The following is a 57,436-nucleotide window of genomic DNA, read 5'->3' as shown; positions in this document are numbered from 1 at the left end:
GGGCTGATGAAGCACATCGACCCGCAGCGCCCGCTCTACGGCCTGCAGTCGCGGGGCCTCGACGAGCCCGCACCGGTGATGGACGACCTCGCCGCGATGGCCGCCGAGTACCTCGACCACGTCCGCGAGGTGCAGCCGCACGGTCCGTACCACTTCCTCGGCTGGTCCTTCGGCGGCGTCGTCGCCCACGAGATGAGCACCCAGCTGCAGGACCAGGGCGAACAGGTCCGGTTCCTGTGCATGCTCGACTCGTACCCGAAGGACGTGTGGGACGAGCTGCCCACCGAGGAGGAGGCGCTCAAGGCGCTGCTGTACATGGCCGGCTACGACATGAGCCTGCTCGGCGAGCAGCCGCTGCACCGCGACCAGGTGATGGAGATCCTCTCCGCCGAGGGCAGCGCGCTGGCGAACCTCGAAGAGCACACCGTGAAGGCGGTCATCGACAACTTCGCCAACTGCGCGGTGCTGGAGAACGAGGCCGACCACGGCACGTTCCACGGCGACGTGCTGTTCTTCACCGCCACCGTCAACCAGGCCAGGGCCTCGCTGACGCCCCGCATGTGGGAGTCCTACGTGGATGGTGTCGTGGAGGACCACGACATCGCCTGCGAGCACAAGGACATGACCAGGCCTGCCCCGCTCGCCGAGATCGCCGAGATCGTCCAAGATCGGCTGCGGCGCACCGAAGCCCCCGCCCCAGACCCGCGAAGGAGTTCCGGACCATGAGCAATCCGTTCGACGACCCCGAGGGCTCGTTCTACGCCCTGGTCAACGACGAGGACCAGTACTCGCTGTGGCCGGAGCGGATCAAGGTGCCCGACGGCTGGATGATCGCCCACGGCCCGGCGGGCAGAGAAGTCTGCCTGGAACACATCGAGGTGCACTGGACGGACATCCGTCCCGTCCGCAACGGCGCGTGAGGACGCGAGCGGCTCGCGTGGTGGGCCGGGTGGCGGAACCTCAGCGGCTCCGCCGCTGACAGGACACCGATCAAAACGGTTCTGCAAGAACTCCTAAGTCGGGAACCAACAGTGCGTGTGAACGACCCCAAAGTCGCGGTCTGCATCGTCTACGTCGCCGCGATGTTCATGAACGGCATGGACGCCACCATCGTCAACGTGGCGCTGCCCGCCATCGGCGCCGAGTTCGGGGTGCCGCCGAGCGCGACCAGCGCCATCAACATCGGCTACCTGGTCAGCCTCGCGGTGTGCATCCCCGTCTCGGGCTGGCTGGGCGACCGGTTCGGGACCAAGAAGGTCTTCCTGGCCGCGTTCGGCGCGTTCGTGCTGGCCTCCGCGCTGTGCGGGGCCGCTCAAGACCTGGCGCAGCTCACCCTGGCCCGCGTCGTGCAAGGCGCGGGCGGCGGCGTGCTGAGCCCGGTGGCGCTGACCATGCTGTTCCGCGCCTACCCGCCGCAGGAACGGATCAAGCTCTCCAGGGTGCTGGTGATCCCGACCGCCGTGGCGCCCGCGCTCGGGCCGGTGCTGGGCGGGTTCTTCGTCGAGCAGCTCAGCTGGCGGTGGGGCTTCTTCGTGAACGTGCCGTTCGGCGTGCTGGCGCTGGTCTACGGCGCGTTGCGGCTGCGCGAGCACGTCGAGTCCGTGCACAAGCGGTTCGACCTGATCGGGTTCGCACTGGCGGCGCCAGGGCTGGGTCTGCTGATGTACGCGCTGGACGCGGTGTCGATGCGCGGGCCGGGTTCCCCGCACTTCTACCTGGCGGGGGCGGTCGGGCTGGGCTGCCTCATCGCGCTCGTCGTGTCCCAGCTGCGGTCCCGGCAACCGATGCTGGACGTGCGGTTGTTCGGTGACGCCTCGTTCCGGCGGGCCAGCCTCGTCCTGGCGACGTGCGTCGCAGGATTCCTCGGCACGCTCTACGGGTTCACGCTGATGTACCAGTCCGGCATGGGCGCCTCGCCGTGGGAGACGGGCCTGGTGACCCTGCCGAAGGCGGTCGGCCTGATGGTGGCCTCGCAGGCGGTGACCTGGGCGCATCCCAAGATGGGGCCGCGGCTGCTGATCGCCTCGGCGATGCTCGGCGCCGCCGTGTCGTTCGCGGCGATGAACCTCGTGACCGGTCCGCTGTCGGCGGGGGCCGTGCAGTTCGCCTCCGGGTTCTTCGTCGGTGCCGCGTCGATCGAGCTGCAGGTCGTGGCGTTCGCGACGATCAGCGCGACCGCCACCGGCAGCGCGTCCACCTTGTTCAACGTGCAGCGCCAGGTCGGTTCGGCGCTCGGCGTGGCCGTCACGGCCGGCGTGCTCGCCCTCGGCGGGGCGGGGGCTTCCGGCTCGCTCGGCGTCTACCACGTGGCGATGCTCGTCTCCGCCGGATTCGCGCTGCTGGGCGTGTTCGTGGCGCTGCGCATCAAGAATCCCGCCGCGCTGCGCGCCGGTGCTGGTCAGGGCGTGGACGAGGGCAGCGGAGCCGGGGCGGTCCCGGCGGCCCGGAGCTGACGGCACGGCCGGTCGGTCACGCGTCCGGGCGAGATCTGGCCCACCGTGGGGAAGACATCCCGCCGTTCTATGGTTAGGCTAGCCTTAATTCCAGTGATCGTTCTGGAGACAGTGAGGAAGGAACGCCAGGGCTGATGACGACAGCGGACCGACCCGGACGCAGCGAACACCGCCGTCCACCGACCCGCACGCTGGAGGTTCTCCGCACGGCGGAGCTGTCGCCTTCGATGCGGCGCATCACCCTCGGCGGGGACGAACTCGTCGGGTTCCGCGAGCAGCACAGCGGACCGAACGTGAAGGTGTTCGTCCCGCAACCCGGTCAGCACCGCCCGGTGCTCCCCGTCCTCAACGACGAAGGCCGCTACGTGTGGCCCGAACCGCACGAACGGCCGACCATGCGCACCTACACGGTGCGCCGCTACGACGAACAGCGCGGCGAGCTCGACATCGACTTCGTCATGCACGGAGACCACGGCGTCGCCGCATCCTGGGCGCGCGAAGCCGAACCCGGCGACTACCTCGGCGTGCTCGGCCCCGGCGGCCGGACCTGCCGGGAAGCCGACTGGTACCTGCTGGTCGGCGACGAGACCGCGATGCCCGCCATCGCCTCGATCATCGAAGGGCTGCCGCTCACCGCGCGCGGCCAAGTCTTCCTGGAAGTCGCCGGGAGCAGCGACCAGCAGCACATCGAATGCCCACCGAACGTGCGGATGACCTGGCTGCACCGCGACGGCGTGCCCGCAGGGCACTCCACGCTGCTGTCCGACGCCGTCCGCGACCTCGACATCCCCGACAGCCACGACGTGTCGGCCTGGGTCTCCGGTGAATCCGGGATCGTCCGCGGCATCCGCCGCCACCTGCGGCAGGACCGCGGGTTCGACGCCCGATCGGTGCTGGCCATCGGCTACTGGAAAGCCGGCATGGCCGAAACCGACTACCACGACCGATACAACCACGACCGCGACTGAGCGGTCTGCGGATTCCACCGTGCCCGAGCGCGACACCGACCGGGTACCGGCGAAGGGACAACCGTGTCTGCGGCTCCGACCCCTGTGCAAGGCCACGTCCAGGACATCCTCGGCATCGGCTTCGGCCCCTCCAACTTAGCGCTGGCCGTGGCCGTCGAGGAACACAACCGCCGCTGCGGCGAAGACGAACGGCTCGACGCGAGCTTCGTGGAACGCAAGCCGAGGTTCGGCTGGCACCGCGGCATGCTCATCGAGGGCACCACCATGCAGGTCTCGTTCCTCAAAGACCTCGTGACGATGCGCGAGCCCGCCAGCGACTTCTCGTTCCTGTCGTACCTGCACGACAAGGGTCGGCTGGTCGACTTCATCAACCACAAGACGATGTTCCCCACCCGCGTCGAATACCACGACTACCTGGAGTGGGCCGCCGGTCGGCTGGAACACCTCGCGGACTACGACGCCGAAGTCATCGACGTGCGGCCCGTGCAGGACGGTGACGTGTTCGAGGTGCTCGTGAGGCACGGCTCCGGCCAGGTCACCACGCGGCTCACCCGCAACATCGTCGTCGCCGTCGGACTCGAAGCGAGCCTGCCGCCCGGCGCGGAACTCGGCGACCGCGTGTGGCACAACCTCGAACTGATGCACCGCGTCGGCGAACTTGACGGCACCGAGCCGCGCCGGTTCACCATCGTCGGAGCCGGGCAGAGCGCCGCCGAAGTCACCGACCACCTGCACCGCTCGTTCCCCGAAGCGGAAGTGTGCTCGGTGTTCAGCCGCTACGGACACACCCCCGCCGACGACAGCCCGTTCGCGAACCGCATCTTCGACCCCGACGCGGTCGACCACTTCTACACCTCGCCGACCGAGGTGAAGCAGATGCTCATGGACTACCACCGCAACACGAACTACTCCGTGGTGGACCTCGAACTCATCGAGCAGCTCTACGCCCGCGCCTACCAGGAGAAGGTGCAGGGCAAAGAACGACTGCGGATGCTCAACGCCTCCCGCGTCACCGACGTCGAGACCTCCGCCGACGGCGTCGCGGTCACCGTCGAATTCCTGCCGACCGGGGAGCGCGAGGTGCTCGACTCCGACGTGCTCGTCTACGCCACCGGCTGCCGCCCCGGCGACCCCGGCCGGTTCCTCGGCCGCACCTGGGGCGAATGCCTGCAGGACGCGGACGGGCAGGTGCAGGTGGACCGCGACTACCGGGTGCGCACCACCGACGGCGTCCACGGCGGCGTGTACTTCCAGGGCGGCACCGAGCACACCCACGGCATCACGTCGTCGCTGCTGTCCAACGGCGCGGTCCGCGCGGGCGACATCCGCGACTCGATCCTCCGGTACCGCAACGCTCCCCGGGTGACCGCACCGTCCGACTACGCCCTCACCGCCGAACACGCCTGAGCCCCCGGCCCCGTCTTCCGGCGGCCCACCTCCCACGGCATCCCGAGTGAACGGACCGTTCGTCCAACGGGATTGGGCGAACGGTCCGCTCACTCCACCACGCCTGCGCAGGATCGGGACTGAGTGAACGGACCGTTCGTCCAGCGGGATTGGGCGAACGGTCCGCTCACTCCATTCCGAACCAGAGCGACGGCGCCTCTTCCGGGTGCACGTGCCGCTGGGTGGGTTCGGGTGAACGGACCGTTCGACCAACGGGATTGGGCGAACGGTCCGTTCACTTCATCCGGGGTCGTTCGTGGGTGAGATGGCTTCTGCGGGGTGTTCCGACCGGGTGGGTTCGGGTGAACGGACCGTTCGTCCAACCGGATTGGTCAAAGGGTCCGTTCACCTGGGCGCCCGGCGGGCTGTGATCACCGGCACAGGGGCGGGGTGGGAACAAAGGGCGGTGATCGGGTGGTTGGGAACGGCGATGGACACTGTCGCCAACCCGGACCGCACCGCCCTCGGGGCCCGCGGTCACGCGGACCAGACCGACCCGATTCGCGGCACGGCGCGGGGGCGGTCGGCCGTGCCGCTGTCGATCCTCGACCTCGCGCCCGTCGGGGTGGAGACCACGCCCGGTGAGGCGCTGGCCACGACCACGGAGCTCGCCAGGGCCGCCGAACGCTGGGGCTTCCACCGGATGTGGGTCGCCGAGCACCACGGCATGCCGGGGATCGCGAGCTCGTCACCGCCGGTGGTGATCGCGCACCTCGCCGCCGCGACGAGCACGCTGCGGCTCGGTTCCGGTGGCGTGATGCTGCCCAACCACGCGCCGCTGGTCGTCGCGGAGCAGTTCGGCACGTTGCAGGCGCTGCACCCGGGTCGCATCGACCTCGGTATCGGCCGCGCACCGGGCACCGATCAGGGCACGGCCCGCGCGCTGCGCCGCACCAGCGGCCCGCTGTCGGTCGACGACTTCCCGCAGCAGCTCGGTGAGCTGCTGCGCTTCCTCGGTGACGGTTTCACCGCCGACCACCCGTACGCCGAGGTGAACTCGATCCCGCACGGCCAGGCGCCGCCGGTGTGGCTGCTCGGGTCCAGCGGGTTCAGCGCGCAGGTCGCGGGTGCGCTCGGGTTGCCGTTCGCGTTCGCCCACCACTTCTCGGCGCGCAACACGCTGCCCGCGTTGGAGCTGTACCGGCAGTCGTTCCAACCCTCGGAGGTGCTCGACGAGCCCTACTCGATGATCGGCGCGCAGGCGATCGCCGCCGACACCGAGGAGGAGGCGCTGGACTTGGCGCGCCCGATGGCGCTGAGCATGCTGCGGCTGCGCAGCGGCAACCCGGGGCGCATGCCCAGCCCCGAGGAGGCCCGCGAGTACCGGTACTCGGAGATGGAGCAGAGCGTCGTGGACAGCTGGCTGGCCGACGCGATCTACGGCACGCCCGAGTCGGTGCACGCGGAGCTGGAGGCGCTGCGGGAGAGCGCCGAGGTCGACGAGCTGATGCTCACCGCCAACATGTACGACCGGACGTCGAAGCTGCGTTCCTACGAGCTGATCGCCCGCGCCTACGGCCTGCCTGGCGTGGACTGAACCCCTGATCCGCATCGGCCTCGGCGCGTGCGCGTGGCCGGCACCACTGTCTCGCCAGGTCACGCGCAGCCGCGCGGGGGCGGTGGCGTACGGTCGATTCCGGTGTTCGTGGCAGCGGCGGGATTGAGGGATTTGTGGTGAAGCCTGGCGTTCTGGCCTTCTACCGGGTCATGGCGTACGTGACAGCGGTGCTGCTCATCTTGCTGTGCCTGGCGATGGTGTTCAAATACCTGTGGCCCGAGGGCTCGTCCGCGCAGCTGCTGGGCGACCAGTGGACGACCACGATCGGCATCGGCCACGGCTACCTCTACATCGTTTACCTGTTCGTCGCGCTGGTCACCACCGTGCAGCTGCGCATCCCGTACGGGCGGATGCTGCTGGTCCTGCTGGCGGGCACCATCCCGTTCGGCGCCTTCTTCGCGGAGCGCAAGGTCGTGCTGTGGCACCGGTTGCGCACCAGCGGTGAACCGCTGCCGTTCGAGGGCGCGGCGACGCCGGAGGCGACGAGCTGATGACGGCGGTTCCCGAACAGGCTGAGACCGCGGCCCCTGCCACCACCACCGCGAAGCGGCGCGGCGTGCTCGCCGCGTACTTCGCGCTCACCAAGCCGCGGGTCATCGAGCTGCTGCTGGTCACGACGATCCCGGCGATGTTCCTGGCCGAGCGTGGTATCCCGTCGCCGTGGCTGGTGCTGGTGACGCTGGTCGGCGGCGCGATGTCCGCGGGCAGCGCGAACGCGTTGAACTGCGTGGCCGATTCGGACATCGACGCGGTGATGCACCGCACCCGCAGCCGTCCGCTGGTGAGCTACGAGGTGCCGCGCAAGCATGCGTTGATCTTCGGCATCGTGCTGGGCGTGGTCTCGTTCGCGGTGCTCGCGTTGGGCGCGAACCTGCTGGCGGCGGTGCTGTCGCTGGCGGCGATCCTGTTCTACGTCTTCGTCTACACGCTGCTGCTCAAGCGGCGGACCTCGCAGAACATCGTGTGGGGCGGTGCCGCGGGCTGCATGCCGGTGGTGATCGGCTGGGCCGCGGTGGCCGGCAAGGTCGAGTGGCCCGCGATCGTGATGTTCGCGGTGGTGTTCCTGTGGACGCCGCCGCACTTCTGGTCGTTGGCGATGAAGTACCGCGACGACTACGCGCGCGCCGGGGTGCCGATGCTGCCGGTGGTGGCGACGCCGCGGCAGGTGTCGGCGCGCATCCTGGTCTACAGCTGGGCGACGGTGGCCTGCACGCTGCTGCTGGTGCCCGCGACGAGCTGGGTGTACGTGGCGATCGCGGCGCTGTCCGGCGCGGCGTTCCTGATCGTGGCCCAGCGGCTGCACGCGTCGGTGCGCCAGGGGCGGGCGACGAATCCGATGACGTTGTTCCACCTGTCCAATTCGTACTTGGCGGTCCTGTTCGTGGCCATCGCGGTGGACGCGGCCGTCGGCCTGCCGACCCTCGCCTGACGGGTCCCCACCCGGCCGGTGCGGAGCGTCCGCTCATCGCCTCCGCACCGCCGACGCGGAGATGAGCGCGCCGATCAGCACCCCGGCCCACACCACGGCCAGGGCGGTGAGCAGCCCCGCCGGGTAGTTCCGATCCAGCAGGCCGGGGTTCTGGTTCGGCGCGCAGGCGCGCCACAGGAACGGCACGGCCAGCAGCGCCAGCACGGCGCTCAGCACCAGGCCTACCGCTGCGGGCGCCCGGCCAGGGGCGCGGCAGCAGCCGGGACGCCGCCCAGCCGACTAGCCCGGCCGGCGGGAGCAGCACCAGGTCCACGAGGACCGGTCCCGCGGCCAGCCAGCCGAGCACCGGCCACCGGATCGCTGCGTCGGCGAGCAGCTCCGCTGCCAGGCACCAACCGCCCCAGCCGAGCATCGCCAGCCCGGCGGCGGCGGGCAGCGCCCGCGTCACAGGACCTCCACCCGGCGCCCCCACTTGGTCTGCAGCACCCCGGGCCGGTTCGGCGCGCTTCAACGCAGGACGGGGAAGACCTCGGCACCACCGCGCCCGGTGGCCGCTTCCACGAGGTGCACCGGGTCGGCGACGGCGGTGAGCAGCGCGGCGGTCTCCCGCATCGGCTCTCCCGCGAGCGGGCCGGGTTTCGGCAGCTCCAGCGCGGTGGCCAGGTCGAGGTAGTGCACCACCGCCTCCATCAGCTGGATGCGGAGCACCTCGCCCCCGGCCACGGTGCCCAGCCCGAAGTAGGGGACGAGCCGGTCGAGGTCTTGGCCGCGCAGCCGCGCGATCGTCCGCGGCGCCACGTCGGTGAACTGCTCGACGAGCTCGGCAGGGGAACGGGAATCGGCGACGCCCGCGTCGCGGATCCGCTCGGCGGCGGTGTGCGCTATGCCGCCGGGGCGCTGCATGAACGCCAGCAGTCGTGCCGCGTCCGCGAACGTCGGCGCGGCCTCGGGTTCGACGGCGTCCTCGGCGTCGAGCGCGGCTCCGATCATGGCCGGGACGTCCGCGTAGTGCGCGAAGACGTGCCGCACGGTCCAGCCCTCCAGCCGAGTCGGCCGGGCCCATCGCGCGGCGTCGAGATTTCGGCCGAGTTCCGCCCAAGCCCGCCAAGCTCGGTCGAGCGCGTCTACGATCATGGTGTACTCCCAGGGCAACGGCTGTCGCGTGCCATGAGATCACGACCGCGGGCGGTTTCGGAGGAAGTTCGCGGGCGACGAACGGTGCCGCGCGGTCATCGGCATGTCGGATGGGGGCGTGCATGAGCGAACGGTGGAGTGCGGAGGCGGTGGCCGCGTTCCGGTCGGTGTCGAGGCGGCGGCGGTGGCGGGCGAGCGCCGTGCTGTTCTCGGTGGGCGACGAGTCGGACCACGTGCTGCTCATCCGCAGCGGCCGGGTCAAGGTCTGGTCGATGTCGGTGCGCGGCACCGAGGCGATGCTCGCCATCCGCGGGCCGGGCTCGATGATCGGCGACTTCGCCGCGGTCGACGGGGAACCGCGCGGCGCCACGGTGACCGCGCTGGAGCAGGTCGAAGCGGACGTCGTGTCCGGCGGGGATTTCCGCCGCTTCCTGCACGAGCACCCGGATGCGATGTTCGAACTGCTCACCAGGGTCGTCGCCCGGCTGCGGGAATCGGACCGGCACCGGGTGGAGTTCGCCTCGTCCGGTGTCGCGGAGCGGCTCGCCCGGCTGCTGCTGGAACTGGCGCGGGAGCACGGGATTCCGGACGGTGCCGGACGGCGCGCGATCGCGATCCCGCTGAGCCAGGCGGAACTCGCGAGCGCGACGAGCGCGTCCCGGGAGGCGGTGGCCCGGGCGTTGCGCGAACTGCGGGAGTGCGGCGCGGTCAGCACGCAGCGCAGGCAGATCGTCGTGCTGCGAGGTGACGTGCTCGCCGAATACGCGGCGCGGTAGTCCTCCGGCGCCCGTTCAGCTCCCCGCCCCGGCGAAGAGCACGAGCAGGCCCGTCCAGAGCAGGAACGCGAGCAGCGCGACGCAGAAGCAGCGCAACGCGTTGCGCAGCCGCCGGTACTTGGTGCCCGCGATGTGCGCGAGCGCCTCCGCCTGTTGCCACGCCTGCGCGCACAGCTCGGCGGTGGTCGCGGTGTGGAGCTGCGCCGCGCGGTGCTGCTGGAAGGTGGGGAACGCGAACAGGTTCGGCCTGCCCGAAGGCACGCGGGTGCGCGGTGTGAGCGCGGACGTGAGGTAGAGCAGCGCCCCCAGCGCCGCGCACAGCGACAACGCCAGCAGCGCCAGCGAGGTGAACTTCGACGCGGCGTCCGGTAGCGCGGGAGGCGTGGAGATCGCTTTGCTCGCACCGCCGATGCAGATGCCGAGCGCGGAGATCAGCAGACCCGCCTTGGTGTCGGCTCCGGAGATGGAACCGCGGAAGTCGCCCGCGGTGCGCAGCGCGACCTCCAACTCCTGCTCGGCGGTGAGGTGGTCGCTCGGTTCGCGCCCGTCCGGCTGGTCCTGCGGCGGCGCGGTGCGGGCGGGGGCGGCGCGGTCGATCGTGGCGAGCTGCTCGCGGGGCATGGCTTCCTCCGTGTCCGTGAGTTCGGGGTGAGATCAGCTCATCACCTTCCGTGTCTGAACACTGCGTCAGAATCCACAGAACGAAAGCGCTCCACCCCACACCCAGCCGGACGAACCCCGCACGCCGCGAAGATCCAGCGGAGTGAGCGGACCGTTTGTCCAAGGGGATTGGGCGAAGGGGCCGTTCGCTCGGTTCGGGAGTGCCGGGTGCGTTCGGTGGATGGAGTGAGCGGACCGTTTGTCCAAGGGGATTGGGCGAAGGGGCCGTTCACTCAGATGCGGCGCCGCCCGCGGCGTGCGCTGCCGGGCGGGTCAGTCGCGCAGGGCGGCGGGCGCGCCGGATCGGTCGCCTCGGCGCCGCGATTGCCCGCGGGGTTCACCGATGTCTTCCGCGACCACTACGTCACGGTCGACGGCTTCCGGTCGCACTACCTGGCGGGTGGCGACGGCCCACCGCTGCTGGTGCTCGGCGGCTGGTCGCAGAGCTGGTACCAGTGGCGATTCGTGCTGCCGGAGCTCGCCGAGCGGTTCTCCGCGGTGGCCGTCGATCCGCGCGGCGTGAACCTGACCGACAAGCCCGCGACCGGCTACGACTCCGGGACGCTGGCCGCCGACCTCGTGGCGTTCATGCGCGCGCTGGGGCACGAGCGGTTCGCGCTCGTCGCCCACGACATCGGGGTGTGGACCGGCTACGCGCTGGCCGCGGACCACCCCGAGGTGCTGGAGCGGGCAGTGCTCTCCGAGGCGATCGTGCCGGGGCCGTCCGCCTCGCCGCCGCTGCTGGCCGACCGCCGGACCAGCGATCTGCTGTGGCACTTCAACTTCAACCGCGCCGTCGGCGTGAACGAGCGGCTGGTCCAGGGGCGGGAGGAGATCTACTCCCGCCACCAGTTCGCGACGAAGGCGGCGACGTCGACGGCGATTCCCGAGCACGCCGTCCAGGTGTACGTCGACGTATTGCGCGATCCGGAGGCGCTGCGGGCCAGCTTCGACTACTACCGCGCCATCGACGCGATCATCGAGCAGAACCAGCTGCGCAAGAAGGCGAAACTGACCCTGCCGCTGCTGACGATCGCGGGCTCGGAGTCCGTCGGCGACCTCATGGCGGCCGAGTTCGGGGCGGTCGCCGAGGACGTCACCAGCGTGGTGCTGCCCGGCGCCGGGCACTACGTCCCCGAGGAGGACGCGGCGGGCATGCTGGCCGCCGTGCGCCCGTTCCTCGCCGAGTACCGCGCGGCTGCCTGACGTCCGGTGCGGGGCCCGCGCCCGTCCGCGAGCCCCGCACCGCGCTCATGCCAGCGACGGGGCGACGCCGCCGTCGACGCGCAGCGCGGCGCCGGTGGTCGCCGAGCCCGCCTCGGAACCCGCGTAGAGCACGAGGTTCGCCACTTCTTCCGGTCGGATCAGCCTGCCCAGCAGGGAGCTCGGGCGTTCCTCGGCGATGAAGCGGCGCTCGGCCTCCTCGAACGGCACGTCGGCGCCGACCCGGCTGCTGATGAACTCGGCGACGCCGGGGGTGAGCGTCGGGCCGGGCAGCACGCTGTTCACGGTGACTCCGGTGCCCTTGACCTCCTGGGCCATGCCGCGCGCCACGGAGAGCTGGGCGGTCTTGGTCATCCCGTAGTGCACCATCTCGGTCGGGATGAAGATCGAGGACTCGCTGCTGATGAAGATCACCCGGCCCCAGCCCCGCTCGACCATGCGAGGTGCGTAGTGCCGGGCGAGGCGCACTCCGGACAGCACGTTGACCTCGAAGAACCGGCTCCACTCGGCATCGCTGATCTCGAACACCGGGGTGGCGGAGAAGATCCCGGCGTTGTTCACCAGGACGTCCACGTCGGGCAGTTCGGCGATGAGCGACTCGGCTCCCGCCGCGGTGCCGATGTCCGCGGCGATCCCGCGCACGGTGCCGCCGGTGTCGGCGCGCAGGGTCTCGACGGTGGCGTCCACCCGTTCGCGGGACCTGCCGTTGACCACGACGTCGGCTCCGGCACGGGCGAAGCTCGCGGCGATCGCCTGGCCGATTCCGCTGGTGGAGCCGGTGACCAGCGCGGTGCGGCCGGACATGTCGGTGTTCATCGATGCTCGCTTTCTCGTGGCGTCTTCCGTCGGGTTCCCATCGCGGGTCGTCCCGACGCGCAGTGTGCGTGAGCCGGAACCCCGCTTGAGCGGGTAGTTGCGCACGCTTGGTAAATAGTTGCATGCGCTTGATATCTGCGCAAGCTGCTAGGCTGGTCCGGGAGATCGAGCTCACCGGCGACGGTGGGTCACCGGTAGGAGGTGTGCGAGTGGGTATCGCCGACGACGCGGTCGAAGTACGCGCGCAAGGCTGGCGCACGCTCGCCGCGCTGCACGGAATGCTGGAGACGGCGCTGGAGAAAGCGCTCAGCACCGGCCACGGGCTGTCCGTCGTCGAGTACACCGTGCTCGACGCGCTCAGCCGCCAGGACGGCTGGCACATGCGGATGCAGCAGCTCAGCCGCGCCGCCGCGCTCAGCGGCAGCGCCACGACCAGGCTCGTGACCAGGCTCGAAGACCGCGGCCTGCTCGCCCGCATCCTGTGCAAGGACGACCGCCGCGGCATCTACACCGAGCTCACCGACGAAGGCCGCGCCCTGCTGGAGCAGGCCCGCCCCGCCCACGACGCGGCGCTGGAGAAGTCCCTCGCCGAAGCCGAACAGGTGCCGGAGCTCAGCGACCTGGTCGACGCCTTCCACCGCGTCACCGCCCGAACCTGACCCGCACCGACCTGTCGAAGTGAACGGACCGTTCGTCCAACGGGATCGGGCGAACGGTCCGTTCACTTCAGCGGCGTGTGGCCGCGGGCTTCTGCCAGGTGAGGGAGTAGCGCCAGAGCAGCAGGCGGCGGTAGCGGGAGCCGGGGAGTAGCACTTGTGCCGTGCGGCGCACGTCGTCCCAGGTCATCGTGGGCTCTTGGGTGGGCATGCCGGGCGGCTCGGTGGCTCCGCCGTGGCGGCGGGCGAGCACGCGTTGCGCCGGGATCGCGGCGAAGTCCACCGCCCAGTCCAACGGCGTGTGGTGCCGGGCCAGGCCGATGACCACCAGCGAGCCGTCGGGAGCGAGCATCCGCGCCATCCCGGTGAGCGCCGAGGCGAAGTCGATGTGGTGCAGCGAGGCCACGCAGCAGATGAATCCGTACTCGCCGTCGCGCGCCTTCGCTTCGAAATCCACGAAATCACTGTCCACAAAGGATGCATTGGTGAGATCGGTGGTGGCCTTGCGGGCTTCCCGGATCATCGAGCGGGAGCGGTCGATCCCGGTGACGCGCCTGGTCTTGGCCGCGAGCTTGCGCACCAGCGTCCCATCGCCGCAGCCGATGTCCAGCGCGCTGCCGCAGTCGTCGGGCACCGCGTCGAGCACGAGCGGGTGGTAGTGCACGTTGTGATTCCAAGGCTCCCCAGGCACTTGCTCACCCTAACCGCCTGCACGGTGGCCTCCGGCGGGTCATCAGGGGAGCTCCGGGGTTGTGGACACCGGCCGAGACGATGACCTTGGTGGGCGAATGTCGTTGTGCGACAAGTGAATTCTCGGACGCTGGTGATTCGAGGACCGCCCCGCGCTACGCGGACCTCCCCGCCTCGGTGAACGGGACGAACCCGTCCCCCGCGCAGACGTAGTGCAAAAGTGACCCCATCTCCACGTGCCGCGCCGGACCGGTGGGGCGGAGCGCTCGTTCAACCGGCGCCGTCGTGGGGAACTCTGGGCGCTGCGCGGTCCGGCGCAGGCGCCAGCACGCACCGGGTGCCGTGCCCGAAGATGGTGGTCATGCACTTGTTGTTGTGGTTGCACAACGAACGGGTGCGCTGTTGCTCCTGCAGCCGGTTGATCAGGTCCGGTTCGCGCAGCAAGGCGCGTGCCATGGCGACGAACTGGAAACCTTCGCCCATCGCCCGTTCCATGACGTCGCGACCGGTGACGCCCCCGAGGAGGATCAGCGGGAGGTCCACCGCGGCGCGGATCTGGCGGGCGTCTTCGAGCAGGTAGCCGTCCTCGTACGGGTAGCCGCGGAGGAAGCGCGGGCCGGCGATCTTGACACCGCTCCTGATCGGCTCCGGAAGGTGCGCGGCGAAATCGTGCACCGGGGCGTCACCTCGGAACAGGTACATGGGGTTGAGCAGGGAGCTGCCGACGGTCATCTCCAGCGCGTCCACCGTGCCCTCCTGCTCGAGCCACTGCGCCACCACGGCCGCCTCGTCCAGCCAGAAACCGCCGGGCACGCCGTCGTCCATGTTCAGCTTCGCGAGGATCGCGATGCGGTCGCCGACCGCGTCCCGCACGGCGCGGGTGATCTCGAGCGCGAGGCGCGCGCGGTTCTGCAGCGGGCCGCCGTACTCGTCCTTGCGGCGGTTGAGCTTGGGGCTCAGGAAGGAGCTCGCCAGGTAGTTGTGCCCGAGGTGCACTTCGACGGCGTCGAATCCCGCCTCGATCGCCATCCGGGCCGCCGATCCGTGCGCGCGGACGATCCGCGCGAGGTCGCGGTGGGTCGCCGGTGTGGTGCGCATGGTCAGCGGGTTGAGGGTCCGGCCGGGCGACAGCGCGGGGCCGCCGGTGCTCCAGGGGTTGCCCACCGGGCCCGAATGTCCGATCTGCGCGGACGCCGCGGCCCCTTCGGCGTGCACGGCGTCGGTGAGGCGTCGCAGTCCCGGCAGCGCTTCGGGGCGCCAGTGGATCTGGTGGCCGTCGGTCCGCCCCTCCGGTGAGACCGCGCAGTAGGCCACGGTCGTCATCCCGACTCCGCCCGCGGCGTGGGCGACGTGGAAATCGATGAGCGCATCGGTGACCAGACCGCCGCGCGCCCGCTTCTCGTACGTCGCGGCTTTGATGGTGCGGTTGCGCAGCCTCACGGGCCCGAGCGCGGCAGGTGCGAACACGTCCGGCGCGCGGTGTGCTGCGGAGTGCTGAGGCATCGTCTCCTCCTCGAACCGATGGGGTTTGCCGGTGGTTCGCCGATCCGGGCGGTCCCGCCGTCCCGGCCGAGCACCCGCGCGTCGGGCGGGACGAGCAAGCCGGAGCTCGCGCCGCCGTGGACGGGTCACGGAGCGGCGCGGGGCTTTCGCGCGTCGGAGGGCTTCAGCTTGCGGAGGTAGCCGGCGAGTTCTCGCAGCCGCCCGGGGCGTGGCCAGGAATCCGGCCGGAAGTAGGCGTCCGATCCGCCGTCGACGAACACGACGCTGCCGACGAGGAAGTCCGCGGCGTCGGAGAGCATGAAGACCACCCAGTCGCCCAGCTGCGAGGTGTCGCCGTAGCCGCCGATGGGGACGGGGAACGACTCGACCGCCTTGGACTCGGCCGGGCTCGACAGCAGCCGCTCGATCATCGGTGTCCTGATCGCGCCGGGGGCGAGGGCGTTGAGCCGGATGCCTGCGCCCGCCCACTCGGGCAGCACCGAGTGGCGGCGCACCCAGCGGCTCACCGCGAGCTTCGACGCGGCGTAGATCATCAGCGGGGCCGCCCTGCCGAAGTGCTTGACGCTGCGCATCGCCTTCTCCGGGTCGCCGTCGAGGAAGGCGGTGATCGTGCGGCGCGGGACCAGCGGTGTGGTCGTCGTGGCGTTGCTCGAGAACGCGACCACCTTGGCCTTGTCCGCCGCGGCGAGAGCGGGGCGCCAGGCTTCGAGCAGCTCGACGACGCCGAGGTAGTTGACCTGGGCGATCCTTGGCCCGCTGCCGGGCGCCGGTGCCAGCCCTGCGGCGAGGACGGCTCCGTGGAGGCGACCGCCCGCCGCCTGCAGCACGCCGTTCGCCGCCGCGCGTCGGCCTTCCGGTGTCGCGAGGTCGGCGGTGACGTCCGCTTCCTCGATGTCGACCCCGATGACGGTGTGGCCCGCGGAGCGAAGCTTGTCGGCGGCGGCTTTCCCCATGCCGGACGCGGATCCGGTCACGGCATGAACGCCCATGGTCCACCTTCCTCGCCTGGCTGAGGTGCGACGACGCCTCGACCTTATTGGCTTATCGAGACAAAAACAATGGTTCGGCTATCCTCCGGGCGATGTCCACCACCGATGCGGGCGGTCCCGCTCCCCGCCGCGGTCGCCCGACGGTGCTCGATCGCGGTGCCGTCGCCACGGCCACGTTCCGGCTCTGGACCGCGCACGGCTACGACGCGGTCGGTTGGGGCGACATAGCGGACGCGACCGGGGTCAGCGTGCGCACGCTCGTCCGGCACTTCTCCCGCAAGTCCGAGATCGCGTGGGTCGGCGTGCCGGCGGCGACGAAACGGCTCCGCGAGGCGTTGCGCGCCACGCCGGACGATCTCCCCGTCAGCGACGCGGTCCGGCGGAGCGTCCTGGCGTCGGTGTCGCACGACCCGATGCTGGCTTCCGCCGGTGTCGACTGGGTGCGCGTCGTCTACGCGCAGGAAGAGATCGCCGGTTCCGCCGGGGCCGCGTACCGGCCGTGGATCGAGGAGTTGGCCGGTTACATCGCCGGGCGCGTCCCCGAGATCACCCGGGCGACCGCGACGGCTATCGCGAGCGGCTACCAGGCGGCGACGTTCGCGGCGCTCGTCGCCTGGAGCGAGGGCGGGGCGCGGGGCGATGCCGTGGCCGCGACCGACGAAGCGCTGCGATGGCTGGAGATTCCGCCCGGCGCCGACCCGCGAACCGGGTGAACGACCACCCGTCCGGGGCCGAGCGGCGCGGAAGGTGAACGGCCCGTCCGGCCACTGGCCGGACGGGCCGCACGAGGGGGTGCCGGGGGCGGGAGCGGTGGGAAGCGACTACCGCCCCCGGCTTCGGATCAGCCGGAGGCCGGGCGCACGGCCTCCGTCGCGCTGATCACGTTCTTGAGGGCGGTCTCCACCTCCGCGTAGCCGCGGGTCTTGAGACCGCAGTCGGGGTTGACCCACAGGCGTCGCGCGGGCACCGCGGCCAGCGCCGCCTTCAGCAGTTCCGCGACCTCGCCGGCCTCCGGGACGCGCGGCGAGTGGATGTCGTACACGCCCGGCCCGACGCCGCGGGCGAACCCGACCTCGTTGAGGTCGTCGAGGACCTCCATGCGGGACCGGGCCGCCTCGATGCTGGTCACGTCCGCGTCCAGCTCCACGATCGCGTTGATCACGTCGCCGAACTCCGAGTAGCACAGGTGGGTGTGGATCTGGGTGCTCTCGGCGATGCCGGAGGTGGCGAGGCGGAACGATTCCACCGCCCAGTCCAGGTAGGCCTGGTGCGCGGCGGAACGCAGCGGCAGCAGTTCGCGCAGCGCGGGCTCGTCGACCTGGATCACCCGGATGCCCGCGTTCTCCAGGTCCTTGACCTCGTCCCGGATGGCGAGCGCGACCTGCCGGGCGGTGTCGCCCAGCGGCTGGTCGTCGCGCACGAACGACCAGGCGAGGATGGTGACCGGCCCGGTCAGCATGCCCTTCACCGGCTTCTCGGTGAGCTGCTGCGCGTACTTCGCCCAGCGCACCGTGATCGGCTCGGGCCGGGACACGTCGCCGAACAGGATCGGCGGGCGCACGCAGCGCGACCCGTAGGACTGCACCCAGCCGTTGTGGGTGCTCACGAACCCGTCCATGTGCTCGGAGAAATACTGCACCATGTCGTTGCGCTCCGGCTCGCCGTGCACCAGCACGTCGAGTCCCAGATCTTCCTGCAACCGGATGACGCGTTCGATCTCGTCCCGCATCCGCTGCTCGTAGATGGCTTGGTCGATGCTGCCGGAGCGCAGTGCCGCACGAGCTCTGCGCACGTCGGTGGTCTGCGGGAACGAGCCGATCGTCGTCGTCGGCAGCGGCGGCAGGCGCAGCGACTTCTGCTGCGCGGCGAGCCGCTTCGCGTAGTCCCCGCGCCGGGCGTGCTCGGGGTTGAGCGAGGTGAGCCGGGCCTGCACCCGGTTGTTGCGCACCCGTTCGGCGTTCGCCCGGTCCGCGATGCGCCGGCGACCGCCGTCCAGCTGCTCGGACACCGAGTCGCGGCCCTGGTGCAGCGCGCGGTCGAGGACGACGACCTCGTCGACCTTCTGCACCGCGAACGCCAGCCACGACTTGACCTGCGGGTCGATGTCGGTCTCGGCTTCGACGTCGTAGGGCACGTGCAGCAGCGAGCACGAGGTGCTCACGGCCACGTCGCCCGCGAGGCCCAGCAGCGTCGCCGCCTTCGTCAACGCCTCGTCCAGGTCGGTGCGCCAGATGTTGCGGCCGTCGACCAGGCCCGCGACCAGCGTCTTGTCCCGCAGCCCGGAGGTCGACGGCAGTTCGTCGATGGTGCGTTCCCCGGCGACGAGGTCCACGCCGAGCGCCTCGACCGGCGACGACGCCAGCACGCCCAGCGCGTCGCCGAGGTCGCCGAAGTAGGAGGCGACCAGGATCTTCGGCCGCTCCGCGAGCTCACCGAGCTCGCGGTACGCGGCGCGCAGCGCGTCCAGGTCGGCCTGCGAGCGGTCCGCGGCGAACGCAGGTTCGTCCAGCTGGACCCACTCCACACCGGCGCGGTGCAGCTCGCCCAGCAGTTCCGCGTAGGCCGAGACGAGCTCGTCGACCTTGTCCAGCGGCCGGAACGACGCGGGCGCACCGTCCTGCGGCTTCGACAGCAGCAGGAACGTCAGCGGGCCGACCACGACCGGACGGGTCGTGACACCCAGCTCAGCGGCCTCGTCGTACTGGTCCACCACTGTCCGGTCGGACAGCCGGAAGGTGGTCTCCGGGCCGATCTCCGGAACGATGTAGTGGTAGTTCGTGTCGAACCACTTCGTCATCTCCAGCGGCGGCGCGGATTCCACGCCGCGCGCCATCGCGAAGTAGGTGTCGAGCGGGTTCAGCTCCAGTTCCGCGAAGCGGGGCGGTACCGCGCCGAAGGTGACGGCGGCGTCGAGAACCTGGTCGTAGTAGGAGGAAGTGTTCCCCGGCACGGAGTCCAGACCGGCGGCGCGCAGCGCGCGCCACGTGTCGGTGCGCAGCGTGCGGGCGACTTCGCGCAGCTCCGCCTCGCCGATGCGGGACTTCCAGTAGTTCTCCAGTGCGCGCTTCAGTTCCCGGTTCGGTCCGATCCTGGGATATCCGAGCACGGTGGATCCGATGGTGCTGGTCAACGCTCTCTCCTCGCGAGCTGGACGGCAGTTCTGCGAGGTCGGGCGGGCGTGATCGGCACACGCCGCCGCGAACGGCGGCTCGTCGACCAGGTCCTCCCGCGAGACCTCGCAACAGCACGCGTCGCGTGGACGCGTGCACCGGCGGCAGGTCTTCGGACTCGTGGGCGTTCCCGGGAGGACCGGGGTTCCTACTGGCCGTCGCTTCCCGAGCTCGCGCCCAGTGCTGTGACCGGCCTTCTCAGACCGGTGACGGCGTTCGTTCCCACTCACCGCTGCGGGGCAGTCCCGGTTTCGCACCGGGTTCCCTCTTGCCTCGCGCAGCGCCGCTTTCGCAGAGCTGTGCGAACCACCAGCACTTCGGAGGCTACTTGCTTCCGGCGGGAAGACAAGGCCTTGACGTCCCGGTCACCCAGCGTGCACGTGGCCGCGCGGGAGGATTTCCCGGCTCGGAGGGCAACCTCCGGCGCTCGGGAGCGTCTTCAGGGGCAGGTAGGGGGAAACGGTTCCCGTCCTGCCGCGCAGGCGGACTCGAGAGGAAGAAACACCGTGGGGATCAACGGAATTCGAGCAAGCATGAGCATCGGCGCGTTGGCCGCCGCGTTGGCCCTGGCCCCGTTCGGCGTCGCCGCCGCGGATTCGACCGAGACGTCCACATTGGACTTGGATGGCAACGGAACCCTGGACACCGCGACGCTGGCCGCTGTCGGTGACGGCTCGCAGCAAGTCCTCAAGTTCACAGTGGATGGACGCGTCACCGAGGCGACGCTGACCGGCGACGCCTACGCCGGTACGCGGCCCATGCGGGTGCTCGACGTCAACCACGACGGCAAGCAGGAACTGCTGGTGGGCGAGTCCGTCGGGGCGAACACCGAGTGGTTCGGCGTCTGGGACCTCGGCGCCGACGGCGCCCCGCGCGAGATGACCACCCAGGACGGTCGGCCGCTCAAGATCAATGAAGGTGGCGGCGTCGCCGCGCGGCTCGGCTACGAGTGCGCCCCGGCCGGGTCGGACGGCCGCGTGCTGATCACCCTCGCGGCGTCGAACGAGAGCCAGACGTCCGAGCCCGCCTACGACGGCAAGCGCGTCGCCTACGACGTGCGCGACGGCGTGGCCACCCCGGTCGACGAATACCCGTTCGCCGGGGTCGGCCAGGACGACCCGGTGCTGGTCGTGGAGCTTGGCACCTGCGCGTGACCGGACGCCGGGGCCGTCGTGCCGGATTGCGGCGCGGCGGCCCCGGCGCGCGTCCGCCGGCCGCGCGGCCGTGACTCCTTTGTGACCGTTCAGGGGCTTCGAACGCCCGTCGCAGGGTCTGTTCCAGGGCTGAGTTGTCGATCAGCTTGCCGTTCGATACCGGCTCTGCAACGCCGATGGCGTCGGTACCACTGTCGACGGAGAGGCCGGTTACCCTGCTTCCTGCAGCTCACGTGAGCGATGCGCGGGCCCTCGTAGCTCAGCTGGACAGAGCAAAGGACTTCTAATCCTTAGGTCGCAGGTTCGAGTCCTGCCGGGGGCGCCTTTTCACCGGTCACCGGGATGGGTCGAATCTCGACCAAGATCACCTGTGGACCTTGCCCCGGCTGCGCGCCGTGGTGGCGCGGAGTGGGAGGAGCGGGATCACCCGCGAGGCGCCGAAGAAGCGTAGGATCAGGGTACCGGAGGCGTTCGGCGACCTGCGGTCTCGCGGGTGCCGCTGCGGGCGCACCACGATTGTCCGGCCCGATCGGGCTTGGGACGGGGGCGCCGAGATGACCTCGGTTCTGCTCGACTCAACATCCGCACAACACCGAACTTCCGCGCCGCGCTTGCAGATGAAGGCCGCAGGCGTCGCCCGTGACCGTTTCGACGGCGGCTGGTGGCCGCGCACCGCGGAGCGGGTACGCGAGTTCACCGAACTGGTGGCCGCGCTCGGCGACGAGGTCGGGCCGGTCGGCCGCGTGTCCTGCCCCCTCGCGACGTGGGGTGCGATCGACCGAAAAATGATCATCGGAGGTCGGCTGGTGCGGTTCGACGGTTTCCGGGCGATGGATCCGCGCACCGTCGCGGTGATCGGTGCGGACCGTCGGCGGACGAGCCTGCTGGTCGTGCCACCGGGCGCCGCCGACGGCGCGGCACGGGCGGCGCTGAGTTCGGCCGCCGGACTCGCGGGCCCCGATGACGCAGCCGTGCCGGTGCCGCTCCCGCGAGGGGCGGACTCCGGTGCGGAGCAGCGGTGGGAGGCCGAAGGAGGCCGGGTGGCAGCCGTCCGCTGAGCGGTTCGGCAGTGCCACCCCACCGGAGATCGGCCGAAGATCGGCCGATCCAGCGAACAAGAGGAGTTTCATTGACCAGTACGTACACCCCTTCGTCCACCGCCGACGGCGTCGAGCCCGCGGTGTTCAGCCACCCCGAGGACCAGCATCCGCCCGCCCGCCCGGTGGCAGGTGGGCGAACCGATCGTCGCTCCCGGGACATCCGCTTCTCCGAGCAGTCGGCCAACGCGGGTCGATGAGCGAATCGCCGCCGAGCACCGGAGAACGCACCGGTAGCGAGTTCGCCGAGCTGTCCCGCGAGGTTCGCGAGGCGGGATTGCTGCGGCGCAGGCACGGCTACTACGGGTTGAAGATCGCGGGGAACCTGCTGGCGTTCGCGGGCCTGTGGACGGCGTTCGCCTTCCTCGGCGACAGCTGGTGGCAACTCGTCATCGCGGCGCTGCTGGCGGTCTCGTTCGCACAGCTCGCCTTCATCGGCCACGACGCGGGGCACAAGCAGATCTTCCGGGCCCGCCGACCCAACGACGTGCTCGGCACGGTGCACGGCGGCTTGGTCGGCATGAACTTCCAGCAGTGGGTCAGCGGGCACAACCGCCACCACGCCAACCCGAATCACGAGGAGCACGATCCGGACCTGGACGTGCCCGTCGTCGTGTTCACCGGCGCGCAAGCGCGCCTGCGGACCGGTTTCCTCCGCTGGATGGCCAAGCACCAGGCGGTGCTGTTCTTCCCCCTGCTCACGCTCGAAGGTCTCAACCTGCACGTCTCCGGGATCCGGGCGGTGCTGAGCGGGGAGACGAAGCGCCGTCGAGTGGAAGGCGCGGTGTTGGCGATGCACGTCGTGCTGTACCTCGCGGCGGTGTTCCTGGTGCTCTCGCCCGGCCTCGCCGTCATGTTCATCCTCGTGCACCAGGCGTTGTGGGGCGTGTACATGGGTTGCGCGTTCGCGCCCAACCACAAGGGCATGCCCACCATGACCGGAGACAAGATCGACTTCATGCGCAAGCAGGTGCTGACCTCACGCAACATCCGCGGTGGGCCGATCACCGATTTCGTCCTCGGCGGGTTGAACTACCAGATCGAGCACCACTTGTTCCCGAACATGCCCAGGCCGCACCTGCGCCGAGCGCAGCCCATCGTGCAGCGGTTCTGCGCCACGCACGGCATCCCGTACACCCAAGCCGGAATCGCGCAGTCCTACCGCCATGTGCTGCGGCACCTGCACGAGATGGGCGCGCCCCTGCGGGCCGCCGACCGGGTGCGGCGCGCGGCTTGATGAACCCGCCGGTGCTGTGGCGGTCGGGCGCCGGGTCGCGGCGCTGCCTGCGGTGACGACGCCGGTCCGGCTCGAACCGGTGTCCGGGAAATTGGTGGGCACCGGGGCGGCGAGCCGGTCACGGCGCACCCGAAATCGCAGGTCAGAGTGCGGAAGTTAGGCTCGTTGCGTGGCTTCTGAGACCGTTACGCCCGATCCGCGCACCAGGTCCACCACCGTCGGGATCTTGGTCGTCACGGCCGGGATCCTCGCCGCGGTGGTGGCCGCGGCGCTCACCGCGATGTCGGCGAGCGGCTCTTACGCCGCATACGGGCTGCCCGATCCGGGAACGGTCACCAGCCTCGGACTCCCGGTCGTCCGGGTGCTCGCCGAGGCCGGTGCGGTCGTCTGCATCGGCTCGTTGCTGCTGGCCGCGTTCGGCATCCCGGCGCGGCGCTCCGGGCCGCTGCTCGCCGACGGCTACGCCGCGGTGCGCACCGCGGGCTGGGCCGCGGCGGTGTGGTGCGCCGGTGCCGCGTTGCTCGTTCCGTTCACCGCCGCCGACGCCACCGGCCGCCCGATCCACGAGGTGCTCAGCGCCGAGGTGCTGTTCGGGCTCGTCGACGCCCTGGAAGAGGCCAAGGCGTGGCTGCTGACCGCGGGGATCGCGCTGGTGCTCGCCGTGGGCTGCCGGGTGGTGCTGTCCTGGGGCTGGACGGTCGTGCTGTTCGCGATCTCGCTGCTCGGCCTGTTCCCGGTGATCGCCACCGGTCACTCCGCCAGCGGCGGCGCCCACGACATCGCGACGAACAGCCTGCTGTTCCACCTCTTCTCGGCCACGTTGTGGGTCGGGGGACTGGTGGCGCTGCTGGCGCACTTGGCGCGCGGCGGCGCGCACGCCGGGTTGGTGGCGCGGCGGTTCTCCCGGATCGCGTTGGTGTGCTGGATCGTCATGGCGGTCTCCGGCGTGCTGAACTCCTTCGTGCGGGTTCCGCTGGACCAGCTGGTCACGACGACCTACGGGTTGCTGGTCCTGGCCAAGATCGTGCTGCTGGCCGTGCTCGGCGTCATCGCCTACTTCCAGCGGGAGCGGGCGGTGCGGCGCGTCGAGGAGGGCGGGGACACCCTGCTGCGCTTGGGTGCGATCGAAGTGCTGACCATGTTCGCGACGATCGGGGTGGCCGTCGCGCTCGGCCGAACCCCGCCGCCCGCGGAGCTGGGAGCGGCCCCGGACCGCACGGAGCTGCTGATCGGCTACCCGCTGGACGGGGCTCCGACGGCGTTGAAGCTGTTCTTCGACGGCCGGTTCGACCTGGTCTACGGCACCTTGTCGCTCGTGCTGGCCGGGCTGTACCTCTACGGCGTGCGGGTGTTGCGCCGCCGCGGTGACCGGTGGCCGGTGGGCCGGACCGCGGCGTGGCTGTGCGGTTGCGCCAGCATCCTGTTCGCCACGTCGTCGGGCATGGGCCGCTACGCGCCCGCGATGTTCAGCGTGCACATGGGCCAGCACATGATCCTGTCCATGCTCGCGCCGGTGCTGCTGGTGCTGGCGGGGCCGACGTCGCTGGCGCTGCGGGTGCTCAAGCCCGCCGGGAAGGGCGAACCGCCGGGCACCAGGGAGTGGCTGCTGGCGTTCCTGCACTCGCCGGTGACCCGGTGGTTGACCAACCCGTTCGTGGCGCTGGCGTTGTTCGTCGGATCGTTCTGGGCGCTGTACTTCTCCGGGCTGTTCGACGCGGCGTTGCCGGAGCACTGGGCGCACCTGCTGATGAACGCGCACTTCCTGTTGGCTGGCTACGTCTTCTACTGGCCGGTGATCGGCATCGATCCCGCGCCGCGGCCGTTGCCGTCGCTGGCGAAGGTGGGGCTGGTGTTCGCCTCGATGCCGTTCCACGCGTTCTTCGGCATCACCTTGATGATGTCCAAGAACGTGATCGGCTCGGACTTCTACCGGGGCCTGTCGTTGCCGTGGGTGCCGGATCTGCTGGCGGACCAGAACCTGGGCGGCGGGCTCGCGTGGGCGTCGGGGGAGGTGCCGCTGGTGGTGGTGATGCTGGCGCTGCTGATCCAGTGGTCGCGCGCCGATGATCGGGAGGCCCGGCGCTACGACCGCCGGGCCGCCGCCGACGGGGACGCGGATCTGGTCGCCTACAACGAGATGCTGCGGCGGCTCTCCGGTGGTGATGCCGCCGGTTCGGGCTCCTCGGGATCACAATCTCGTTCCGATGGGTGACCCACGAAGGTGGAGTCCTCGTCGATCTCCGATGTGGTTGTCCACAGGCGCTCGATCTGTGCACAGATTGTGAAAAAGGGGTAGCGCGGCGTGATCGCCGCGGCGCACTCTGGAGTCGGGCCGAGGAACGGCTCCGATGCTCCGAAGGGTGGGCCGTGATGTTCGAGACGACCGTGGCAGTGGTGGGGACCGTGCTCACCGAGCCGAAGATCCGGGAGACGCCCCGGGGCGACCGGATCGTCAGCTTCCGGCTGGCGGGCAATTCCCGGCGCTACGACAAGGAAGCCGAGAAGTGGGTGGACGGCGACCGCTTGGTGGTCACCGTCAACTGCTGGCGCCGGGTGGCCGACGGAGTGATCGGCGTGGTGGGCAAGACCACGCCGGTGCTCGTGTCCGGGCGGCTGCACACCCGCGAGTACGAGTCGGCAGGCGGGTGGCGCACCTCCGTCGAGGTGGAGGCCGCGGCCGTGGGGCTGGATCTGGCGCGGGGCAACCGTTTTCCCGGATCCGCGGATCGGCTCGCCGCCGAGCTCGACGCCGTCCAGGGCGAATCCGGGTTCGACAGGTCTCGGCCCGCGGCGGCCAGGAGCGGGTGACCTGCGGGGCTGCGGGGTGGTCCGGTGACCAGCGGTGAAGCCGGGCGAGCAAGGGACGTGCGCAGCCAGTGGAGCGGCAAGCGACGGCGGTGCACGGGCCGACACGGGTCGCAACTACGATTCAGGGCATGGCCGAGTTCATTTACACCATGAAGAAGGTGCGGAAGGCGCACGGGGACAAGGTCATCCTCGAGGATGCGACCATCCAGTTCCTCCCCGGTGCCAAGATCGGCGTCGTTGGCCCGAACGGCGCCGGCAAGTCGACCGTGCTCAAGATCATGGCGGGACTCGAACACCCGAACAACGGTGAAGCGTTCCTCTCGCCCGGTTACACCGTCGGCATCATGCAGCAGGAGCCTCCGCTCAACGAAGACAAGACCGTCCTCGGCAACGTCGAGGAAGGCGTCGGCGAGATCATGGAGAAGCTGCACCGCTTCAACGCGATCGCCGAGCAGCTCGCCACGGATTACACCGACGAGCTGATGGAGGAGATGGGCAAGCTCCAGGAGGACCTCGACCACGCGGACGCGTGGGAGATCGACTCCCAGCTCGAGCAGGCGATGGACGCGCTGCGCTGCCCGCCGCCGGACGCGCCGGTCACCCAGCTCTCCGGTGGCGAGCGCCGTCGGGTCGCGCTGTGCAAGCTGCTGCTGAGCAAGCCCGATCTGCTGCTGCTGGACGAGCCGACGAACCACCTGGACGCCGAGAGCGTGCTGTGGCTGGAGCAGTTCCTCGCCACCTACCCGGGCGCCGTCCTCGCCGTGACGCACGACAGGTACTTCCTGGACAACGTCGCGGGCTGGATCCTGGAGATCGACCGCGGTCGCACCTACCCCTACGAGGGCAACTACTCCACGTACCTGGAGAAGAAGCAAGAGCGGCTCGCCGTGCAGGGCAAGCGCGACCAGAAGCTCCAACGCCGCCTCAAGGACGAGCTGGAGTGGGTCCGCTCCAACGCCAAGGCCCGCCAGACCAAGTCGCGCTCCCGGCTGGACCGCTACGAGGAGATGGCGGCCGAGGCGGAGAAGACCCGCAAGCTCGACTTCGAGGAGATCCAGATCCCGCCGGGCCCGCGACTGGGCAACCAGGTCGTGGAGGTGGAGAACCTCAAGAAGGGCTTCGGCGACAACCTGCTGATCGACGGTCTGTCGTTCGACCTGCCGCGCAACGGCATCGTCGGCGTCATCGGTCCGAACGGCGTCGGCAAGACGACGCTGTTCAAGACCATCGTCGGCCTGGAGCAGCCGGACGCGGGCACCGTCAAGGTCGGCGACACCGTTCGGCTGTCGTACGTCGACCAGAACCGGTCCAACATCGACCCGAAGAAGAACGTGTGGGAGGTGGTCTCCGACGGTCTCGACTACATCCAGGTCGGCCAGGTCGAGATGCCGTCCCGCGCGTACGTCAGCGCGTTCGGCTTCAAGGGCCCGGACCAGCAGAAGCCGGCGGGCGTGCTCTCCGGCGGTGAGCGCAACCGGCTGAACCTCGCCCTGACCCTCAAAGAGGGCGGCAACCTGATCCTGCTGGACGAGCCGACGAACGACCTCGACGTCGAAACGCTGGGCTCGCTGGAGAACGCGCTCGAACAGTTCCCCGGCTGCGCCGTGGTGATCTCGCACGACAGGTGGTTCCTGGACCGCGTCGCGACGCACATCCTGGCCTGGGAAGGCGACGACGAGAACCCGGCCAAGTGGTACTGGTTCGAGGGCAACTTCGAGGGCTACGAGAAGAACAAGATCGACAGACTGGGGCAGGAAGCCGCCCGTCCGCATCGTGTCACCCACCGGAAGTTGACCCGGGGCTGATCCTGGCGGGGAGGCGTCTTGGCCAGCGTGCACGGAGCTCAACCGGGCGGTGCGCAAGAGTTGTTCGAACCCGCTTGGCAGATGCGTTGGCGGGTTCCCGAGCTTGCCCTGATGCTCGGCGATCAAGCCGTGGCACAGGCCAGACGTGTCGGAGATCGTTCGCTGCGGCTCCGTGCCGAGGCGGTGGCGCTGTTCGCGTCCAACCGCCTCGGGCACGGCGTCGCGGTGACCAACCGGGCCATCACGGCGGTGCGCGACGCGGAGCGCGCGGGTGATCATGAGATCGCCGCGGAGCTGCGCGTCGAACTGGCCTGCTGCGCGCGTACCGCCGGTGGGCACGAGGTCGCGCTGCGCGTGTTGCAGCCGGTGCTGGAGCGCGAGCGGATCGAGCCATCGCTGCGCGCGCACGCACTGCTGGAGCTCGCGGCGGCCCTGCCGGGCAAGCAGCGGGAAGCGGAACGCTCCGAGGCGCTCGACGAGGCCGATCGGCTCTACGCCGCCGCCACCGAGCTGAACCGGGACACCAGCAGGCTGCTGCTGGCGCGGGTACGCACGGCACGGGCCGGGCACCTGCGGCGCAACGGGGACTTCGAACAGGCCGCGCGCTCCGCCGAGGCGGGGCTGGCACTGCTGGACCGGCTCGGCGATCCCGCTGCGGAGAGCGGCGAGATCCGGGCGCGCCTGGTGCTGGAACGAGTGCACTCGCTGCTGGACCTCGGTCGTCGCGTCGAGGCCGTCGAAGCCGCCTTCCCGGTGATCCGCACGCCCGTCCGTGCGGCGGCGGCCGGGCCGTCGGGGTGGCTGCGGCTGGCGTTGGCGACCCGCGTGCACCTGCCCTCCGGCGAGCTCGCCGCGGCGGTCAGGTTGCTCAACGACGCGGCGGCCAACGCCGAACGGCACAAGCTGGACTGTCTGCTCGCCGAATCGCTGAGCATGTCCTCGCAGACCCACGAGCGGGCCGAGGAGTACGTCGAGGCCCTGGCCATGCTGCGACGCGCGTACGCCGCCGACCGGCGGTGGCGTGCCGCGGTGCACTCGGCGCGGGTCCGGCTGCTGGAGGAGTTCCCGGCGCTGGCGACCGCGAGCCCGGCCGCGCGAGGCACCGCCGGACGGACCGCCGAGCCGGCGGAACCCATCGCGCCCGCCGCAGCCGAAGCGGGCTCCCGGCAGGCCGCCGAAGCGGTCGCGGAACCTGCTCCGGAACGCCCCCGGCGATCCCGTGCCGCAGCCGATCCCGTCGTCGAGGCCTCCGCGCACGACTCGGACGGTGCGCACGGCGCCGACGTCCCCGCGCCGCGGCAGACCGCCGGACGCCGCCGGGCCGACGGCACCGGTCGCCCGCAGCGCCTCGCGGACCCCGAACCCCAGGCCCCCATCGTCCCGGCCCCGCTCCCGGAGACTTCCTGGCCGGAGCCGGAACCCGCGCCGGAAGCGCAAGCGCTCATCGCGCAGCAGCCCTCGTCGGGCGACCCGCTCGACGAGTACCGCAAGCCGGGGGAGAGCAGCGTGCGCGACGCCGCGCGCAGGCTGATGGACACGCTCACCAGCCGCGTGGCAGACGACCGCAGACCGCATCCGGACACCCCGGGCCAAGATCGGCCCGCCTCGGCGCCGGAGACCTCGGGCACCGCGATGCCCGAGCCCCGCGCGCCGGAGCAGGATCCCACCGCGCCGCCCGCGGCCACCGCCGGATCCGGCGGCAAGCGCCGCGCACCGGAACCGGAGCCGCCCGCGGCGGACGAACCGGGTCGCCACGGCGGGGTGGACGTCCCCGTCGGTCGTGTCACCGCCGCGCCGTTCAGCGAAGGGTTCCCGGTCTTCGACTTCGGATCCGGTGGTGCATCGGACCGGGGCGCCGAGAGCAGCGCCGAGGACTTCCCGGACTTCCGCACCCGGGGCGCGCGACGCGAGGAACCCGCGGTCGACGAGCCGTCCCCCTCCCCTTCCGAGATGGGCGCCCCCTGGGACCGGAGCCCGGCCACCGAGCCGGTCGCGCCACCCGACGTGACCGCGATCATGCCGGTGATCTCCATCCCGGACGACGAGCCGCCGGCCCCTTCGGGCCAGGTCGGTGCGGTGGAGCACCTCGACGACTCCGCCGTGCCGCGCGGCCCCGAGCGGTGGCCCGCCGATCCGGGCCCGGCGACCCCGGAATCCTTCGGTGCGGCCACATCCGGGTCGTACGAGGAAGGTGGCCGCCGGTCCCGCGGCCGATCGCTCGCGGAGATCCGCGAAAGCCTCGCCGAGATGCAGCGCCACGGCCGGGAGGACACCGGACAGGACGCACCGCGCCGGGCCGCCCCGGAACGAGCGGACTCCGATCCGCTGGGCGACCGGGGCGACGAGCCGCCTCGATCCGGCGCGTCGTGGGCGGACCGCTACTTGGGCGCGTACCTCGACGGCGATCCGCAGGAGGCCGCTCCGGAACCGCGCTCCGGCGGCAGGCGCCGCGCCCGGCACGCCGATCCCGACGAGCAGCCCGCCACCCCCGCGATACCGGAGACACCGCGCTGGGAGCCCGAACCGGAGTCGTCGTACCGCGATTCCCCGCAGTGGGGCGGAAGTGCGACGCGGTCCACCGGCGCACCGGACCCGCTCGGCCCATCGGGAACGACCGATTCGGGGTTGCCGCCGAACTTGGGCGCGCTGTCCGAACCTCCTCACGCTGAGCCGTACTACACCGGAACCTCCTACGCGGAGTCCGTGTTCGCGGATCCGGGCGAGGACGTGTCCCCGTTCGACCGGACCCGCCCCGAGTTCGGACCGGCGCATTCCGCAGGCCTCGACTCCGCCGGTTCGGCGCTCGCCGATCCCGGCCGCCCCGCGGCGGAACGGCTCGAATCGGCGGCGGAACTGCTGGCGCGCCACCGCGACGGCGGAACCGAGCAGTCCTCCGACGACGAGCCGGGCAACGAGGTCGGCCTGGCGGACCTGCTGGCCGAAGCGCTGCTCGCCTACGAGAACGGCAGACGCGGCCAGGACGACACCGACGGTGCGGGAAGGCACGGGCAGCCCACGGCGAACGGGCACCCGGTCGGCCTGCCGCACCCGAACGACGCGGAGCCGGAAGATCCCGGCACGCCACGCCATCGGCGGCCCGCGTCGCACCACGAGCCCTGGACGTCGTGGGGCCACTGAACGTTGTGCCGGGGTTTCCCCTGGGAGCGGTGCCGCTCCCACCTGATCCGCTCTCAGCCTGGCAGGCTTAGGGTGGAATCCGTGTTGGCACAACGCGGTGCCGTCAAGCGTGGAGCAGCTGAAGATGACCTCGAAACCCCGATCCGCCATTCCTGACGCCGACCCCGTCAGGCCTGCCGTGCTGGAGAACCCGGAGGCCTCGAAGGCCTGGTTGCTGGATCGTTCCGCCGAAGCCGCCGGGGAGCTCGGCGAGCTGTTGCGGACCTACTTTCGGCATGTGCCTGCCGAAGAGCTCGTGGGAGACGAGCCGGCGGAACTGGTCGCGGCCCTGCGGTCGCACCACGCGCTGGCCGGTGTGAGAGCGGCGGGCCGCCCGCTGGTGCGGATCGTGAACCCCAACCTCGAACCGGACGGCTGGCGGAATTCGGCGACCGTGCTGCAGCTGGTCACCGACGACATGCCGTACCTGGTGGACAGCGTGATCGCCGAGCTGACCCGGCACGGCGCCGAGGTGCAGCGCGTCATCCACCCGATCGTCGTGGTGCGCCGCGACGCCGCGGGCCAACTGCTCGAAGTGCTGCCGCAGGCCGATCCGGGCGATCCGCCGCAGGACGCGCTGGCCGAGTCGTGGATGTTCGCCGAAGTCGACCGGATCACCGACGCCGACCGGTTGCAGGCGCTGGAGCAGGGTCTGCTCACCGTGCTCAGCGACGTCCGGGAGGTCGTCGAGGACACCGAGCGGATGCTGGCGAAGGCCCGTTCGGTGGCCGACGAGCTCGAAGCGCAGCGCGGCCAGCAGGCGCAGGACGGCGCGGGCCTGCTGCGCTGGCTCGCCGACGGCCACTTCACCTTCCTCGGCTACCGGCACAACGAACTCACCGAGCAGGACGGCCGGCCGGAGCTGAGCCCCGTGCTGGCGTCCGGGCTCGGCGTGCTGCGCAGCGACGCCGTGGGCGCCGAGGACCTCACCACCGGCGCCGACGTGCTCACCAGCACCGGGTCCGGTGAGCCGCTGGTGCTCACCCAGGCGAGCACACCGTCCACAGTGCACCGCTCGGTGCATCCGTTCTACGTCGGCGTGCTGACCTACGACGAGGGCGGGGCGGTCAACGGGGAACACCGCTTCCTCGGCATGTTCACCACCACGGCGCTGCACGAGAACGTGCTCGACATCCCGTTCATCGAGCGCCGGGTGCGCAAGGCCATCCACGGCGCCGGGTTCCCGCTGGAGTCCTATTCGGGGCAGCGGATGCTGGAGGAGATCCAGAACTACCCGCGCACCGAGCTGTTCTCCACCGACCTGGAGACGCTGCGCGACACCGTGACCGGTGTGCTGGCGCTCGCCGAACGCCGCAAGCTCAAGCCGTTCGTGCGCCGCGACCCGTACGGCCGGTTCTTCTCCTGCCTGGTGTACCTCCCGCGGGACCGCTACACGACCCGTTCCCGGCTGGCGATGCAGGAGGTCCTGCTGGCCGAGCTGGGCGGCGGCAGCGTCGAGTACAGCACCCGAGTCGGGGAGTCGGCGCTGGCCCGCGTGCACTTCGTGGTGCACACCAAGCCCGGTGGGGAGGCCCCGGAGCCGGACCTGGCGCGCATCCAGCAGCGGCTGTCCGAAGCGATCCACACCTGGGAAGACCAGATGGTCGACGAGGTGGAGATCGCCCCGGCCGACACCGAGGAGCCGCGCCGGGTGCGCCGCTCGGAGGCCGCGAGCGAAGCCGCCCAGCAGTACGCCGCCTCGTTCCCCGAGGCGTACAAGGAGGACTTCAGCGCGGGCGAGGGCCTGCTGGACCTGCGCAAGCTGGAGTCGCTGTCCGGCGAGCACGACCTGCGCATGTCGTTCTACACGCCGCGCGACGCCGCGCCGGGCGAGCGCCGGTTCAAGATCTACGTGACCGGTGAGCGGGTGACGCTGTCGCGGGTGCTGCCGGTGCTGCAGAGCATGGGCGTCGAGGTCGTCGACGAGCGCCCCTACGAGGTTGTGCCCGAGGGCGGCGACCAGTGCTGGATCTACGACTTCGGGCTGCGCCTGGAGGCCGGGCTGCTCGACACCGAGGGCGCCGAGCGGATGGACACGTTGCGCGAGCGGTTCGAGGACTCGTTCCGCGCCGCCTGGCAGGGCGAGGCGGAGGTGGACCGCTTCAACTCCCTGGTGCTGCGCGCCGGTCTCAGCTGGCGCCAGGCGTCGGTGCTGCGCGCCTACGCGAAGTACCTGCGCCAGACGGGCGTTCCCTACAGCCAGGAGTTCATCGCTGACGTCATCCTCACGCACCGGGCGACGACGGTGGCGCTGACCCGGCTGTTCGAGGTGCGCTTCGACCCGAAGCTCGGCGAGGAGGACCGCGCCGCGCAGCAGGAGGAGCTGCGCACCCAGATCACCCGGTTGATCGACGATGTGACCAGCCTCAACGCCGACCGGATCCTGCGCAGCTATCTGAGCCTGATCACCGCGACGCTGCGCACGAACTACTACGCGGACGGCGCGCGGGAACGCTCCTACCTGGCGATGAAGCTGGAGCCGAAGGAGATCCCCGGACTGCCCGAACCGCGGCCGGAGTACGAGATCTTCGTGTACTCGCCGCGTGTGGAGGGCGTGCACCTGCGGTTCGGCTCGGTGGCCCGCGGCGGGCTGCGCTGGTCGGACCGGCAGGAGGACTTCCGCACCGAGATCCTGGGCCTGGTCAAGGCGCAGGCGGTGAAGAACGCGGTGATCGTGCCGGTCGGCGCGAAGGGCGGCTTCGTGGTGAAGCGCCCGCCGCTGCCCACCGGTGACCCCGGCAAGGACCGGGAGGCGAACCTGAACGAGGGCATCGCCTGCTACCGCATGTTCATCTCCGGCCTGCTGGACCTGACCGACAACCTCGTCGCCGGTGAGGTCGATCCGCCGCAGGGCGTGGTGCGCCACGACGGCGACGACACGTACCTGGTGGTGGCCGCGGACAAGGGCACGGCGGCGTTCTCCGACATCGCCAACGAAGTCGCCGGTTCCTACGGCTTCTGGCTCGGCGACGCGTTCGCCTCCGGTGGTTCCGTCGGCTACGACCACAAGGCCATGGGCATCACCGCGAAGGGCGCGTGGGAGAGCGTCAAGCGGCACTTCCGCGAGCTGGACGTCGACACGCAGCGCGAGGACTTCACCGTCGTCGGCATCGGCGACATGGGCGGTGACGTGTTCGGCAACGGCATGCTGCTGTCCGAGCACATCCGGCTGGTCGCGGCGTTCAACCACATGCACGTGTTCATCGACCCGGAGCCGGACGCGGCGAGCTCGTTCGCGGAGCGCCGCAGGCTGTTCGAGCTGCCCCGGTCCACGTGGGACGACTACGACCGCGGCAAGATCAGCGAGGGCGGCGGCGTGTGGTCGCGGTCGTTGAAGTCGATCCCGCTGGGCGACAAGGTCCGCACCGCGCTCGGCATCGACTCCTCGGTGACCGCGCTGCCCCCGGCCGAGCTGATCAAGGCGATCCTGCAGGCGCCCGCCGACCTGCTGTGGAACGGCGGCATCGGCACCTACGTGAAGGCCGGTGGCGAGACGCACGGCGACGTGGGCGACAAGGCGAACGACGCGGTCCGCGTCGACGGTGGCCAGCTGCGGGCGCGGGTGGTCGGTGAGGGCGGCAACCTGGGCCTCACCCAGCTCGGCCGCATCGAGTTCGCCCGCGCCGGCGGCAAGGTCAACACCGATGCGCTGGACAACTCCGCCGGGGTGGACTGCTCGGACCACGAGGTCAACATCAAGGTCCTGCTGGACCACCTGGTGTCCGAGGGCACGTTGGACGGGGCGCAGCGCAACGAGCTGCTCGCGGAGATGACCGACGAGGTCTCCGACCTGGTGCTGGCCGACAACTACCGGCAGAACGCGGTGCTCGGCATCTCCCGCGCGCACGCCGCCGAGATGGTGTCGGTGCACGCCAGGCAGATCACCGCGCTGGAGGACAACGGGCTCGACCGCGAGCTGGAGGCGTTGCCCGGCAAGAAGGAGCTGCGCGACCGGGAGAAGAGCGGGAGCGGTCTGAGCTCGCCGGAGCTGGCGACGCTGATGGCGCACGTGAAGCTCTCGTTGAAGGAGCAGGTGCTGGCCAGCGACCTGCCGGACGCGGACGCGTTCAGCGGGCGGCTGCCGGACTACTTCCCGAAGCCGCTGCGGGAGCGCTACGCCGACGCGGTGCCCGCGCACCCGCTGCGCCGCGAGATCACCTCGACGCTGCTGGTCAACGAGGTCGTCGACGGTGCGGGCGTGTCCTACGCGTACCGGTTGTCCGAGGAGATCTCCGCCACCGCCACCGACGCGGTGCGGGCGTTCGCCGTGGTCACCGGCGTGTACGACCTGCCGGAGCTGTGGCGGCGGATCGACGAGCTGGACAACGTGGTGCCCAGCCGGGTCGCGGACGAGATGGTGCTGCAGGTCCGCAGGTTGCTGGACCGGGCCGCCCGCTGGCTGCTGTCGAACCGGCCGCAGCCGCTGGCGATCGGTGCCGAGATCAGCCGGTTCCGGCCGGTCGTGGCGGAGCTGTCGGCGAGCGTGCCCGGCATGCTGCGCGGCCGGGCCGCCGCCGGTGCGCAGGAGAAGACGCAGCGGCTCATGGCCGAGGGCGTGCCGGCGGACCTGGCGGAACGCATCGGGGCGCTGCTGGACACCTACGCGCTGCTGGACATCACCGAGGTCGCCGAGCTCGCCGAGCGCGACGCCGGGTTCAGCGCGGAACGCAGCCCTCGGGAGAGCGCGGAGCTGTACTACGTGCTCTCCGAGCACCTCGACATGGAGCGGCTGCTGCTGGCGGTCAACGGGCTCGAACGCGGCAACCGGTGGCATTCGCTGGCGCGGCTCGCGCTGCGCGACGACCTCTACGCCTCGTTGCGGGCGTTGACGATCGACGTGCTCAGCACCAGCGACCCGGAGGAACCGGCGGCGGACAAGATCGCCCAGTGGGAAGCCACCAACGCTTCCCGGATCGGGCGGGCCAGGACTTCGCTGGAGGCGATCAAGCGCTCCGGCACCTTGGACCTGGCGACGTTGTCGGTGGCCACCCGGCAGTTGCGCAGCATGGTGCGGTGATGCCGGTCGTTGCTCCGGTGGGAGCGGCGACGTGAGTGGAGGAGGGGCGGGCCGCGCGGTCCGCCCCTCCTCGCGTCCGCACCCGGCGATGCGGCGCGGAGCGCCACCGCGCGGCTGTGCGAGGCTCGGGGCGCGAGGCCGATCGTTCGCACCGGCGAGCGGACTACGATCTGGGTGAGCCTCAGCCATCACCACGGAAAGGACACCGACGAGTGGGTGCGTTCGTAGCCGATGTTCCGCTGCGCTGGTCCGACATGGACGCGTTCGGGCACGTCAACCACGCCAGGACGGTGACCCTGCTGGAAGAGGCCCGGGTGGAGCTGCTGTTCACCGAAGCGGGCAGGCAGGGACTGCTCGGCATGGCCGAAGGCATGGTCGTGGCGCGCCTCGCCGTGGACTACCGGATCCCGGTGGCGCATTCGGCGGGCACCTTGCAGGTGCGGTTGTCGGTGCGGGACCTCAAGTCGGCCTCGTTCGTCATCGACTACTCGGCGTCCACGAGCGGTTCCGCGGAGGTCGCCACGGCCGAGACCGTCATGGTGCCCTACGACCTCAAGGCCGGGCGCCCGCGCAGGCTCACCGCCGACGAGCGGACGTTCCTCGCCGAGTGGCAGCTCGCGCACGCGACTTCGGAAGCGGGGCAGGACCGTGCCTGAACTGCGAATGCCGGACCCGGTGGAACGCGACGACCTCGGCGCGTTCGTGGCGCGTTCGGTGCGGCTGGACTCGCAGACGGCGATCCGGCTGCGCAACCGCCGGGACACCGGACGCATCGACGTGTGGGCGGTGACGCCGTTCGACGCGTTGTGCACGCGCTCCGTGGGAGGCGAGGCGGATCCCGCGGACCTCACCGTGTCCGGCAACGAACTGCTGGCCGCGCTGACCGTCGCGGGTGGCCCGAAGATGGATCCGGGGCCGCCGCGGGACCTGCTGTGGCGTTCCGAGCTGCCACCGCCGGAAGGCTGGCGGCGGGTGGACGACCTGCCCGCGAAGCTCGTCGGCGAGGTTGCCGACCGCGGGATCGGTGTGGCGAAGGAGAACGTGGGGCCGAAGGGCACCCCGCCCGCTTCGCTGCTCGATCAGGAGGTGTTCACGGTCAGCGGTTCCGGGCTCGACGTGAAGATCCCGCTGCGCTGCCTGTTCGTGCTCTCCGGCATGGGTTTCCTCGTCTCGGACCCGGCGGAGTCGGAGATCGTGCGGGTCAGCGCGACCGATTCCTGGCTGCGGCTGGATTCGCGCTTCGGCGCGGTGGTCCGCCGCCGCCACGCGCTGCTGCCGCTGCTGATGTGAGCGGGCGCGCGGTGCTCGCCGGGGTCAGGCGCGGCGGGGCTGGAGGCGCTCGGTGCACCAGGTGACCGCGGTGCTCACCGCGCCTTCCAGCGGGCCGCGGCGGAAGAACCGCTTCCACATCGTCGCGAACACCAGCGAGAACACCAGGAACAGCTCCGACATGTAGGTGTTCACGAGCCCGACGATGCCCTCCGGGCGATGCCCGTCCGGGGGGAACGCCGGGAGGTCCGGGATCCACGTGGCGGCCTGGCCCATGCTCGCGAGGTTGTCCAGCGTCTCCGGAACCCCGCTCATCGGCCAGCCGCCGACGACGATCTGCCAGGCCATCACCAGCGCGTGCAGCGCGTACAGGGTGAGCGCCATCGTCCCGGCCTTGATCAGCGGGAGCAGCGGGCGTTCGAAGCGGTCCGCCAGCTCCAGGCACAGCACCAGGATCGCCACCGCCACGCCCAGCGAGCCCAGCAGTTCGAAGGTGGAGCCGCTGTGCGGGCGGGCCGCGAGCAGGAACTCCGGGTGCTCGATCGGCACGGTGCCCTCGGTGAGCACTTCCGGCAGCGGGCCCGTCACGAGCCCCAGCAGCGCCGAGGTCGTGTACGTCACCACCGCCACCAGCACGCTGCCGATGCCCAGCCGCAGCCGCACCGCGCGGGAGCGCAGGTCGAGCCTGCCGATGGTGATCCCCGCCAGCACCAGCCCGAGGTACGTCGCCGCCGGGTAGAAGTCCAGCAGCGTCAGGTCGAGCACGCCCAGCTCGGCGAACAGGCGTCCCGGGTCGACGGAGTTGAACGCCCCCACCGCCGCCGCCACCGAGTTGTTCCCGGCGAGCATGCTGCGCAGCAGGTACGAGGCCTGCGGACCGGCGACCACCAGCACCCCGGCGGCGATGGCGGTGCCGCGCGGCCCCATCCCGAGGAACGGCAGCGACAGCAGGAAGTACACGCCGTAGAACGGGATGATCACGGTGAGCAGGAAGCCCGTCGCTTCCGTCGCCTTCGCCAGCGCCAGCCCGATGATCAGCAGCAGCACCGCCCGGATCGCGACCCGCACCCGCGCGTCCCGCAACGCGGCCCCGGTCAGCGGGGTTCCGCGCCCGGTGAGCATCGCCAGCGAGACCCCGGCCAGGAAGGTGAACAGCGCGGTCGCGCGCCCGCTGGAGGCCTGCGCCAGGCCGATCTCGACGAAGCCGCCGCTGAACGGCGCCCCGAAGTGGATCACGAACATGCCGAAGATGGCGACAAATCGGGCCAGGTCCACACCGAGCAGCCGGTTACCGCGGGCTGTCCGGGGGCGTTGATCACGGCGCTGGGCCTCGTGGCGAGGTGCCGGGCTCGCTGCGGTCATGACGTCCTGAAAGAGACTGAAGGCGGAACTCGGGCGTTGCACAACTTACCCGCCGGTCGTGACCCGCTCGCCGCAAGGTCGTCCGGCGCGTTGGGTGCGGCGCCGGTACCCGCTCCCGCCTGCGCGTTCGCCCTGATCCAGCGCTCCGGCGATCGCCCGATTGGGCTGATCGGGTGACGGTTCCGTGATTTGTTCATCGCACCGGAAGCGCAAGGGGAACGGCCCAGTGGGGCACTGCGGTCGGGCGAGCGCCTCGCTCGTCGCGGGAGGGGTCAGATGAGCCACACCGCGGTGTTCGGCGGCAGCCGTTCGCCCTCCAGCGCGCCGCTGGAGAGCAGCACCTCACCCGGCGGCAACGTCACCGGTTCCGCCGACGCGTTCAACGCGCAGGTGAGCTCACCCGGTTCCCGGCGGAACGCGAGGCACCCGGGCGGGGCTCCGAACCACGACACCTGGTCACCGCGCAGCGCCGGATGCTCCTTGCGGAGCTCCAACGCGCGCCGGTACAGCGACAACGTGGAATTCGGGTCCTCCAGCTGGGCTTCCACGGTGTAGGAGGCCCACTCCGAGGACATCGGCCACCAGCCGCCCGGCACCGGTGAGAAGCCGAACGACGGTTCTTCGCCCTCCCACGGCATCGGGCCGCGCGCGGGCGACGTCGAGCGCGTGCCGCCTGCGCTGGGCAGGCCCAGTTCCTCACCGGTGTCCAGCCCGACGATGCCCGGCAGGCCCAGCGTCACCAGGGCCAACGCCCGAGCCCGCGCCTCACCGGTGGCGCCACCGCCGAACCGCGTCACCGGATGCATCCGGTCCTCGCCGGTCACGACCCACACCGCGGGCACTCCCAGCATCTCCGCTGACGCGAGCATCCTGGTGATGACCTCGCGCAACTCCGCCGCGTCGAACAACGTGCGGCCCAGCCGCAGATCGATGCCGATGTCCCAGCCGTCGTGGTCGTCGTAACCGTCGAACCACGACTCGTCGATCAGCACCCCGATGCCGCGCCCCGGGTAGTCCGCCGCGATGGGCGAGAGCCTGGCCAGCACCTCGCGGACCGCGGCACCCGCGGGTTCGCCCGCACCGGGAGCCACCGCGACCCGCAAGGCGTCCACGCCGCGGTCCAGCCAGAACCGCACCGACGTCGCGAACACCTCGTGCCCGTCGGTGCCGATCCGGTCGACCAGGTCGCGCTGCGCGGTCACGTCGATCGCCACCCGCAGGCCCGCGGCGTGCGCCTCGTCCACCAGCGACTCGAACGACTCCAGCTCGCCCAGCACCGGGTCGACGCCGCGACCGCGCTCCGGATCGGTCAGCGGGCTCGCCGTCAGCGCCGTCAGCCACAGCGCGTCCACACCGAGCAGCTCCAGGTACCCCAGGCGCAGCCGGGCGCCGTCGAGATCCCCCACGCCGTCACCGTTGGCGTCGGCGAACGAACGCAGGTCGACCCGGTAGAAGACGGCATCGCGCCACCAAGGCGCGACCGCCGCCGCTCCCGAATCCCCCACCGGTGCGTTCATGACAAACGATCAGGCTCCTAGAACCACGAATTCATCATGCTCTGCGCCGCCATCTCCAAGTACTGCCAGAGCTGCCGGTGATGCTCGTCGTCGAGCTCGGCCTCGTCCACCGCGATCCGCATGCAGCGCAGCCATGCGTCCCGTTCCGCAGGGCCCACCTTGAACGGTGCGTGCCGCATCCGCAGCCGGGGGTGGCCCCGACGGTCCGAATAGGTGTGCGGCCCGCCCCAGTACTGCATGAGGAACAGCCGCAGCCGCTCCTCGGCGGGCCCCAGGTCCTCCTCCGGGTACAGCGGGCGCAGCAGCTCGTCCTTGGCCACCTCCTCGTAGAACCGGGCCACGATGAAGTGGAAGGTGGATTCGCCGCCGACTTGGTCGTAGAAGGTCTCCGGTGCGCTCACGCGTTCCATCCTCCCCTGCCGGCGGCGGTGCTCATACCTGGGCCGAGTCGATCTGCGGCCGTCCGTTCGGGTAGGGCGGCTGGATGTCCTCGTCGTCGTAGGCCCGCTTGATCGCCACGCGGAGCCTGCGCTGCACCGCCCACTGGGTGCTGGGCCGCACCTTCACGGTCAGGCGCAGCGTGATCGTGTCCGAGGTGATCTGGTCCACGCCGAGCATCTCCGGCGGGTCCATCACGTCCTTGGACAGCGGTTCCCTGGATGCGGCCTCGGTGGCGACCCGCGTCGCGACCTCCATCGCCTTCTCCACGGAGCTCGTGTGCGAGATCGGGAAGTCCACGACGGCGACCGCGAAGCCCTGGCTGGAGTTGCCGACGCGCAGGATCTCGCCGTTGCGCACGTACCAGACGGTCCCGTTGAGGTCGCGCAGCGTGGTGACCCGCAGCCCGACGGCTTCGACGGTGCCGGTGGCCTCGCCGAGGTCGACGATGTCGCCCACGCCGTACTGGTCCTCGACCATCATGAACATCCCGGACAGGAAGTCCCGGACCAGGTTCTGCGCGCCGAACGCCACCGCGACGCCCAGCACCCCGGCGGAGGCCAGGATCGGACCGAGCTCGATGCCCAGGGACTTCAGCACGTACATCAGCGCGAGGCCGAAGATCACGAACGAGGCCAGCGACTTGAGCACCGACCCGATCGTGCGGGCGCGCTGCACGCGGCGCTCCGAGAGCAGCGCCATCCCGGCGGCATCGCTGCGGCGTTCCTTCAGCGGCACCAGCAGCTTCGGCGTCTTGCCGCCGTTGCCCCTGGTCAGCCGGGAAATCGTGCGGTGCACGAAGTAGCGGGCCAAGAACGAGATGACGATGATCATCAAGATGTTCAGCGGCTTGGCGATGAGCAGGTCCGAGTACATCGCCAGCCACTGGTTGCCGGTCCAGGAGAAGACGGTCTGGCACCAGCTGCCGTCGTCCTGGACGCAGTTGGGCTGGGTTAACAGCGGGGGTGTCATGGGTCGGGGTCTCCATGCTCGGGTGTTTCGTCGACCTGTGCGCGTCACCGAAGGCCGCTGACCACGTCGAAGGTGCCGTCCGGCTGAAGACCGGGAGCTGTGGACGCCCCGCCGCCCGCAGCTCCCGCAGCCGGCACCGCACCGGACGTGGCACGTGCCTTCCGCGACTGTTGTCAGAAGTGGCGACCGCTCAGGCGAGGGGGAGCCCGGTGGCCTCCGCTAGGAAGGCGATCTGGTCGGTCGCCAGGCCTACCGTACGCGAAACGGAACGGGCGGAATGTCCTACCTCGGTCTCCCTGCGCAGCAGCACGGGACGTCGGGCCGGGTCCGAAGCGGTCGCGTGCTGCAGCGCCGCGCACATCTTGCGCGCGTGGTTCGGATCCACCCGCGTGTCCGACTCGTAGACGGTGAACAGCACCGACGGGTACGCGGTGCCCTCGGTCACCGCGTGGTACGGCGAGTACGACAGCAGCCAGTCCAGCTCGTCCGGGTCGTCGGCGGTGCCGTACTCCTCGTTCCACGTGCGGCCCAGCAGGAACTTCTCGTACCGCACCATGTCCAGCAGCGGAGCCGAGCACACCACCGCGCGGTAGAGGTCCGGGCGCTGCGTCAGCGCCGCGCCCACCAGCAGGCCGCCGTTGGAGCCGCCGGTGATCGCCAGCTGCTGGGGTGAGCTCCACCCGGTGGCGACCAGGTGCTCGGCCGCGGCGTGGAAGTCGTCGAAGACGTTCTGCTTGCTCTCGCGCATGCCCGCGCGGTGCCACTGCTCACCTTCCTCACCGCCGCCGCGCAGCGACGGCAGCGCCCACACCCCGCCCGCGGCGACCCAGGCCAGCGCGGTGGGGGAGTAGGAGGGCTCCATCGACAGCGAGAACCCGCCGTAGCCGGTGACCATCGCCGGTCGAGGCTGATCGGGTTCCGCGGTGGGCGTGAGCAGGAACATCCGGACGGTGGTGCCGTCCTTCGAGGTGTACTCGACCTGCGAGGCGTGCACTTCCGGCAGCTCGGCCGCACCGGGAGCGCGCCGATCCTGCCGGGTCGTGCCGGAGGCCCGCGCGTAGAGCTGCACGCACGGCGGGGTGGCGAAGTCGGTCCAGCCGATCCACAGCCGGTCCCGGTCGCCCTCGGTGTCCTCGTCCACCGCGGTCAGCGCCGTGATCTGGCCGGTGCCGGGAAGCGGTACCTCGTCGGTGCGCTCGCCCGTGACGGGGTCGTGCAAGGCCAGGTCGGAGACCGCGTGCCTGGTGCGCAGCACCGCGAGCTTCGGGTCGTCGGTGCCGTCGTCGAACCAGCGCACCGCCTCCAGCACCGAGTCCGGCTCCTCCGGGATCAGCTCCTGCCAGTGCGCGGGCTCCGGGGTCTCCGGGTCGGTGACGCACAGCCGCCAGCGCGGTGCGTCCAGCGTGGTCTGCACGTACAGCCTGCCGTCGCGCTCCACCCACGCCGAGGCCCGGATGCCCTCCGAGGTGTCGATGACCTGGCGGAGCTCGCCGCCCGCGGACAGGTCCGCGATCCACATCGAGTCCCGCCGGGCCGTGCCCGGACTGCCGTGGATCAGCAGCCAGCGGCCGTCGCGGGAGACGCGGGCGTCGTAGTAGAAGGTGTGCTCCAGGCCGTCGCCGTGGATCAGCAGGTCGTCGTCGGGGTGGTTGCCGACCTGGTGTCGCCACACCCGGCGGTGGAACTGCTCCTCGCCCGCGGGCACCGCTTCCGGCGGCAGCCGCCGCACGTAGAAGAACTCGGCACCGCCCGGCATCCAGGAGATCGACGAGTAGCGGCAGCGGTCGATCGGGCCTTCGACCAGCTCACCGGTGGTCACGTCCAGCACGTACAGCAGCGACTCCTCGTCGCCGCCGACCGACACCTGGTAGGCCAGCCGGTCGCCTTCCAGGCTCGGCGACCAGCGGTCCAGCGTCGTCAGGCCGGACGGGTCCAGCTCGGTGACGTCGAGCAGCGGCCGCTCGGAACCGTCGTGGTCGAGCAGGTAGAGCACCGGGAACTCCTGCCCCGGCGCGCGGCGGGTGAAGAACGCCCGCCCGGCGCGCCACACCGGGGCCGACACCGACCCCGCTGCCAGCAGGGACGTCAAGTTCCGCGCGATCTCCGCACGTCCGGGGAGCTCGTCGAGTCGCGCCCGCGCGAACTCGTCCTGCGCGGCCGACCACGACTCGGTGGTCGGGTCGGCCGGGTCTTCAAGGCCTCGGTACGGGTCGGGAACCCGCCTGCCGTGCAGGTCGTCGACCGTGTCGGCGCGTTCGGCGTGCGGATAAGACAGGGGCGGCTGAACCTTCGTCACGCTCGCCGACGATACGGGTGCGGGTGCCCGCTGCGGCGGTTCGGCGGCGGCGTTCACCGAATTCACCCTGAACGATCAACACCGGAGCCCATACGATCGACGCCAGTGGTGCCGGTCGGCTCATCGACCTCTCCCGGACCGTCGCGACCTCGGGTTCGTACCGCGGCGCGGGTGACTAGCACGTGGTGAATCACACGTGCGTTCGGGGTGTCGATTGTGGTCGACTGGTTCTTGCCAACCGGTGGAGGTGGTCGCGTGCACGACCGAATACCGACTCGGACAGGCGCGGCCACGGGGCTCGCGTCTCGGGCGGCGCTGTGCCAGGCACCGGCGCAGCACTGCGTGCAGTCGGGTGATCCGGTACCCCCGTGGCGCAAGCGGCGGGTGCTGTTGCTCAACACGACCTTCGAACCGCTGACCGCGCTTCCGCTGCGCAGGGCGATCGTGCTGCTGGTCTGCGGCAAGGCGGAGGTCGTCCACGGAGACTCGGCGGGCATGACGCTGCACTCGGCGACGAGCAGCCACGAAGTGCCCTCGGTGATCCGGCTGAGCAGCTTCGTACGGGTTCCGTACCGGGGACGCGTTCCGCTCACCCGCTCCGCGTTGATGCACCGCGACGGGCATCGCTGCGTGTACTGCGGCGTTCGAGCCGAGACGATCGATCACGTGGTGCCCCGCAGCCGAGGCGGGCCGCACGCGTGGGAGAACTGCGTGGCGTGCTGCACCAAGTGCAACCACCGCAAGGCCGACAAGACGCTCAGCGAACTCGGCTGGCAGCTGCCGGTGGCCCCGCACGCGCCGCGCGGCAGGCACTGGCGGCTGATCGCGGGTTTGTCCGAGACCGATCCGCTGTGGCTGCCCTACCTGGGCGAGTCCGCGGCGTGAACCTGCTGGGAGCACGTCAGGCCACCGCGGCGAGCTGATCGGCACTGCGCCCACTGATGCGCACGCCGCGTTCCTGCCCGCTGATGCGGACTCCGGCCTGCCCGCTGATGCGGACTCCGCGCTGGTCACCGCTGATCCGAACCCCGCGTTCCTGCCCGCTGATGCGGACGCCTCGGTCTTCGCCGCTGATCCGCACGCCGCGCTGGTTGCCGCTGATCCGCACACCGCGTCCGGTACCGCTGATGCGCACGCCGTGCCGCCCGCTGATCCGGACTCCGCGGTCCGCGCAGCTGATGCGCACGCCGCGCTGCTCACCGCTGATCCGCACCCCGCGGTCGTGCCCGCTGATGCGGACTCCGTGATGCGAGACAGGGCTGTTCGGCCCGTGCTCGCCGCTGATGCGGACGCCGCTTTCCTGACCGCTGATGCGGACGCCGCGCTGGTCACCGCTGATCCGGACTCCGCGTTCCTGCCCGCTGATGCCGACGCCGTGTCGCGAGCTGATGCGGACTCCGTGACGCCCGACGGGGCTGTTCGGCCCGTGCTCGCCGCTGATGCGGACTCCGCGCTGGTCGCCGCTGATGCGGACGCCGCGCTCGGTGCCGCTGATGCGGACTCCGCGGTCCTCGCCGCTGATCCGCACGCCGTGCTTCTGCCCGCTGATCCGGACTCCGCGTTCCTGGCCGCTGATCCGCACGCCGCGCTGGTCACCGCTGATGCGAACACCCCTGTCCGCGCCGCTGATCCGGACACCTCGATCAAGGGAACTGATCCGCACGCCCTGCCGGCCGCTGATCCGGACGCCTGCCTGCGCGCTGATGCGGACTCCGCGCTGCTCGCCGCTGATCCGCACACCGCGGTCGGTACCGCTGATCCGCACGCCGCGATGGCCGCCGCTGATCCGCACGCCACTGGCTGTGTGCGCACCGTGTTCAAGAAGGGGCTGCGCATCGAAGGAATTGGTGACAACATTACGCTGAGCGGCGGTTTCGATGATCGACATGGTGTGCCTCCCGCAGGCCAATAGACGAGTTATGGGGCTAATGATCAAATATGCAAGACCCATACAGGTGAAAAACTAGAAGCGCGGAAGCGTTCAAACAAGCCGCCAACTTGCCGCCTGCTGCGACCTTCTGGATGGGCTCCATTTGGCGGCGGCGATTACTCTGAAAGAGTTACATTACGTGAGGCGCAACACGCTTGACTAGTGACTTTCGGTAGCCCTTGTCCTGCTCAGGGCCAGAATGATCACGGTGAGTCACTGAAACGATGCGTGCTGCCTACCTGTCGTAGCCAGGTGTCCCGTTCCCGCCGTCCGCGTGCGATTCGGCGGGCGAGAGCGGTGCTTCCGGTGTCCGCGAGGTGTGGGCGGGGCCGATTTTCGGGGCGAAATCGCAGCTCAGCGCTGCTTTTCGGGCTGCAGGGACGACCTGGGGTGGCCGGCGGGCTCGACCGGAGCTTCCTCGCATGGATCCGCTCTCGTGTCAAGAGCGGCGTCGATTCACTCGTTCGGCGGTATGGGATTTTCACTAGAAATTGAGCAGTTGCTCGTGCGGCTTCGCGGGGTCCGGGACCAGGGTTCGACGCGCGTGCGAAAGGCGGGCATTCTCGTCGGTTCGTTTCCGCGGCGCCGCTACCTCGCGCGTTTTCGCAGGTGGTGAAGATTCTTCCCGGCGAGTCGCGGTTTCTCCGGTCGCAATTGCACGGGAATTGCGCTGCGTTGTCCACAGGTTTGTCCACAGGTGCGGACGTCGCCGCCGCGTCGGGTCGAAGAAGCGCTCCGACCGGCCTCCCGCGCACCGGAACGCGACCGGTCGCCGTGGTGTCATCCCACGCGGCGGCGTGATCGGCTACCGTGCTGGGCGTGACTGTGGTGGAGACCTTCCTCGTGCTGGCGGTGATCCCAGCGGCCGTGTACCTCCTGGTCACGGTGATCGCCTTCCGGTCGAGCCTGACCCGTACCCGTTATCGCGCAGGCCAGGACTGGGAGTTCGCGCCCGTGTTCTGGGTTGCCAACCCGGCAGGCGTGAGCACTGCTCCGCCCGGCGACCTGGACTCGTCCGAGACCGCGTCCGACGCCGTCGAGCACACGCACAGCACCGACCGGGGAGGCGCACGTGGGAACTGGTGAGATCACCGGCGTGAGCCGGTCCGATGAGCAGGAGCTGGCGGCGGGCGAGGCCGTGACGGCGACCGGGCGGCTCTCCATCGCCCGCCGGGTCAAGCCGCAAGCGCGGCACCTGCCGTTCAGCACCGGCCAGCTCGCCCGGCTCGACGAGGCGCTCACGCTCTCCAGCCGCAGCACCGGCCTGGAGTTCGCGATCTACCTCGGCGACCTCGGCGAGCAGACCCGCGAGTCCGCGGCGGCGCTGCACGCCAACCTGGGCGCGCGCGCCGAGGAGGGGGTGCTGCTGGCGGTGTCCCCGCAGCAGCGCGCCGTGGAGATCGTCACCGGCGCGGAGTCGAAGCGCCGCGTGCCCGACCGCAGCTGCCAGCTGGCCTTGATGACCATGGTCGCCTCCTTCAAGGAAGGCGAACTGATCGACGGCCTGATCAGCGCGCTGCGGATGCTCTCCGACGCGGCGGGCACCCAGCACTGAGCCCTCCGGGAGGGCGCGCCGGTCTCCGGGTAGCGGACCTCGGCGCGAGGACCCTCCCGCACGAACCGAGAACGGGGCCGGACCGATGAGGTCCGGCCCCGTTCCCACGCTCAGGAGCGGTCGAACTCGCGGGCCGCCAGCGCCCGCACGATGCCCGCCCGGCCTTCCGAGACGAGCCGGCGCAGCGAGGCCGGACGTTCGCCGGCCAGCCAGGCGTCCGCGGCGTCGACGGTGCTCTGCCGCACCGCCCACGACGGGAACAGCCCGATCACCGTCGGCTGCGCGCGTTCGCTGGAACGCCGCTGCCACACCTCGTCGATCTCGGCGAAGTAGCGCTCGACGTAGGGCACCAGCAGCTCGCGCTGTCCGGGGTGCTGGAAACCCGCGATGATCGAGTCGCTGACCGCGTTCGGCAGCTCGTCGTCGTGCACCGCGCGCTGCCAGGCGCGTTCCTTGGACTCCGGGGTGGGGATCAGCGAGCGCGCGCGCTCGGCCTTGCGCCTGCCGGTGGCGGTCTTGTCCTGCTCCAGCTCCGCGTCGATCTCCGCCTCGTCCGCCGCGCCGTGCGCGACCAGGGCCTGCAGCAGCAGCCAGCGCAGGTCGGTGTCGACGGTGAGCCCCGCCAGCGGCGCCGACCCGTCCAGCCAGCCGCGCACGACCTCGAGGTGCTCGGTGCCGAGCACCGAGGACGCCAGCGAGTTCACGAACGCCAGCTGGTGGTCCGAGCCCGGTTCGGCGGCCTGCGCCAGCTCCAGCACGCGGGTGGAGAACCGGTTCCAGCCCTCCGGCTGCCACTCCGGATCGGCGTAGGAGGCCAGCGCGGTCTGGGTCTGCAGCAGCACCCGCTGCACCACGCCGATCTCGCTCTCCGCGCCGATGCCGGACTCCGCGGAGCGCCCCAGCACGAGGCTCACGAAGTCCCGCGCCTTCAGCTCCGCCTCGCGGGTCATCTCCCAGGCGGTGGACCAGCACAGCGCCCGCGGCAGAGACTGCTCGACCTCGCCGATCCGGTCGATCAGCGTGGCCAGCGACTCGGGGTCGAGCCGCATCGTGCAGTAGGTGAGGTCGTCGTCGTTGACCAGCACCAGCTTGCCGCGGTGCACGCCGATGAGGTCCGCGACGTCGGTGCGCTCGTCGCTCACGTCGAGTTCGACGCGGTGGGTGCGGACCAGCTCACCGGTGGCGGGGTCGTCGTCGTAGACGCCGATCGCGAGCCGGTGGGTGCGGTGCTCACCGGCGCCGGGGCGGGCGCCGCTCTGCACGACGGTGAACTCGGTGAACCGGCCCTCGTCGTCGGTGGTGAACCGGGGGCGCAGCATGTTCAGCCCGGTGGTCTGCAGCCACTGCGCGCTCCACCAGGACAGGTCGCGCCCGGAGGCCTCTTCGAGCGCCAGCAGCAGGTCGTTGAGCGTGGCGTTCTTCCAGGCGTGACGCTCGAAGTAGACGCGCAGCCCGGCGAGGAAGTTCTCCAGGCCCACGTAGGCGACGAGCTGCTTGAGCACCGACGCGCCCTTGGCGTAGGTGATCCCGTCGAAGTTGACCTCGACGGCCTGCAGGTCCGGGATGTCGGCGGCCACGGGGTGCGTGGAGGGCAGCTGGTCCTGGCGGTACGCCCAGGACTTCTCGACGCTCGCGAAGGTCGTCCAGGCGCTGGTGTACTGGGTGCCGCCGACCTGCGCGAGCACGCTGGCCCAGGTGGCGAACGACTCGTTGAGCCACAGGTCGTCCCACCAGCGCATGGTCACCAGGTCGCCGAACCACATGTGCGCCATCTCGTGCAGCACGGTCTCGGCGCGGCGCTCGTAGAGGTAGCCGGTGACCTTCGAGCGGAACACGAAGTCCTCGAGGAAGGTGACGCAGCCGGCGTTCTCCATGGCGCCCGCGTTGAACTCCGGCACGAAGCACTGGTCGTACTTGCCGAACGGGTACGGCACCCCGAACGCCTTGTGGTAGAAGGCGAAACCCTGCTTCGTCTCGGTGAACAGCCGCTCGACGTCGAGGTGCTCGGCGAGCGAGGCGCGGCAGTACAGCCCCAGCGGGATCGGGTCCTGGCCGTCCTCGCCGGGGAACTCGTCGCGCCACTCCGCGTAGGGGCCCGCGACCAGCGCGACCAGGTAGGTCGACATCGGCTTCGTGGTCTCGAAGACGTGCGTGCGGTGCTCGCCGGAGCCGGTGATCTCGGCGGGCGCGTTCGAGATGACCTTCCAGGACGCGGGAGCGTGCACCGTGATCTGGTAGGTGGCCTTGAGGTCGGGCTGGTCGAAGCAGGTGAACATCCGCTTCGCGTCGGCCGTCTCGAACTGGCTGTAGAGGTACACGCCGCCGTCGACCGGGTCGATGAAGCGGTGCAGCCCCTCACCGGTGTTGGTGTACTGCAGGTCGGCGCGCACGACGAGTTCGTTGTCGGCGGCCAGGTCCGGAAGCGCGAGCCCGGAGTCCTCGGCGTAGCCGGACACGTCGAGCTCGACCCCGTTGAGCGTCGCTGCGCGCACCTCGGCGGCCATCAGATCGATCCACGTGGAGGCCCCCGTTCGAGCGCTGCGGAACCGCACCGTCGTGGTGGAACCGAAGGTCCGCACGTCCGGCCCGTTCGCGCCGTCGGAGAGGTCCAGTTCGATCACGTAGGACTCGACGTCGAGCAGCGCCGCGCGCTGTTCGGCTTGGTCCTGGGTGAGGTTCGGCGGGGCCACGGATCACCTCGTTGTTCGTAGGATTCTGCGCACCGGCGTTCCGCGCCGGTGCGGGGCGCTGGAAATCCAATCACGCCGGAGCGGCGCGGTGCCGCCCGACGCCTGATCATCACCGCCGGGCGTGTCGGTCGGCGCGGACGAACACCTGGGAGATCGGGGTGCCGCGGCGGTTCATCCGGGAATATCGGCACATTCCCCATTCGGTTCGGCCGACTGGGAAGAAGTTCGGGGTGGCGCGGAGTTGTACCTGTCGCGGGTGTCCGCCCGCGCCGAACCGGCTTCCGCGCGGGTCTCCGCCCGTGCCCGACCGAGCTCCGTGCCGCGCACGGGGCACAGTGGAGGGTTGTTCATGAGCACCGAGCGTCCGAAGGTCGACTTCTACTTCGACCCGCTCTGCCCCTTCGCGTGGGTCTCGTCGCGGTGGATCCTGGAAGTAGCCCAGGTGCGCGACATCGACTTGAACTTCCGGGTGATGAGCCTGGCCGTGCTGAACTCGGGCCGGGACCTCCCGGAGGAGTACCAGGACCTGATGCAGAAGGCGTGGGGCCCGGTGCGGGTCGCGATCGCCGCCGCCAAGCACCACGGCGACGACGTGCTCGGCCCGCTGTACACCGCGCTCGGCAGCCGGATCCACAACGAAGGCCGCAAGGACTACGAGCAGGTGATCAGCGAGGCGCTGGCGGAGATCGAGCTGCCCGCGTCGCTGGCCGAGGCCGCCACCAGCACCGATTACGACGACGAGCTGCGCGCCAGCCACCACGCGGGGATGGACCCGGTCGGCGAGGACGTGGGCACGCCCACCATCCACGTGGACGGCGTCGCGTTCTTCGGCCCGATCACCACCCGCATCCCGCGAGGTGAGCAGGCCGGTGAGCTGTTCGACGCCGCGCGCACGCTGGCCGCTTACCCGTACTTCTTCGAGCTCAAGCGGACCCGCACCGAGTCCCCGCAGTTCGGCTGATCCGGTTCGTTCCGCGCAGGTGGCCCGGACCTCGTCGCCGACGTGGCCGGGCCCCGACTTCAGGGGGCCGGGTGCGGGAGGTGGCGGTCGTCCGGGCAGCGGGGCGGACGCCCGGTGCCCCGGCGCTGCTGTGCGTGCCGGGGACGATGTCGGACCCGGTGATCTTCGACGGGCTCGCGGAGGCCACCGGGACCGACGTCGTCGTGGCGCCGTGGCTGGAGTGGCCGGGACCGCACGACATGGCCTCGCTGGGCGCCGAAGTGGCGCTGCTGGCCGAGCGGCACGCTCCGGTCGTGCTGCTCGGGCATTCCACCGGGGGCGTGATCGCGTTGTCCGCGGCGTTGCGCACCGACCGGGTGCGAGGCGTGGTCGTCTGCGACAGCGGCGTGAACATGCGCGGCCACGGCGATGTGGACGCGATCATCGACCGGGTGCGCGAGCAGTGGGGGCCGGAGCTGTGGCGCGCGGTCGCCCGGCGGTCGGTGCACCTGCCGGTCCCGGCGGAGGTCGCGGAGCGGCTCGACTCCTATCCTGCCGGTCTGGCGCGGGACGCCGTGCTGGAGGCGTTGCGCAGCCAGCGGGACACGGACCTTGCTCCGCGGCTCGCCGAGCTCGGGCGGCTCCCGGCGCTCGTCGTGCACGGCAGGTTTGACCGCGCCCGCACCCTCGCGCACGCGGAGGAGCTGGCCGGCTCGCTGCCGGGCTCGGAACTGGTCGTGCTGGAGTCCGGGCACACGCCGCCGGTGGAGCTCCCCGACCGGTTCGCGGCGGAACTGGTGCGGTTCCTGGCCCGGTTGCCGGACGGGGGTTGATCGCCGAGCCGGTGCTCCGGAACAGCGGTGTGCTCCGCGCCAGCGTTGTGACACGCTCGGTGTCGTATCGATCGGTCACCCTCGGGAGGAACGCATGGCGGCGCCCACGACCAGCCGAACCGACCACGTCATCGGAGGCGACCACGTCGCCGGCTCCGGAGCGCGGATCGAGGTGGTCAACCCGGCCACCGAGCAGGTGATCGGCTCGGTCCCGGCCGGCACCGCGACGGAGGTGGACGCGGCGGTCGCCGCGGCGCGCGCCGCCTTCGACGGCTGGGCGTCCCGCCCGGTGGCGGAGCGGTCGGCCGCGGTGCGCCGGATCTCCGAGGGCATCGCGAAGCGCCGCGACGAGATCGCGGCCACGGTCACCGCCGAGATGGGTTCTCCGATCGGCTTCTCCACCCAGGTGCACGCGAGCGTTCCGGTCGCCACCTCGCGCGGTATCGCCGACCTGCTCGACGCGGGATACGCGTGGACCGAGGAGTCGGAGAACTCGCTGATCGTCCGCGAACCCGTCGGGGTCGTCGCCGCGATCACGCCGTGGAACTACCCGCTGCACCAGATCGTGGCGAAGGTCGCCGCCGCGCTGGGCGCGGGATGCACCGTGGTGCTCAAGCCCAGCGAGGTCGCCCCGCTCACCTCGGCCATCTTCGCCGAGATCGTCGCCGACGCAGGCGTGCCCGCAGGGGTCTTCAACCTCGTGCACGGCACCGGCCCGGTCGTGGGGGAGGCGCTGGCCGCCCACCGCGACGTGGACATGGTGTCGTTCACCGGCTCCACCCGCGCCGGTCGCCGCGTCTCGGAAGTCGCCGCGCAGACCGTGAAGCGGGTGGCCCTGGAGCTCGGAGGCAAGTCCGCCAACGTGGTGCTGGAGGACGCCGACCTCGCCAAGGCCGTGAAGCTGGGCGTCGCGGGGTGCTTCCCCAACGGTGGCCAGAGCTGCAACGCGCTCACCCGCATGCTCGTTCCGGAATCGCGCTACGACGAGGCCGTGGAGCTCGCCGTCGGCGCGGTCGCCAAGTACACCGTCGGAGACCCCACCGACGAGACGACCCGCATCGGCCCGATGGTCTCCGACGTGCAGCGCGACCGGGTCGCCGACTACATCCGCAAGGGCGTGGCCGAGGGCGCCTCGGTCGCCGTCGGCGGGCCGGAGGCACCGGAAGGCCTGGACACCGGCTACTACGTGCGCCCCACCGTGTTCACCGGCGTCACGCCCGACATGACCATCGCCCGCGAGGAGATCTTCGGCCCGGTGCTGTCGATCTTGTCGTACCGCGATGAGGACGAAGCCGTGGCGATCGCGAACGACTCCGAGTACGGCCTGTCCGGCGCGGTGTTCGGCTCCGACGACCGAGCGCTGGCCGTGGCGCGGCGCATCCGCACGGGCCAGATCGCCGTCAACGGTGGTGCCTTCAACCCCAACGCTCCGTTCGGCGGCTACAAGCAGTCCGGCAACGGCCGCGAGTTCGGCAGGCACGGCCTGGAGGAATTCCTGGAGATCAAGTCCATCCAGCGATGACCCCGAGTACTTAACGTACTTCACGTACTCGACGTAGTTTCGGCGCAGGCCGGAGGGAGTGCGTCGATGGTGCACTACGGCAGTTACACCAGGATTTCCCATCCCCCCGGACCGGAGCACGCACGGCCCGAGCTTGTGGGGCCACTCTTGCGCGACCAGCTTCAGGTGTCGGAGGAGGACTTCTGGGCGTGCGTCAACCGGAAGACTCCGCGAGGCTTTTCCGTTGATCCGGCGGATTCACTCCCGGCGGAGTTGGTCCGCTTGCTGATTCATCGGGTCGGAGTTCCGGAGATCGAAGTCAAGGCGATGTCCAAGGATGCGGCGATCGCCCGGCTCAATGCCTACTGGAACCGCCTCTGAGCTCGCCGTGGATGGCCCTAGAGTGGTGGTGTGATTCGGGCTCGGGAGTTGCACGAGTGGCCGTCCGCTGAGGACGAGGCCGTCGCCGTTCAAGAGCGGTTGAGGTCGATGGTGCGCTTCGACGGCGTTCCCGAGGACGTGCGGACCGTCGCGGGGCTGGACGTCGCTTACGCCGAGGGCTCCGACGACGTCATCGCCGCGGTCACGGTGCTGAACCCGACTGATCTGTCCGTTGTGGACAGTTCGGTGGTTCGGGCGCGGGCGGAATTCCCCTACGTGCCGGGATTGTTCGCGTTCCGCGAGGCTCCGCCGCTGCTGGAGGCGCTGGCCGCGCTCGACGTCGAGCCGGACGTGCTGGTCTGCGACGGGCAGGGGCTGGCGCACCCGCGGCGCTTCGGCTTGGCCTGCCACCTCGGAGTGCTCACGGACCTGCCCAGCATCGGAGTCGGCAAGACCTCGCTGGGGAAGTACGACCCGCCGGGCCCGGAACGCGGCGACCGATCACCGCTGCTGCTCGACGGAGAACCCGTGGGAAGCGCGCTGCGCACGCAGCCCGGCGTCAAGTCGATCTTCGTCTCGGTCGGCCACCGCTACACCCTCGACGCCGCCTGCGACCTGGTGCTCCGCCTCGCCCCCCGCTACCGCCTGCCGGAGACGACCCGAACCGCCGACCAACTGGGCCGAGCTGAATCCCGTTCGCCACTGCGGTGACGACCCGGGAAAAGCGCAGGAGGACGTGCGAGGTCTGTTGATGCTGCGGGTAGCTGAACAGCAGATCATGGATTCGCATTGAAAGGTGGGCGCCTCTCCGGCGAATATCCGTTCGAGCTCTTCGGTCCACATCTGAAAAGTCCGATGCCGGAGTGTTCGGATCAAGGCGCATTCCTGGTCGGAGAATCTGCTGTTTTCTGCTTTGCGCTGCCAGTATACTCCGGCGATTGTTTCGTGCAGGGCGAATATCGGCCCGTCGCCGCGAAGGTAGCGGGCGCGGAATTCCTCGGTGTTCACCATGAATTCGTCGCGGCTTCTGGGGTGAATGCCTTCAGTTGTGGCGAACAGGACCTCCCTGATCAGGTGGTTTCGTTCGTCGAAGTCGTCACTTATTGGATTGAGTGGGTATCCCCGGTCAAGGTTGTCGACTGCGGAAGTTTCTAGGAAGAAAGTTTTTCTATAATAGGCAAAGTGCTGGGATGTCAAGCTGTGCGCTCTTCTGGGGCGCTTCGTTGGGTCGCTCTCGGGATTGTTCGACTTCGGAATAATTCAGCCCTGATTCCTCTGGCGCGCGGGGTGATTCTCGTCCTTTGCTGGGAAATCCAGGTCGAGGTGGATGTCGTAAAGCGAGTGTTCGTACTTGGCAATAGCGTCCATCGAGTGCAGATGTAAGCGGATCGCCGACGTGTTCGCGGCAAGGCCGCTGTTGGCCTCATTCAGCGGGGGCAAGTCGAGAAGTTGCGCCGGAGCGCGGCGACAGATCGCCGCTACTGCTGGACGGTGCCCGTGAGCGCGTTGTGCACGCAACCGGGCTTCAGTCGATCTTCGCGTCGGTTCGCCACCGATGAATCCTCGGTCATTCCTAGGTCTGAATCCCGTTCTCGTCCCAAGCTCGGAAGCCGACTTGTGAGCCGTGATCGTCGAACTCGGCTTCCGTGGCGACCTGGCCGTTGGGATGCCATTCGCGATGCGTGCCGATCGGCATCCCGTTTCGCATCCGCCCTTCCTTGCGCAAGAGATCCGGGGTCCGCCATTCCTGATAGGGGCCGTCCGGGTATCCCGCGAAGTAGGAGTAGGTCGACACGACGCTGCCGTCGTGGGCTGTTTCGACAGTGACGCCGGTGAAGGGTTCATCCTGGTAGAAGACGCGACCGGATGCGTCCATGTCGGTCTCTTCTTCGTCGACCCGAAGCTCGCTCATTCCGGACCAATCTCTTCGTACTGTCGGTGGCCAGGCGGGTAGGGGAGTCTACCCGCGCTGCTGGGAACTCCGGCCACCAGGCGATGGCAGTTAGCGCAACAGGCCGCCGGGTTTGGGATCTTTCCGGTGTGCGGGAACGTGTTGTCGACTCGCATCTCTCCCAGGACTCGATCCAAGTCGGCGGGGGAGATGTCGTGGGGGACGCCACGGTCGATCAGCATCTGGTTGAGGTTCTTGACTTCGGCGTGGTTCAGCGGCGGCGAGGGATTGGGGAACTCGGTCCGCCATGGCTTGCCGTCCCGCATGATCGGATCGCCGTTCGCGTCCGGGCGTCGATCCGGCTGCACGTATCCGGTGTTCGGGTCATCGTCGATCGGTGTACTGCGCATGGAGTCAAGCCGTTCCCGCATGACGGGATGAAGGTTCTGCTTCGGGTCATAGCTCGGGTGCGAGGAATCCAGGTTGGGAACGACCTTGTCGGCCGGCCCATTGATCGACTCATAGATTCGTCCGGTCTGCCGGTCGATGGACACCGACAGGCACTGCACGTTCTTCCCGGCCCACTTCTCGACGTTTTTCCCCCGCCAGTCCGCAGGTGTGATCGAGCCGTCCTCGATCTGCTGCCTGACCAGCTTGTTCCGATCGGTCATCACGTCTCGAACATAGGCCTCGATCGGCTGCCCCTTGTAGTGCGTGATCGGGCCGTCCGCCGGATCGGACGGGACGCAGTCATTTCGGTCAAGAGTTTCGAGCACGTGTGGTCTGCTCGGGTCCGGCGGCAGTTCGTCCGGATGTTTCGCCACGAAACCGGTATCGCGATCGAGGGACTGCTCCTCATCACCCCGCGCCGCCGCGTCGTCCGGGGCCGGGCCCGGGTCTTCGCCGTCGTGGGACGGGTGGAAGCCGTCGTTGCCGGTCGGGGTGTCGGTGCCGTCGGGGTGGTGGGTGTCCCAGCTGCCGTTCGGGGGCCAGCCGGGGCGGCCGTCGGGGCCCATGTCGGAGGCGAAGACTCGGCCGTTGCCGTCGGTCCATGCGAGGCCGCGGGGTGCGGTGACGGGGACGCCGAGTTCGCGGGAGAGGTCGCGGGCGAGGCCGCTGGTGCCCGCGTCGCAGGACAGCAGGCGGATCGGCCCGCCGTCGTAGCCGGGGTCGCGGCGCAGCACGTCCGCGAACTCCTTGGCGCTGAAGGTGTGGTCGCCGACTCGGACGCGGCCGTCGGGCAAGGCGTGCACGTCGACGGTGTGGTGCACGCCGTCGTCGGGGACGCGCTGCGCGAGGTCCCGCATGTTCTGGTCGTGGTGGTACGACGAACCGCTGGGAGTGCGGTCGCGGGTGGCTTCGGCCTGGTCGAGCTGGTGCTGGCGTTCCGGCGTGCCGGGCTCGGCGTCCGGGTGCTGCCGATCGCCGTCGTGGGGTCGCTGATCCGCGTCGTGCGGCCGTTGTTCCGGGCCGCCGTTCGGGCGGTCGGGCTGCCGGTCGGGTCGCGCGTCGGCGGAGTGGCGGCTGTCGGGGCGCGCCGGTCCGTCCGCTCGTGGTCCGTCGGCGCGGGGCGATTCCGGACCGTCTCGGCGGGGTGCTGAGGAGTCCGGTCGCGCGTCCGGTTGAGCCGCGTCGCGGGAGCGCGGGGGAGCGGGGTCCGCTCCCTGCGGGCGCGTCCCGGTTCGGGCGTCGTGCGGTTGCGGGCCCTCCGGCGTGCGGGTGGGCGGTGCGGCCGGTCGGTCACCGGGCGCATTCGGGGCGCGGTAGCCCTGAGGTTGTCCGCTGGGAGGCGGAGTCGCGGGTTGTGGGCGTTGCCCGGTGCCGTCCGGGCGTCCGGGCTGTCCGCTCGGATCAGGGCGCTGCCCGGGAACCTCCGGGCGGGACGCGGGACCGTTGGCGTTCCCCGGGCCGTCCGGTCGGCCGGAGGGGGCGGCGTGCCGCGGGCCGTCCGGTCGGCCGGAGGGGGCGTTGTGCGACGGGCCGTGCTGCGTGCTCGGGCCGCCGGGTCGCGACGCGGACTGACCAGGTGATTCGGCGTGGCGCGCGCCGGGGGAGGGTGGCGGAGTCGAGGTGCGACCGCCGTCGGGCCGGGCG

At 70.5% G+C, this 57,436-nt stretch carries 51 protein-coding genes, 1 tRNA gene and 1 riboswitch (1 of these 53 cut by a window edge); of the genes, 34 read left to right on the top strand and 18 right to left on the bottom strand.

From position 1 onward, the window contains the following. The 8 genes from OOZ19_RS27585 to OOZ19_RS27550 form a co-directional block, all read left to right on the top strand. On the top strand, window positions 1-726 hold the end of the coding sequence (locus tag OOZ19_RS27585) for a non-ribosomal peptide synthetase (protein ID WP_266093087.1). The gene continues 6,384 nt to the left of window position 1, outside the view; the window shows 726 of its 7,110 coding nt (coding positions 6,385-7,110); the start codon falls outside the window, past its left edge; it ends in the stop codon at window positions 724-726. After that, window positions 723-920: an MbtH family protein gene (locus OOZ19_RS27580; protein ID WP_266093086.1), complete on the top strand. Its 198-nt coding sequence runs from the start codon at window positions 723-725 to the stop codon at window positions 918-920. Before OOZ19_RS27585 ends, OOZ19_RS27580 begins: the two co-directional genes overlap by 4 nt. Before the next feature lie 117 nt (window positions 921-1,037). Next, entirely contained in the window at window positions 1,038-2,453 is a 1,416-nt protein-coding gene (locus OOZ19_RS27575) for a DHA2 family efflux MFS transporter permease subunit (protein WP_266093085.1), read from the top strand. A gap of 134 nt (window positions 2,454-2,587) precedes the next feature. Next, entirely contained in the window at window positions 2,588-3,421 is an 834-nt protein-coding gene (locus OOZ19_RS27570; protein ID WP_266093084.1) for a siderophore-interacting protein, read from the top strand. Window positions 3,422-3,484: 63 nt separating this feature from the next. Continuing rightward, the gene (locus OOZ19_RS27565) at window positions 3,485-4,828 is read left to right on the top strand and encodes a lysine N(6)-hydroxylase/L-ornithine N(5)-oxygenase family protein (protein WP_266093083.1); all 1,344 of its coding nucleotides are present in this window, start codon (window positions 3,485-3,487) and stop codon (window positions 4,826-4,828) included. A 469-nt stretch (window positions 4,829-5,297) separates the two neighbouring features. Then, window positions 5,298-6,404, top strand: coding sequence for an LLM class flavin-dependent oxidoreductase (locus tag OOZ19_RS27560; RefSeq protein WP_266093082.1), 1,107 nt, complete (start codon window positions 5,298-5,300; stop codon window positions 6,402-6,404). Between the two features lie 137 nt (window positions 6,405-6,541). Continuing rightward, window positions 6,542-6,916, top strand: coding sequence for a DUF3817 domain-containing protein (locus OOZ19_RS27555; protein ID WP_266093081.1), 375 nt, complete (start codon window positions 6,542-6,544; stop codon window positions 6,914-6,916). After that, window positions 6,916-7,854: a heme o synthase gene (locus tag OOZ19_RS27550; protein ID WP_266093080.1), complete on the top strand. Its 939-nt coding sequence runs from the start codon at window positions 6,916-6,918 to the stop codon at window positions 7,852-7,854. The genes OOZ19_RS27555 and OOZ19_RS27550 overlap by 1 nt, the downstream gene beginning before the upstream one ends. Window positions 7,855-7,887: 33 nt before the next feature. Here OOZ19_RS27550 and OOZ19_RS27545 read toward each other — a convergent pair whose 3' ends face one another. Together OOZ19_RS27545 and OOZ19_RS27540 are read right to left on the bottom strand one after the other, a co-directional pair. Beyond that, a complete protein-coding gene (locus OOZ19_RS27545) occupies window positions 7,888-8,070 on the bottom strand; it encodes a hypothetical protein (protein ID WP_266093079.1) in 183 nt (60 codons plus the stop codon). Window positions 8,071-8,361: 291 nt separating this feature from the next. Continuing rightward, a complete protein-coding gene (locus OOZ19_RS27540) occupies window positions 8,362-8,988 on the bottom strand; it encodes a maleylpyruvate isomerase N-terminal domain-containing protein (protein ID WP_266093078.1) in 627 nt (208 codons plus the stop codon). 122 nt (window positions 8,989-9,110) lie between these two features. Here OOZ19_RS27540 and OOZ19_RS27535 point away from each other — a divergent pair, with 122 nt between their 5' ends. Next, window positions 9,111-9,764 (top strand): Crp/Fnr family transcriptional regulator, encoded by a 654-nt coding sequence (locus tag OOZ19_RS27535; RefSeq protein WP_266093077.1) that lies wholly within the window; start codon window positions 9,111-9,113, stop codon window positions 9,762-9,764. A 15-nt stretch (window positions 9,765-9,779) separates the two neighbouring features. Here the strand turns inward: OOZ19_RS27535 and OOZ19_RS27530 are convergent, their stop codons facing one another. Continuing rightward, window positions 9,780-10,385, bottom strand: a complete 606-nt coding sequence (locus tag OOZ19_RS27530) for a Pycsar system effector family protein (protein WP_266093076.1) — start codon at window positions 10,383-10,385, stop codon at window positions 9,780-9,782. Between the two features lie 276 nt (window positions 10,386-10,661). On the opposite strand from OOZ19_RS27530, the gene OOZ19_RS27525 reads away from it, so the two are divergent. Then, complete coding sequence (locus OOZ19_RS27525) at window positions 10,662-11,630, top strand: alpha/beta fold hydrolase (RefSeq protein ID WP_266093075.1); 969 nt, start codon at window positions 10,662-10,664, stop codon at window positions 11,628-11,630. A gap of 45 nt (window positions 11,631-11,675) precedes the next feature. Here the strand turns inward: OOZ19_RS27525 and OOZ19_RS27520 are convergent, their stop codons facing one another. After that, window positions 11,676-12,464: an SDR family NAD(P)-dependent oxidoreductase gene (locus tag OOZ19_RS27520; RefSeq protein WP_266093074.1), complete on the bottom strand. Its 789-nt coding sequence runs from the start codon at window positions 12,462-12,464 to the stop codon at window positions 11,676-11,678. Between the two features lie 209 nt (window positions 12,465-12,673). Between OOZ19_RS27520 and OOZ19_RS27515 the strand changes: the two genes are divergently transcribed. Further along, complete coding sequence (locus OOZ19_RS27515; protein WP_266093073.1) at window positions 12,674-13,123, top strand: MarR family winged helix-turn-helix transcriptional regulator; 450 nt, start codon at window positions 12,674-12,676, stop codon at window positions 13,121-13,123. Between the two features lie 67 nt (window positions 13,124-13,190). Here the strand turns inward: OOZ19_RS27515 and OOZ19_RS27510 are convergent, their stop codons facing one another. The 3 genes from OOZ19_RS27510 to OOZ19_RS27500 all read right to left on the bottom strand — a co-directional run bounded on the left by OOZ19_RS27510 (window position 13,191) and on the right by OOZ19_RS27500 (window position 16,302). Next, window positions 13,191-13,811 (bottom strand): class I SAM-dependent methyltransferase, encoded by a 621-nt coding sequence (locus OOZ19_RS27510; protein ID WP_266093072.1) that lies wholly within the window; start codon window positions 13,809-13,811, stop codon window positions 13,191-13,193. A 269-nt stretch (window positions 13,812-14,080) separates the two neighbouring features. After that, the gene (locus OOZ19_RS27505) at window positions 14,081-15,313 is read right to left on the bottom strand and encodes an NADH:flavin oxidoreductase (protein ID WP_266093071.1); all 1,233 of its coding nucleotides are present in this window, start codon (window positions 15,311-15,313) and stop codon (window positions 14,081-14,083) included. Window positions 15,314-15,438: 125 nt separating this feature from the next. Then, on the bottom strand, window positions 15,439-16,302 hold the full coding sequence (locus tag OOZ19_RS27500) for an SDR family oxidoreductase (RefSeq protein WP_266093070.1): 864 nt from the start codon (window positions 16,300-16,302) through the stop codon (window positions 15,439-15,441). Window positions 16,303-16,394: 92 nt separating this feature from the next. Between OOZ19_RS27500 and OOZ19_RS27495 the strand changes: the two genes are divergently transcribed. Then, window positions 16,395-17,015, top strand: a complete 621-nt coding sequence (locus tag OOZ19_RS27495; protein ID WP_266093069.1) for a TetR/AcrR family transcriptional regulator — start codon at window positions 16,395-16,397, stop codon at window positions 17,013-17,015. Window positions 17,016-17,143: 128 nt separating this feature from the next. Here the strand turns inward: OOZ19_RS27495 and metE are convergent, their stop codons facing one another. Next, window positions 17,144-19,432 (bottom strand): 5-methyltetrahydropteroyltriglutamate--homocysteine S-methyltransferase, encoded by a 2,289-nt coding sequence (gene metE / locus OOZ19_RS27490; protein WP_266093068.1) that lies wholly within the window; start codon window positions 19,430-19,432, stop codon window positions 17,144-17,146. 126 nt (window positions 19,433-19,558) lie between these two features. Next, window positions 19,559-19,798: riboswitch (cobalamin riboswitch) on the bottom strand. A gap of 207 nt (window positions 19,799-20,005) precedes the next feature. Between metE and OOZ19_RS27485 the strand changes: the two genes are divergently transcribed. The 12 genes from OOZ19_RS27485 (at window position 20,006) to OOZ19_RS27430 (ending at window position 37,057) form a co-directional block, all read left to right on the top strand. Further along, a complete protein-coding gene (locus OOZ19_RS27485; RefSeq protein WP_266093067.1) occupies window positions 20,006-20,626 on the top strand; it encodes an FG-GAP repeat domain-containing protein in 621 nt (206 codons plus the stop codon). A gap of 248 nt (window positions 20,627-20,874) precedes the next feature. Further along, window positions 20,875-20,948, top strand: a tRNA-Arg gene (locus OOZ19_RS27480). A 295-nt stretch (window positions 20,949-21,243) separates the two neighbouring features. After that, window positions 21,244-21,684: a DUF5994 family protein gene (locus OOZ19_RS27475; protein WP_266093066.1), complete on the top strand. Its 441-nt coding sequence runs from the start codon at window positions 21,244-21,246 to the stop codon at window positions 21,682-21,684. A 71-nt stretch (window positions 21,685-21,755) separates the two neighbouring features. After that, window positions 21,756-21,923 (top strand): hypothetical protein, encoded by a 168-nt coding sequence (locus OOZ19_RS27470; protein WP_266093065.1) that lies wholly within the window; start codon window positions 21,756-21,758, stop codon window positions 21,921-21,923. Next, the gene (locus OOZ19_RS27465; RefSeq protein ID WP_266093064.1) at window positions 21,920-22,960 is read left to right on the top strand and encodes a fatty acid desaturase family protein; all 1,041 of its coding nucleotides are present in this window, start codon (window positions 21,920-21,922) and stop codon (window positions 22,958-22,960) included. Before OOZ19_RS27470 ends, OOZ19_RS27465 begins: the two co-directional genes overlap by 4 nt. 169 nt (window positions 22,961-23,129) lie before the next feature. Then, entirely contained in the window at window positions 23,130-25,172 is a 2,043-nt protein-coding gene (locus OOZ19_RS27460) for a bifunctional copper resistance protein CopD/cytochrome c oxidase assembly protein (RefSeq protein ID WP_266093063.1), read from the top strand. A 158-nt stretch (window positions 25,173-25,330) separates the two neighbouring features. After that, entirely contained in the window at window positions 25,331-25,768 is a 438-nt protein-coding gene (locus OOZ19_RS27455) for a single-stranded DNA-binding protein (RefSeq protein WP_266093062.1), read from the top strand. Window positions 25,769-25,896: 128 nt separating this feature from the next. Continuing rightward, entirely contained in the window at window positions 25,897-27,573 is a 1,677-nt protein-coding gene (gene ettA, locus OOZ19_RS27450; RefSeq protein WP_266093061.1) for an energy-dependent translational throttle protein EttA, read from the top strand. Between the two features lie 81 nt (window positions 27,574-27,654). Further along, window positions 27,655-30,711 carry an ATP-binding protein gene (locus OOZ19_RS27445; protein ID WP_266093060.1) on the top strand — a complete coding sequence of 1,019 codons (3,057 nt, stop codon included), beginning with the start codon at window positions 27,655-27,657 and terminating at the stop codon, window positions 30,709-30,711. Window positions 30,712-30,835: 124 nt separating this feature from the next. Next, window positions 30,836-35,767 (top strand): NAD-glutamate dehydrogenase, encoded by a 4,932-nt coding sequence (locus OOZ19_RS27440; RefSeq protein ID WP_266093059.1) that lies wholly within the window; start codon window positions 30,836-30,838, stop codon window positions 35,765-35,767. Window positions 35,768-35,979: 212 nt separating this feature from the next. Next, window positions 35,980-36,423: an acyl-CoA thioesterase gene (locus OOZ19_RS27435; RefSeq protein WP_266093058.1), complete on the top strand. Its 444-nt coding sequence runs from the start codon at window positions 35,980-35,982 to the stop codon at window positions 36,421-36,423. Further along, window positions 36,416-37,057 carry a DUF8010 domain-containing protein gene (locus tag OOZ19_RS27430; RefSeq protein ID WP_266093057.1) on the top strand — a complete coding sequence of 214 codons (642 nt, stop codon included), beginning with the start codon at window positions 36,416-36,418 and terminating at the stop codon, window positions 37,055-37,057. The genes OOZ19_RS27435 and OOZ19_RS27430 overlap by 8 nt, the downstream gene beginning before the upstream one ends. A gap of 24 nt (window positions 37,058-37,081) precedes the next feature. Here OOZ19_RS27430 and OOZ19_RS27425 read toward each other — a convergent pair whose 3' ends face one another. From OOZ19_RS27425 to OOZ19_RS27405, 5 genes are all read right to left on the bottom strand, one after another. Next, window positions 37,082-38,398, bottom strand: a complete 1,317-nt coding sequence (locus OOZ19_RS27425; RefSeq protein WP_266093056.1) for a heparan-alpha-glucosaminide N-acetyltransferase domain-containing protein — start codon at window positions 38,396-38,398, stop codon at window positions 37,082-37,084. A 272-nt stretch (window positions 38,399-38,670) separates the two neighbouring features. Beyond that, a complete protein-coding gene (locus OOZ19_RS27420; protein ID WP_266093055.1) occupies window positions 38,671-39,915 on the bottom strand; it encodes an alpha-amylase family glycosyl hydrolase in 1,245 nt (414 codons plus the stop codon). 17 nt (window positions 39,916-39,932) lie between these two features. Continuing rightward, window positions 39,933-40,325, bottom strand: a complete 393-nt coding sequence (locus OOZ19_RS27415; RefSeq protein ID WP_266093054.1) for a globin — start codon at window positions 40,323-40,325, stop codon at window positions 39,933-39,935. 22 nt (window positions 40,326-40,347) lie between these two features. Next, complete coding sequence (locus OOZ19_RS27410) at window positions 40,348-41,325, bottom strand: mechanosensitive ion channel family protein (protein WP_266093053.1); 978 nt, start codon at window positions 41,323-41,325, stop codon at window positions 40,348-40,350. A gap of 190 nt (window positions 41,326-41,515) precedes the next feature. Then, window positions 41,516-43,621, bottom strand: coding sequence for a prolyl oligopeptidase family serine peptidase (locus tag OOZ19_RS27405; RefSeq protein ID WP_266093052.1), 2,106 nt, complete (start codon window positions 43,619-43,621; stop codon window positions 41,516-41,518). 342 nt (window positions 43,622-43,963) lie between these two features. Here OOZ19_RS27405 and OOZ19_RS27400 point away from each other — a divergent pair, with 342 nt between their 5' ends. Continuing rightward, on the top strand, window positions 43,964-44,506 hold the full coding sequence (locus tag OOZ19_RS27400; protein ID WP_266093051.1) for an HNH endonuclease: 543 nt from the start codon (window positions 43,964-43,966) through the stop codon (window positions 44,504-44,506). 16 nt (window positions 44,507-44,522) lie between these two features. Here OOZ19_RS27400 and OOZ19_RS27395 read toward each other — a convergent pair whose 3' ends face one another. Then, window positions 44,523-45,413 (bottom strand): hypothetical protein, encoded by an 891-nt coding sequence (locus OOZ19_RS27395; protein ID WP_266093050.1) that lies wholly within the window; start codon window positions 45,411-45,413, stop codon window positions 44,523-44,525. A 957-nt stretch (window positions 45,414-46,370) separates the two neighbouring features. Here OOZ19_RS27395 and ctaJ point away from each other — a divergent pair. Next, window positions 46,371-46,637 (top strand): aa3-type cytochrome oxidase subunit CtaJ, encoded by a 267-nt coding sequence (gene ctaJ / locus OOZ19_RS27390; protein WP_266093049.1) that lies wholly within the window; start codon window positions 46,371-46,373, stop codon window positions 46,635-46,637. Next, the gene (locus OOZ19_RS27385; RefSeq protein WP_266093048.1) at window positions 46,624-47,106 is read left to right on the top strand and encodes a DUF5130 family protein; all 483 of its coding nucleotides are present in this window, start codon (window positions 46,624-46,626) and stop codon (window positions 47,104-47,106) included. The genes ctaJ and OOZ19_RS27385 overlap by 14 nt, the downstream gene beginning before the upstream one ends. A gap of 110 nt (window positions 47,107-47,216) precedes the next feature. On the opposite strand, the gene pepN is transcribed toward OOZ19_RS27385, so the two are convergent. After that, window positions 47,217-49,796, bottom strand: a complete 2,580-nt coding sequence (pepN, locus tag OOZ19_RS27380) for an aminopeptidase N (protein WP_266093047.1) — start codon at window positions 49,794-49,796, stop codon at window positions 47,217-47,219. A gap of 349 nt (window positions 49,797-50,145) precedes the next feature. Here pepN and OOZ19_RS27375 point away from each other — a divergent pair, with 349 nt between their 5' ends. From OOZ19_RS27375 to OOZ19_RS27350, 6 genes are all read left to right on the top strand, one after another. Next, a complete protein-coding gene (locus tag OOZ19_RS27375; RefSeq protein ID WP_266093046.1) occupies window positions 50,146-50,757 on the top strand; it encodes a mycothiol-dependent nitroreductase Rv2466c family protein in 612 nt (203 codons plus the stop codon). Between the two features lie 71 nt (window positions 50,758-50,828). Next, complete coding sequence (locus OOZ19_RS27370) at window positions 50,829-51,569, top strand: alpha/beta fold hydrolase (RefSeq protein WP_266093045.1); 741 nt, start codon at window positions 50,829-50,831, stop codon at window positions 51,567-51,569. A 94-nt stretch (window positions 51,570-51,663) separates the two neighbouring features. Then, window positions 51,664-53,091 (top strand): aldehyde dehydrogenase family protein, encoded by a 1,428-nt coding sequence (locus OOZ19_RS27365; RefSeq protein ID WP_266093044.1) that lies wholly within the window; start codon window positions 51,664-51,666, stop codon window positions 53,089-53,091. Window positions 53,092-53,157: 66 nt separating this feature from the next. Then, a complete protein-coding gene (locus OOZ19_RS27360) occupies window positions 53,158-53,451 on the top strand; it encodes a hypothetical protein (RefSeq protein ID WP_266093043.1) in 294 nt (97 codons plus the stop codon). A gap of 30 nt (window positions 53,452-53,481) precedes the next feature. Then, window positions 53,482-54,162: an endonuclease V gene (locus OOZ19_RS27355; RefSeq protein ID WP_266093042.1), complete on the top strand. Its 681-nt coding sequence runs from the start codon at window positions 53,482-53,484 to the stop codon at window positions 54,160-54,162. A 78-nt stretch (window positions 54,163-54,240) separates the two neighbouring features. Beyond that, window positions 54,241-54,606: a hypothetical protein gene (locus tag OOZ19_RS27350; protein ID WP_266093041.1), complete on the top strand. Its 366-nt coding sequence runs from the start codon at window positions 54,241-54,243 to the stop codon at window positions 54,604-54,606. A 105-nt stretch (window positions 54,607-54,711) separates the two neighbouring features. Here the strand turns inward: OOZ19_RS27350 and OOZ19_RS27345 are convergent, their stop codons facing one another. From OOZ19_RS27345 to OOZ19_RS27335, 3 genes are all read right to left on the bottom strand, one after another. Then, window positions 54,712-54,891, bottom strand: coding sequence for a hypothetical protein (locus OOZ19_RS27345; protein ID WP_266093040.1), 180 nt, complete (start codon window positions 54,889-54,891; stop codon window positions 54,712-54,714). A gap of 133 nt (window positions 54,892-55,024) precedes the next feature. Then, window positions 55,025-55,363 (bottom strand): toxin-antitoxin system YwqK family antitoxin, encoded by a 339-nt coding sequence (locus OOZ19_RS27340; protein ID WP_266093039.1) that lies wholly within the window; start codon window positions 55,361-55,363, stop codon window positions 55,025-55,027. Then, on the bottom strand, window positions 55,360-56,649 hold the full coding sequence (locus tag OOZ19_RS27335; RefSeq protein WP_266093038.1) for a DUF8616 domain-containing protein: 1,290 nt from the start codon (window positions 56,647-56,649) through the stop codon (window positions 55,360-55,362). Before OOZ19_RS27335 ends, OOZ19_RS27340 begins: the two co-directional genes overlap by 4 nt. Window positions 56,650-56,658: 9 nt before the next feature. On the opposite strand from OOZ19_RS27335, the gene OOZ19_RS27330 reads away from it, so the two are divergent. Further along, window positions 56,659-56,943, top strand: coding sequence for a hypothetical protein (locus OOZ19_RS27330; RefSeq protein WP_266093037.1), 285 nt, complete (start codon window positions 56,659-56,661; stop codon window positions 56,941-56,943). Window positions 56,944-57,436: the final 493 nt, after the last annotated feature.

This window comes from Saccharopolyspora sp. NFXS83 (genome assembly GCF_026241095.1).
Lineage (GTDB): Bacteria > Actinomycetota > Actinomycetes > Mycobacteriales > Pseudonocardiaceae > Saccharopolyspora_C.
The sequence above is the reverse complement of the archived record's forward strand: the minus strand, read 5'-3'. Positions and strand labels throughout refer to the sequence as shown.

Coding starts and splice junctions, on each gene's coding strand:
- OOZ19_RS27580 (WP_266093086.1), top strand. CDS start 723: ATGAGCAATCCGTTCGACGACCCCGAGGGCTCGTTCTACGCCCTGGTC.
- OOZ19_RS27570 (WP_266093084.1), top strand. CDS start 2,588: ATGACGACAGCGGACCGACCCGGACGCAGCGAACACCGCCGTCCACCG.
- OOZ19_RS27560 (WP_266093082.1), top strand. CDS start 5,298: ATGGACACTGTCGCCAACCCGGACCGCACCGCCCTCGGGGCCCGCGGT.
- OOZ19_RS27550 (WP_266093080.1), top strand. CDS start 6,916: ATGACGGCGGTTCCCGAACAGGCTGAGACCGCGGCCCCTGCCACCACC.
- OOZ19_RS27540 (WP_266093078.1), bottom strand. CDS start 8,988: ATGATCGTAGACGCGCTCGACCGAGCTTGGCGGGCTTGGGCGGAACTC.
- OOZ19_RS27535 (WP_266093077.1), top strand. CDS start 9,111: ATGAGCGAACGGTGGAGTGCGGAGGCGGTGGCCGCGTTCCGGTCGGTG.
- OOZ19_RS27530 (WP_266093076.1), bottom strand. CDS start 10,385: ATGCCCCGCGAGCAGCTCGCCACGATCGACCGCGCCGCCCCCGCCCGC.
- OOZ19_RS27525 (WP_266093075.1), top strand. CDS start 10,662: ATGCGGCGCCGCCCGCGGCGTGCGCTGCCGGGCGGGTCAGTCGCGCAG.
- OOZ19_RS27520 (WP_266093074.1), bottom strand. CDS start 12,464: ATGAACACCGACATGTCCGGCCGCACCGCGCTGGTCACCGGCTCCACC.
- OOZ19_RS27505 (WP_266093071.1), bottom strand. CDS start 15,313: ATGCCTCAGCACTCCGCAGCACACCGCGCGCCGGACGTGTTCGCACCT.
- OOZ19_RS27500 (WP_266093070.1), bottom strand. CDS start 16,302: ATGGGCGTTCATGCCGTGACCGGATCCGCGTCCGGCATGGGGAAAGCC.
- OOZ19_RS27495 (WP_266093069.1), top strand. CDS start 16,395: ATGTCCACCACCGATGCGGGCGGTCCCGCTCCCCGCCGCGGTCGCCCG.
- OOZ19_RS27485 (WP_266093067.1), top strand. CDS start 20,006: ATGAGCATCGGCGCGTTGGCCGCCGCGTTGGCCCTGGCCCCGTTCGGC.
- OOZ19_RS27475 (WP_266093066.1), top strand. CDS start 21,244: ATGAAGGCCGCAGGCGTCGCCCGTGACCGTTTCGACGGCGGCTGGTGG.
- OOZ19_RS27465 (WP_266093064.1), top strand. CDS start 21,920: ATGAGCGAATCGCCGCCGAGCACCGGAGAACGCACCGGTAGCGAGTTC.
- OOZ19_RS27455 (WP_266093062.1), top strand. CDS start 25,331: ATGTTCGAGACGACCGTGGCAGTGGTGGGGACCGTGCTCACCGAGCCG.
- ettA (WP_266093061.1), top strand. CDS start 25,897: ATGGCCGAGTTCATTTACACCATGAAGAAGGTGCGGAAGGCGCACGGG.
- OOZ19_RS27445 (WP_266093060.1), top strand. CDS start 27,655: ATGCGTTGGCGGGTTCCCGAGCTTGCCCTGATGCTCGGCGATCAAGCC.
- OOZ19_RS27440 (WP_266093059.1), top strand. CDS start 30,836: ATGACCTCGAAACCCCGATCCGCCATTCCTGACGCCGACCCCGTCAGG.
- OOZ19_RS27425 (WP_266093056.1), bottom strand. CDS start 38,398: ATGACCGCAGCGAGCCCGGCACCTCGCCACGAGGCCCAGCGCCGTGAT.
- OOZ19_RS27420 (WP_266093055.1), bottom strand. CDS start 39,915: ATGAACGCACCGGTGGGGGATTCGGGAGCGGCGGCGGTCGCGCCTTGG.
- OOZ19_RS27415 (WP_266093054.1), bottom strand. CDS start 40,325: ATGGAACGCGTGAGCGCACCGGAGACCTTCTACGACCAAGTCGGCGGC.
- OOZ19_RS27410 (WP_266093053.1), bottom strand. CDS start 41,325: ATGACACCCCCGCTGTTAACCCAGCCCAACTGCGTCCAGGACGACGGC.
- OOZ19_RS27375 (WP_266093046.1), top strand. CDS start 50,146: ATGAGCACCGAGCGTCCGAAGGTCGACTTCTACTTCGACCCGCTCTGC.
- OOZ19_RS27365 (WP_266093044.1), top strand. CDS start 51,664: ATGGCGGCGCCCACGACCAGCCGAACCGACCACGTCATCGGAGGCGAC.
- OOZ19_RS27360 (WP_266093043.1), top strand. CDS start 53,158: ATGGTGCACTACGGCAGTTACACCAGGATTTCCCATCCCCCCGGACCG.
- OOZ19_RS27340 (WP_266093039.1), bottom strand. CDS start 55,363: ATGAGCGAGCTTCGGGTCGACGAAGAAGAGACCGACATGGACGCATCC.
- OOZ19_RS27335 (WP_266093038.1), bottom strand. CDS start 56,649: ATGCGGGACCTCGCGCAGCGCGTCCCCGACGACGGCGTGCACCACACC.